The following is a 43,885-nucleotide window of genomic DNA, read 5'->3' as shown; positions in this document are numbered from 1 at the left end:
GTGATGGCAGCGTGGACCTGATTCCGGTGACTGCAGGTGCGGCCTCAAATAAAGTTGTGTTAGGACGTTTGCCAAATGGTCCGCTTAAGCTAAATCCTGAGGATTACATCAACACCACCTATATCGTGGTGAGCGATGATACCAAAGGCTCTTTACCTTATCTGGTGGCCAAGAAGGAACCTGTAGGCAAGACGAGCAATAAAATCACCGCCATCAATTACGATGATCGCTATTACCTGAACGATAAGGACTATACCGACACCCCGATTGACGATAGCCCGATCTATATCCGTTATGACCAGCTTGATATCAATCTGGCTCGGTTGTACCAGATGCAGAGAGGCGAGTTGCCAGTCTCTGGAGTCATTAACTTTGTAGTAGAGCCTGGTGTACTGGTGTGCAGTTCAAGTGCTTTTCGTCCGTACACAGAGCTTATTTATAAACATAGTCGGGATTTTGCTTCAGTTAAATATGTAGTGCCTGAACTACCAGAAATTTCAGCCATTGATACTGGAGAGTTTCCACCAGATCTGGTGGTGAACCTCACTATTAAAGGAGCAATTGTGGGGCGTGGTGGTGATGGTGGTATTGCTCATGCAGCTTTCTATGATGGGAATGACTATGAGAATGCATTCACCAAAACTCGACGTGACGGCAGTATCGGAGCACCAGGCTTATTGGTGCGTCATTCTAAAGTGAATCTGATCATCGATGGCGGTATTGTTGCGCGTGGTGGATCCGGTGGTGGTGCCACTCCAAGTGGACGTAGTACACGATATAGCTATGCAATGCAGGGTACATGTGGTGGCGGCGGTGCACCGTTTGGCATGGCGCTGAGTTTTGTTCCAACGTCTAGCGAAGTACCGCAATTCAGGGGCTATTTTAATAACAATTACCAGACCGATAAGATTACTGATGCCCAGAGAGATATTCCAGGCAGAGGTTATCAAAGAGTGACTGGCGATTATGGATCACCGTTTTCTGGTAATGGTGGTGGCTGGGGCCAACGCGGTACCAAGTCAGTTAATACCGGGACTTGGAACTGGAACTATCACGGAACACTTGAGGGTGAGCCAGGACCAGGTGGACCGGCCATTATTGGTGCACCGTTACTGACCTTACAGATAATCAATGGAGGTCAAATTTTACAAACACTTTAACAGTCTTAAATCTTTTTATAAGCACCCCAACGGGTGCTTTTTTATTGTCTATTGGAGACAGGAAATGCAAGAACAGGCAGCAAGCGCGGTTGAAGCTGCTACAAACACAATCGCAGCAACAGCATCCAAGGTTTCATATACATCAGCGGGGTTATCAGTGGCAGCGTATGCAGCAAGCATTGATTGGGCAGTATGGGCCTCAGTCTTTATCGGTGTAATTACCTTTTTTACGACACTGTATTTTAAACGGCGTGATGATAAGCGAGCCCAGGAGATCCATGAATTGCGTAAGAAGCAATATGAGCAGAATAAAGAACGTTTAAAAGGGGATTGTGATGACAAGTGAACAGACTCGGGCTTATCTGGCCTTTGCATTGGTTGGGCTGATGTTTGTCCTGGTGATTGCTTTATTTTTTGTGGATATGCCACGGGAAAACAGCAACCTGATCAATACTGCCTTAGGTTTCATTGCTGGAGCAATGACAACAGCCTGTGGTTTTTATTTCGGCAGCTCTGAGCAGGAGAAGAAAAAAGATAGTCCTGTTTAATCATATTTTTACATAAGGTTTTGAAAATTAATGAACTTTAAATTAGCAGTTGTTGGGTTTTATGGTATAAAAAGGTTCCTCATATAGGAGCTATTCATGCCCATCATCACCCTGCAAGACCTTGATTCAGGAGAGATGATCAAAATTAGACAAGTTGTCGATCCTAAAGTTGGATTGGACATAAACTGTCAAGTTAGAATTATCCCAGTCTATAAATGGTTATATCTGGAAAATGGGGACCTACTACCAGATAAGCTGCAAGACAAGTTAAGAAAACCTATAGTTAATCAAGTTATAGATAAGCGCTATCTCATCTATAAGATAGAAAACCAACCCTAAACCGCCGCAAGGCGGTTTTTTATTGCCTAAGGAAAAGTGAAATGAATAGAAAACCATTCTTTGATGAAGCGCGTGTATTAGCAGGCGGTAAACTTACACAGGCGCAAGTTGATGAATTGAATAAGGTGGTAGATGGTCTTATGGCTGGTTCGGGTATGACAACAAGTCAGACAGGGATCAACCTAATTACCAGCTTTGAAGACTTAAAATTATCAGCGTACCTTTGTCCGGCTGGAGTGTGGACTATCGGTTTTGGTACCACCGTTTACCCAAATGGTAATCGAGTTAAACAAGTGGATAAATGTACCGAAGCTCAGGCCAAAGCTTACTTTGCGCATGATTTAAACCGATTCGAGCGTACAGTTAATGGATCTGTAGCTGTGCCGCTTTCACAAAATCAATTCGATGCGCTGGTGAGTCTGACTTACAACATCGGCGAAACAGCATTTAAAAATTCAACACTATTAGAAATGCTTAATGCCGGGAATTACCGGGGGGCTGCGGATCAGTTTCTTGTGTGGAATAAGTCAAAGGGACAAGTTCTCAACGGTCTTGTTCGGAGACGTAAAACGGAGCGTGAACTATTTTTAAAATAATCATTTTATTAATATTTAGCTTTGTCGTTTTATCCGGGTGCACTGCGCATACGATCAATAACAACGTACACGTTGGTATCTGTGTGAAAGCACTTTGATTGGCATTATGTGCCAATAAAATTTTGTGGCCAACTTGTCTGCAGATGAGATCCTGGTTAATGGTCGACAACTTAAGTTATTGAAAATTATATAAACCAAATAAAATGCCAATTTTCAACAATTGGCATTTTATTACACAAATTTAATAAGCTTAAATATTATGGATTTAGATCTTCAAGCCAATTTCTATAGTCTTTAATATCTTTTCTAATCTCATTTATATTTTGATTCATTTCAAATAACTCGCTACGTTCTAAATGACTATACTGATTGCCATATTTCCTCATTATTTTTGAGCTACAGTTAAAAGCTATACGTATATTTTTATCACTCTTTTTTCTGTTATAAGCACCATCTGGAAAAGTGGTTCCCAAGGCTGCCATGTCTGTCTGTAGTAGCTTGATTTTAACGTCTAAATCTAAAAATGTATTAAAACCCTCTGTTTCACTAAAGATTACTTTTTGATAATTACTTAGTACCTCGATTTGGAAGGCTATTTTACGTATTTCATCCATTTTTGAGTCAACGATACTGAAATCTGGTTTTTTGAAGTGAATGCCTTTTTCCGCTTCATCGTCAAAGTATTGATTAAGGTAATTGAAAATACTTTCATCTTCTCTTAACGCTTGAATTGAATCAATCAACTGCTTCGTTAATTGAGGGAATAGGCATAAATTTTTAATAATTTCATTATATTGACTTTGCTGTTTCCAATTTGAAATCAGCTTTGCCGCTATGATTGCTGCGCCAATGGTAGCCGCTGCTGATAAAAAACCGACTGTTACAGACCAAGATTCTTTTAAAGGCTCATCAATTTGATTATATGAAAATAACCATAAAGAGAAAAAGAAATAGATTATTGTGAGCGAAGTAACGAATCCACATACGTCGATAATGAACTTTCGGGCTTGAGGGTGCATGAACTTATTTTTTTTGAAAAAACTTATTTATTCTAGTCCTTTATAATTAATAATTCATCCCATCGGAATGGGTTTTTACTTAACTTGTCGCGGCTCATGCACCAGTTACGTTCAGGAAGAAAGCAAGGGCCAATAGCAATTTTTTTCTTTCCGAATTTTTTGTGTACACCCTCTAATGTGGTCATCAAGCGTTCTTTTCTTTCAACCTCGTTTAAGTCTGTCAGTAGGTCGTAAGTATGACCGGTCTTTGGCTCTAAGCACGTCAACAAGACGCCGCACTTCTTATATTTAATACCTTTCTTATAAATATGATTCAGCATTAATGTGGCAGCTTTCGCTAGATCGGGGGCGTAATCTGTAGGCTCTGGGAAAGTGTAGCTAAGAGACTTATTGTAAAAGGGCTCTTCCGGGTCGAACGGACTTGATTGAACAAAAGCGATAATGGTACCGCAGAGTTGTTCTTGCTCGCGCATTCTTATACATGCTTCTTGTGCATGCATTCCAATAGCTTCTTTAAGATCATTTAGTTCAGTAACACGTGCCCCAAATGAACAAGATTTTATGATCTGCTTTTTACTTGGTGGTGTATGTTCTACCTCAATGCATGAGATTCCCTGTAGTTCAGCTACTGTGCGGGCCATGACAATAGAGAAGCGCTTTTGCATCTCTCGCGGATTTGAGCTTGCTAAATCAAGTACAGTATTAACGCCCATTGCCTGAAGCTTCTTTGATATTTTTCGTCCAACTCCCCAGACTTCAGAAACATCAATCTGCGCAAGGTAATCCTCTTTATTGCACAGATCCATATTCACTAAATCACAAACGCCATCAAAAGCTGGATTTTTCTTAGCTATGTGATTTGAAATTTTTGCTTCAGTCTTTGATCGACCTATACCAACACAGACAGGTAGTCCGATCCATTTTAATATCTTCTGCCGCATGTCTTGGCCATACTCGGTTAAATCATAATTCTGGTAATAAGCGGTCAGGTCTAAAAAGCACTCATCTATTGAATAAATCTCTTGCTCGGCTTCTGTAACATATTGGGCAAGGATCTTGTGAAAACGGCGAGACATTTCAGCATAGAGAGCATAGTTACTGGAAAGCACTTGGACATTGTGCTTTTGAACAATATCTTTGATCTGAAATAGGGGAACACCCATCTTAATACCTAAAGCCTTGGCCTCATTGGATCTAGCCACGGCGCAACCATCGTTGTTGCTCAAGACAATGACCGGCTTATCACGTAAGTTTGGATTAAACATACGTTCGCAGCTGACGTAGCAATTGTTCACATCTACGAGTGCAAATACTTTATTTTCGGACTTCATGACTTTCTTGTATTCTTCAATACAAAAGTAACGACACCCCAGATTTCTAATTGTTGGCCATCGTTTAAATATATATTGCTGTATTCTGGATTTTCAGCTTTTAACCAGATACCTGTTTCATCCATCATCAATCGTTTGACTGTGAAATCGTTATCAACCAAAGCGACAATGATATCTCTATGCTTGGCTTCAAGGCTACGATCAACTATGAGCTCATCATCGATATCAATACCGGCGTTTATCATTGACAGTGATGCTACTTTGACAATGAAAGTGGCGCACTCATTCTGGATCAAGTGCTCGTTCATATCTATTTTTTTGTCGATGTAGTCTTGTGCCGGCGATGGAAAACCCGCTGATACCTTCTCGATCGCAACTGAAATCTGCATTCTAATAGAGGGCTCAATAAGTGAAATAGACCCTATATCAGAGAAGTACTCACGCCTAAAATGATTCTTGATTTCGATGATTTGGGATGAAGAGCTCATAGATACCTCTTGAATTTGTTACATAATCAAGATGATAGACTATGGCCCACAAAGTTAACAAATTTTAAATTTTCTGCTTAAACAAAGGGAAGTCATAACTTGTCGCTTAAAAATGTGCATTTGGTCGGAATTTATGCATTTCATTTTTCGGCGCTGCAGTGTATTCATCGGGTGGCATATCAACCAAAAAATCCCGAGCTTCTCTATTGCTGCAGGTAAGCCAATCCTTTCGGCGACCCTTTGGAATTACCACGATCGATCTCTTTTCATCGCTAGGAGCGTGGAACTGTTTCATAAATGGGTGCATGTCAGCGTTGATTGTTAGCATGCTCATTGATACTACAGGTTCGCCGTTGATAGTCGCATATTCATAAATACCGGCAACAGTAAACGGCATATCGTCTTGACGGTAGATCCCGTACCAATGAGACTTGCCATCAATATATTTTGGTTCAAAGATGGTCTCGACTGGAATTAAGCAAAATTGATTCTTTGCCCAGGCGTGGCGAAAGCTAGGCTTTGTGGCCACCGTCTCAGAACGGGCGTTATATGTATTTTTAACTTTTTTAATATCGTCCACCCAGTTTGGTACCAGACCGAAACGGGCAGATCTCCATTCGATCCCGTGCTCGGTCAAAATAAGAATAGGCCCGCCGTAGCCAGGATAAAGATCTGCTTTGTACTCGAATGTGGGTTCAAGCAGATTGAGGAGTAGTGCTCGGTTTCGAGCGATGGGTTCGAAGTTAGCGCACATATTTATCAAAATCTTGATCTAGGCTACATCAGATAGCATATACTTGCTTTAAGCATTTAATAAGCTTTCTTGTATTTTTCTCGAATATTCTTTAAAAATGTAAGTGACTATTTCAGTTATTCAATTCCTTGTAACTAAAATAATAACTAGATGATTTAATAAATTTGATGTGTCTCTTTTCAAAAAACATAATTAACTATCAAAAACTTAAATAAATTTTAGTTTAGTAAGTTATTGTATTTAGTAATAGCCCTATGATCTAAAAATTTAAAATTAATTAATTGAAAATTAAAGAAAAAATATAAAATAAATTTCTTTTAAAAAATAATTAAAAAATTATCCTTAAAATTGCATAAAAATCAATAACTTGATTTTATTGTATTTTTGTTGTTATTAATCGGTTAACTTATGTAAATTTAGTATTTCTATAGAAAATTCAAATAAAAAAAGGTGATTCGATGCAGATAATTTCTGTATTATGCGCACCATAGTGTAAAAAAATAACGCTTTAATAAAAGCAGTCAATAAAGCTAATGATTGTGATGAGGAAGGCTAGTTTTTACATCTATTCTAATTCTCAAAATGTAAAAAGGTTTCAATCCATGAAAAAGTCTCTCATTTGTTTATCTGCTATTTCTCTAGGCTTAATGTCTATCAATGCCGCAAATGCAGCATCAGCTACTGGTACATTAACTGTTAAAGCTACTATTACAAATAGTTGTGTTTTAAACACTTCTGCAACAGGTACCACTGCTAATGCCGTTTTAGATTTCGGTACATTAAGTTCACTTGCTAGCAATGTAGATGCAGATACTACAACAACAGGTGGTACAGCTATTAAAGTGTTATGTAATAACACTGTGCCATGGACTCTAGCTTTTGATGGTGGTAAAAACGCTCAAACGACTCAACGTCGTATGATTGGCGGTGCAACAAGCAACGAATATATTCCTTATAACCTTTTCTCAGATACTAACCGCACAACAGCAATTGGTATTGCTACATCAGCATATAGCGGTACTGGTACAGGTCTAGTTCAAACGGTTAACGTCTATGGTCGTATCCCTGCTGGTTCAGCTTTGCCAAGCGCAGGTAGCTATCTTGATACTGTAACTGTTACGGTAACATATTAATTTTTAATTGTTTTGTGTTTCATTACTAGCTCTTATTTAAAAGGGCTAGCTCAATTAAAAAAACAGATCTGGGCATATTATGAGAAAAAATATTTTTATTCTTACAAGTTTATTCTTATCTCTGTCTGGTACCGTTAATGCGGCTACAATTCGAATTTCACCTGTGAATGTGGAAATGTTGAGTGATCAATCAGCATCTTCAATTAGTATAAATAACCAGTCAAATGAAGCTACTGATGTACAGGTGCGTGTATTTGAATGGATACAAGAAAGTGGGCAAGATCAACTAATTCCTACCGAAGAGATTGCAGTTAGTCCACCATTTTTAAAATTAAAGCCCAATGATTCTTATAATTTAAGGGTAGTCAGAATTAATCCAGTAGCTATTTCTGGAGAAAAAACCTATCGTATTATTATTGACGAGTTACCAAAGCCGGTTGATAGCCGTAAAGCAGCCCAAGGGGTTAATGTACTACTCCGTTCGTCATTGCCTGTGTTTGTGGTAAATAAGGATGCAATTACTAAGCTGAATTGGTCAATAAAACAGGAAAAAGATAATACATATCTCTCGATAAGCAATGTTGGTAATCGACATGCGCTTTTAAATAATTTAACGCTTGTTGATACCACAGCCAATAAAAGCTATCCAATAAAAGTAAATACTGTGAATGGTTATGTTCTTGCTGGTAAAATAAAAAATTATAATATTGGTTCTGATTTCAAATTTGAAGCAAATCATAAATACAATATTTCATTAAATATTAACGGTAAGCAAGCTACTCTTTAAAGAGGCATGAATGAAATATATTATAAGTGCCTTATGTGTAGCTTACCTCCCAATTTATGCTTTAGCTGAGCCATTGCAGGATAGTACCAACTCTTTAATCCCTTCTATTCCAAACTTGGTAGATAGTAATGCTACTAATACAAATAAGAATAGCGATGAGTTATCGGAAAACGATATAAAATTATTTTTAAACGTTTTTATTAATTCAAATACTTCTTATGATTTGATTTCTGTTAGAAAACAAGAGGGCGATAAGTTCTATATTCGTGCCCGTGACTTAAAGGCTCTAAGACTAAAACTGGATGAGCAAATCCCAGAGAGCAAGTGGGTATGTATTAACGATCTAAAAGGTATCCAATTTAAATATCTTGAGAATGAACAATCTTTAAATTTAAATATTCCACCAAGCATGTTAACAGGCTATGCAGTGGATCTAAATGGTCAACAGATCACCAGTCCGGATTTGCTCAAGATGAAACCCTTAAACGCGGCTATTCTCAACTATAGCTTGTATAACACCATTACAAATGACGAAAATAGTTTTGCAGGATCCATTGAGGGAATCTTTAACAGTGCGATTGGTAATTTTTCTTCAGGGTTGTTATATAACGGAAATGATGAAAATAGTCTTAGCAATGAAAAATGGGTACGTCTAGAGAGTAAGTGGCAATATGTCGATCCTGAAAAAGTCAGGATATATACTTTAGGTGACTTTATTTCAAATAGTCCTGACTGGGGCAGTAGTGTACGTCTTGCCGGTTTCCAATGGTCCAGCGCCTATACCCAGCGAGGTGATATTGTGACGTCGGCATTGCCGCAATTCTCCGGCTCGGCTGCACTGCCTTCGACGCTTGATTTATACGTCAACCAGCAAAAGATTTATTCAGGACTAATACCTTCAGGCCCATTTGACATTAAACAGCTTCCATTTATTTCCGGAAATGAAGTCACGCTGGTAACTACCGATGCGACTGGAAAGCAGAGTATTACCAAAAAGCCTTATTATTTTTCATCTAAGATTTTAGCTAAAGGCATTAACGAGTTTTCAGTAGATGTCGGCGTTCCACGTTATAACTATGGTTTAAAATCAAATGATTATGACGATGCCACCTTTGCATCAGGTGCGATTCGATACGGTTACAGCAATTCATTATCTTTAAGCGGTGGTGTGGAAGCTTCGACAGATGGTCTTTCGAATCTCGGCACAGGATTTGCCAAAAATGTTTTCGGTGTTGGAGTAATTAATGCGGATATCGCAGCAAGCCAGTATAAAGATGAAAACGGCTATTCGGCCTTGCTTGGCCTGGAAGGGCGCCTTAGCAAGAATGTTTCATTTAATACCAGTTACCGAAAAATATTTGATAACTATTTTGACCTTGCCCGTGTATCTCAAGTCAGATATTTAAAAGATAACTCGATCAATGCCGAATCACAAAACTATCTAAGCTATAGCGCACTGGCAGATGAAATTTTCAGGGCAGGGATTAGTTATAATTTTTATACAGGCTATGGCGCTTATCTGGGATATAACCAGATTAAATATAGCGACAACTCTTATAAATTACTGTCTGCCAATTTAAATGGAAGTATAAACAAGAACTGGGGCTTTTATGCCTCTGCATATAAAGATTATGAAAATAACAAAGACTATGGTATTTATTTTGCGCTGCGTTATACGCCGTCTAGCAGACTCAATGCGATCACAAGTATTTCTAGTGACAGTGGTAGAGTAAATTACCGCCAAGAAATATTTGGTTTGTCAGATCCACAAATCGGTTCATTTGGATGGGGCGGCTATGTGGAGCGAGATCAGGATGCGAATGAAAATAATGCATCAATATATGGTTCTTACAGAGCTCGCGCAGCCTCCCTGACCGGACGTTATAATCGATTTGGAGATAACGACCAGGTGGCACTTTCAGCGACGGGTTCACTGGTAGCTGCTGCAGGACGGATTTTTGCAGCCAATGAAATTGGAGATGGTTATGCTGTCGTGACTAATGCAGGGCCACGCAGCCAAATCTTAAATGGTGGGGTTAATCTAGGTTATACAGATAAGGCCGGCCGGTTTCTGATTCCTAGCCTTATGCCATATCAAGAGAATCACATTTATTTAGATCCCTCTTATTTACCTCTTAACTGGAATGTCAATTCTACAGACCAAAAAACTGTGGTCGGCTATCGCCAAGGAGCCTTGATTGACTTTGGTGCGCATCAGGTTCTTTCAGGATTAGTCAAACTTGTTGATCGAAATAACTCACCTTTATCGCCAGGCTATTCAGTTCAAATTAATGGACAACAACAGGGTGTAGTGGGCTATGACGGTGAAGTGTATATTCAAAACCTATTAAAGCAAAATAAACTTGAAGTTGATCTTCTAGACGATGGTTCGTGCCAAGTTGATTTCAGCTATAACAGCAACCAGTACTCAACTCAAAAATTGGGGCCTTACGTATGTCGTTAGTATTTGATATTGTAAATAAATTAGAAACTCCCAAAAGACTTTTAGCAACAATAAAGGCTTTCTTAGGAATTACATTATTATATCTAATTTATGCATTTTTTAGCCCGGCACATGCAGCATGTTCAATTGTTACTGGAAGTACTTCAAATACTTATACCTATACAGCTGCTAATATTAATAATGATGCCATTATTAATTATAGTGGGACAATTCGTTGCACTAATGGCGGTACGACCGCACAGATATCTCCTTATATGTGCATGAAAAGTGTATTTACAGGCTCAACCACAACAAATAGTAATGTATTTTTACCTTATACGGTAACTGCTACTGTTGGGGGAGCTGGTTCTTCCACAGTTAACCATGTATCCAATGTGTGGTATGGCCCAGTATCAACTGTTGCAAACAACGGTATATTTAATTTTTCTTTAAATGTAAGAGTACCTGCACGTACGGGGCTTATTAATGCATTTCCTACTGGCACATATACGGGAACTATCCAATTATTTTGGGATATGCAAGCGAATTCCAGCACACTTTGTGAAGGTAATAGTGGCGGTGGTTGGGATTCTGGAAACGCAACTTTCACAGCCAATTTTGTGATACCTACTTTATGCCAATTAAACTCAACTTCTAATGTTGATTTTGGCAATATTAATGATATTGGTACGACAACTCGTGACTATACCGCTTTGGGTGCCATTAATACTACTTGTAATCCAGGCTTGCCTTACACCATATACTTAGGTGATGGTAGTAATCGCATTGCTGGTGGTTTTAGACGTATGGCCAATAGCAGTAGTCAGTATATTCCGTATCAGTTATACAAGGACTCTAACTATAGTACTGTATGGGATGCAACTGGAGGAACAACCAATGTTGGCGGATCTGGAGGTGTCTCCAATACCGGTACAGGTAATGCTCAAAGTACAAATGTATATGGAAGAATTCCGCAAGGAACAACTATTTCAAGTACTCCGGGTAATTATTCAGATAACGTAGTTGTTACTGTTACGTATTAAATCATTTAAAAGGTAACGCTTTCACAGTTCATAATGATGCGCTCAAAATGTAAACGGTTAACGTAACAAAAATAAAGGGCAAATTTTGGGCGCCTATTAGATTTAAGTTATTGAATTCATTGAATGAGTACTACGTTGACATCGTAGAGGTCTCCAGTTCGAGTCTGGATATACCTACCAAAATTCTCGCTTTATCAGCGATTTACAAACCGCCTCTCAAGGCGGTTTTTTCTTTTAGATTTTTTTTCGCGAAACTAATTTACGCTCTAATGTGGATAAGAAAGCCGCTTAGTGCGGCTACTTTAAATGATTTGATTAGAGTGCTATGTACATACTTCAACAAAATTTTTAGCGGTTTGCTCTTTACTATCTCTTAATTTGATGACCTTTTCCCTTTCTTTATAGAGTCGATGTACATCACTTAGAGTTTCAACTTTAAGATCTTTTTTATACTTCTCACCAATTTTGCCTACATAGTTTTCCATATAGACAGTCATCCAACATATCGTATTGAGATCTGCATAATCGAAACCATTGCGGTCTAAACCTTCCACCCAATCAGGATACTCTTCACTTAAAAGACTACGAGCAGTTTCCAGCTTTACGTATGTATTATTAAAAAGCGTTTCTTTTAATGCAGGATCATTAGAGAAGTTCTTATTAGCTTCGATAAAAACTCTGTAGTTATCAGTTGCATAGTTTTTCAGATCTACTTTTACAAATTGATCAATATCATCTTTATCAGATGAGGCTTTACAAGATGTTAAGAATAAACATGAAATAGCTAGTACGGGGATTAATGTCATTTTCATAGTGAAAAACGGTTTTTAGGTGGAGTGTAGTTGTAGTTTTGAATATATTGAGAAACAGTTGCTCTATCATATGAACGTCCAAAGACATTTTGATACATATATTCATTAATTCCAAAAGGGCCATTGTTGGTAAATACTGCCAGAGCATTTGCTGCAAGAACAGGCTTGCTTGCATTATATAATGCTAAATCAATGATTTAACTAAAATTTTTCTTAGAAATTGCCATTCGAGCAGAAAAAGAATCTTTTGCTAATTCTAAGATCATTTCTGCCCCTTTATTTCTTGAATGCTTTTGTGCATATAAGGTGAACTTTGAATACATCATGGTATGAAAAGAATAGCGTTCTAATACCGTATCGCTAAACTATGGATGGAAATTGGAAAAGCCCACTGAAGATGAGTGCATTTCGATTCTATTTTAATTCTGAATTTATTTTAGCTTCATCAACTAGATTCTTGAGGTAAAACGATGATCTTTATTTGCTGTTAGGTCGGTTACTAATAGCTCGGCATTAATATTTCCATTCATCTGTTTTTTCTAAATTTTAATTCACTATCGCTATAATTTAAACTAAGTAAATCAGAGAACTGATTTGATTTTACAAAGATTTGTTTTTGTTATCTGGGGAATGACATTAGCTAATGAATAAAACATACATTATTCTGGGTATAAGTTTTATATTCATGTTTGGGGTTATATGGAAATCTAATCAGGATAGGTTGAAGAGGGAGTTAGAGAAGCAACAGCAATTCCAACAACACACGCAAAGAATGGCAGAGATGGAAGTAGAGCGACAAGTAAAATTACAACAAGAAGCAGCTGAGAAAGCCAGAAAAGATCAGCAACGTGCAATTGACAACGAGAATGCTAGACAGGAAACAGAGAGATTCGAACGTGAAATGAAAAAACAAGAACTGGCCCAAACCAGAGAGTATTCTAGTTCAGATCAAGAAGAGGACCCATTCAGACATATTTTTGATTAGAGCTATTCATTTTGGATGGTTTGGAAATGTGGTCTTTATCTTGTTAAACAAGATTTACTAGTTTTCTGTGTGAAACCGACTTTAACAAAGTTGGCTTTTTAGCGCTGAAATAATCGTAATTTGTTACGTACCGCCTTCAAGCGGTTTTTTTATTGCCTTGAGAAAAGGCTCAACTTAATCAAATGAGAGGTCTGAACATGTCATTGTCATTTATGCTGGATTCACGGGATCAGATTAAAGAAGAACATCGTACTTTTTGAGGGTAAAGTAGGCGAAATTATCCAGAAGCGTATCGAGAAAATGCGTGAACGACATGACAAGTTATTGACCGCTGAAAAACAGCGTGCGGATAAGTCCAAAGTCTATGTAATAAATTTGAGCAGTCCGTGATCCAAAGCCAGATTGTATAAGTTACTCTTGAAATTGAAGAGCTTAAAACAACCGACTAGGTTTGAACAGATGAGGTTTATGCCGAGCATAATCATCTGCCTGTTGGTCCAATATCTTAACGATTGCATCTTTGCTTTGGATGATCTGTTGCTGGAAGAAGCCAATAAAAAGGGGAAGGCGAAAAATGACACTGGTCGGGTGAAATGATGCTTTTATCGTGAATTGAATCACTATTTTCTTTAAAATATATGATAATTCACGTAAGTTTTCAAGGGGTTGAAAAATATGGAAATAGTTAAATTCTTAAAAAGCTTTAATACGGTTGGGTTCTATCTAACGCTCGCCTGTATTTTGTTAGCGGCTCTTATTTTGTATTTCTACTTTATCAATCCTCTTTAGATGGCGCGTCATCTTCAGGTGATTTTTTATTACTTTTATTTCAATATCAGAAAATTCTAGCAACACACCTAACACCATTGAAACAATTGAATTAAAAAGAGTTACAGTTGATTTGATATAAAAATTAGAAATAAAAAGGATTGATAATCATGCTAATCAAAATAGATTCCGAAAATTATATTAACCCGGCACATATCGTTGCTGTGTCTACGTTTACCTCACCTGATGGAATGGTAAGAATTACGATTGATACGGTTCCTTCAGCAAGTGGTCATGGTTCTTACCAAGTCATCACAATTAATGAAGAAGAGGCTACCCGTTTTATAAAACAGTTATCCGAGAACTGAAGTATTCCGTTCAATATCATTCGAGATAAATAAATCTGCCTTTAACAGTAAGAATTAATGCCACTTTGTGTCTGTTAATAAGCTGCATAGCTCCTCATATGATCAACAACAATATTCAAGTTGGAATATGTGTAAAAGCCCTATGAGGAGAGCTTTTAGGGGCTATATGTGGCAGGTGATGAGCTTAGCTTTAATAAGAGTACTCATCAAAAGCCAAAAGGAATTATTAAACTGAAGAAATCATCATTATTACTCCATGAGATTTAGGTACGAATTTCTATAAAGAATCATTGATGATTTTATCTAGAAAATGATCTATAGCATCGTTAACTGGTTTTGCATGAGTTAAATTAGCTGCATGCCCAGCTTCTGGAATAACTACTAGCTGAGAGTTTAAGCGCATAGCCATATCTTTAGCACGATCTAAGGTAATTGCTATATCCTTTTCTCCATGAATGACTATAGCGGGCAGATGAAGCTTCTTTATATCTTCAGATATATCTTCTCGATCGATAAGCGCATTAAACGAAGCGCTTAGGTTATGTGCTTTCCAGCTTTTCCATTTTTTTTGCCATAACAATTTTTCGGGAGAGTCTTCACCAAGAATTATACTGGCGATGAAATCTGAAGTTTCCTGAGATAAACCTTTATCAGCCCAGTCATCGAATAAAACTTTATAACCAACTAACTTTTCTTGATCTTCTAATTGGGCTTGCGTGTCTATCAATACCAATCCGCTTACCCGATTAGGGTGTTTTAAAGCACAACGCAAAGACAGATATCCACCTTGACTCATCCCAACAAGTATAGCTTTCTCTATATGTAATGCGTCTAAAATAGCAATTAAATCATCTGCAGAATCATAGTAGTTGAATAGTTCAATCGAGTCGCTTGCAGTTTGACCATGACCTCTTTCGTCCCAGGCAATACAGCGATATTTATCTTTGAAGAACTCAATTTGTTGATTGAACATTTCGTTATCCATTAGTAATCCATGGGAAAATACCAAGGCTGTAGAACCACGACCAGAATCAGTAAAGTATAAAGATTGTCCATTATGTGTAAGAAAAGGCATTTTAAAACTCCTGATGATACTTGCTGTTATTTACCAATAAAGTAGATTTGGATGAGTTGTGTTTTTTATATAAGCATATGATTTTTTTAATAGGGGGCATCACAAAAAGTAAAAGCCCTCTATGAGGGCCTTTACTGGCTATGCTGAGGTTGTATATTTTTTAAGAAAAATTAATGGCCACCACCTGTACAACTAAAGCTACAGCCACCAAAAGTAGATGTACCATTTTTAGAGGAATGATCTGCTGCCATAGCGCCAGAAGAAACCGTAATCAACATTGCTAAAGATAGTAATACTTTTTTCATAAAGTGATCTCATTTAAAATTAATTTGTTTTTATGATTTATAACGTTATAAATCATGTAACTTAAATTATATATAATATATTAATTACAATATTGTTGAAGTTTAGCTCCTTTGTTTGTATTTGTATACATACAGGTCTGTATATATAAATTTAATTGACTTGTAATATTTTTATGAGTACCTGTTTTAGTCTTTATAAAACTCAATCAAGTAGCTTTTTTAAGATTGAATCTGATAATTGTTAAACATAATTAAGTTGCTTTGTTAAGTATTAGGCATAATTAATCTATTTTGTTAAATATTTGAACGGTGATTTTTGTTTAGAAAAAGTAATGGTTCTTTTTTAGAACTTCTGTTAATGATATCTTTCTGCCGGTTCCTTTCTAAATATAAATTGGAAAAAAGATGTCTGATAAAATTCAAGGCTTACTAACAATTACTGTAATTGCATTTCTTCTATTGCTTGGTGTCTTATTATCTGCAATAGGAATTATTAATGCTGATAAGTTACTTATTTTAATAGGGATTTTGTTGATTGTAGCAGCTCTGTTTTTTAAATCTATCTCGAAGTTTAGTTTTAGTGATTGGAGAAGTTACTTTTAGATTGAAGGTGTGTTTGAGTAATTAAAAATTATAAATGCCAACTTTTAAAGGTTGGCATTTATTAATAAGTGTTTATTTGTGCTTGGTTAAAGCGGTTAGAATATTATCGACCTGAGCTCGTGAGAGGTTCTCTGTCGATAAAGAGTAGTACCTATCTTTATAATTAAAATGAACATTATAGATATCATTGCCATTATCTGTTTTTAAGGTTTCCAGAGTCATCGGAATATTGTTGATATTGTAGTTTAGACTCTCTTTGTAAACCTCAACAATTGAACTGTTATTCGGGTTTAGATACATTTCAGTAATTTCAAATTTCTTATCATCCCGACTTTCATATAGACGATATAAAGAGTTGTATTTCCCTTCATTAATCGCTCCAGAATACCATTTACCCGTTAGATCCATATCAGGTAATAAATTATCAGTATTTGTTGGCTCAAAATCTAAAGGTTTTTCCTCTTTTAAAGCTGCTCTTTTTTTATCGAGATGGGCAAACTCATGTGTAACTTTACCCCCACTAAAACTGCCGTAACGGTTCAAATTATCAAATTCTTTGGCAAGTATTTCTTTTTGATTCTTAGGCAAATTTGATTCAGCCAGTGTGATATACAATACACCATCTGGGTATCTCTCACGTAACGATTTCAAATCTGCATCAAAAGCTAAAATAGAAGATCGGCTAGGAGGAAGAGTTTGGATGTTATCAATAGCTTCGTTCTCATTATTGAGCTTCTTAAAGTTGGATGGAGTAGAGGCTTCAGAAAGTGGGGGATCTTCTTTATCATTACCTAATCTTTTAGTTTCCTCAACGCCTTGAGATTTTATAAAAAGGGTAATACATACGATTGCTACAATGAGAAATGCGATGATCAGAAAAGTTTTTTGTTTATTCATAATGCCTTATAGAATTTGACCAATTTTACCGTTGCAGTCTTTTGCTGAAGTATATTGTGAAACAGCGCGCCCACTATCTAAAGTTTCATAATGAGTGCCTGAAACCTGCCAAAATCTTGCGTCTGTTGTGGGATCTACAAAACCGGCTCTTACACGATAGCCTTCAGGAATACTCGAATTATCAGTACGGGTATTCCCGTTAGTCGCTTTCTGGACCGTTTTTGCATACATATTTTTATGTTGACCTGTTAAGGCATCATAAGAAATGGATTCGTTATACCAACCATATCCGATTTTGGGAACATAAAATTTACAGTTGCTTCTACTAAATGCTTCGGCTGGAACAGTAGCGGAAAATACAGATGGGGCGCTTAAAATTAAAGAGGTTAAAAGAAGAAGTTTTTTTAAAGCCATTTATTTCCCCCGAAATTTATCAATTGATATCAGGCTTATACTTAATATTGTTACATAATTCATCTAATATCTTTTATTAAATGTAAACTTATATAATTAAAATATTTTATTCTAGTAGGTTTTTTAATTTAAGTTTTTGATAAATAAATAGAATAAATTTTATTTTTTGCTTTATTTGTCACCTGGTTTTGCAATGTTTTTATGTGAATAGTATGGTAATTTTTTAATAATCTATTGAGTAATGATGGGACGGAGGGCTGGGCGTGATAGCTCAATAGTAATAGACGAAGTACATCACTTAACCATTATTGGTATGATATGGGTCAATGAGCCAGAATGCTTAAATGTAATTAATATGAATTGATGCAAATAGCAGGTATATTGTTAGATGATTGAATAGGGTTCACAACCAATCAATCAACAAAAAGTCCGTCGAAAGATGTGCTTTTTTTGTAGAGGAAATTTATCGGTTTTTATACGTGGAAGCCCTCATGAGAAGGCTTGTTTCACAACTTAATTTGTTCAAAAGGAGCCTGAGCTAGTTTTTCATTAAGTGATTGAACACGATATTTTTTTAGGCTAGCACTGTATCTTGTTCAATTTTTTCTGCTGCTTTCCAGCTAGGTAGTGAGCTCAAATGTTCTACATAGCTTTTGATATGTGGATAATTTTCACCTTGCCCCATATGATAAATTAAGCCGTGAAGCCCAAATCCCATCATAAAGTCTGCTCCAGTTAAACGATTGTCCACCAAGAATGTTTTATCCTTCAGATAATCATTTAAAAAACCGAAGACCTTATCAAATTCAACTTGAGTATAGTCTTCTAGAAATGCCAATTGGGTTCCATGTTTCACTTCAATCGCATTAAAAGTTTTCATTAGAAATGGGACCATGGCAGAGCTTTCTGCGAAATGAATCCATTGTAGGTAATCTGCGTAAGCAGCGTCGTTGCTATCAGGTGCTAGATGGGGTGCAAGACTCTGAATTAATAATTCTACTATAGCTCCGGATTCCGCAATGACTTTACCTTGCCATTCGATCACGGGAGATTTTCCTAAAGGATGAATATTTTTTAGTGACTCAGGCGCTAAATGAGTTTTTAAATCACGGTAATAGCATTGCAATTGATAGGGTTGTTTAATTTCTTCAAGTAGCCACAAAATCCGAAAAGAACGTGATTGGTTTAAGTGATGTAAGGTAATCATGATAATTCCAGTTTTAAATAATTTATGGGCAATTTCCCCATATTCTACGACTTCCAATATACACTTAAGTTCTGGCTGCTACTGATCAATTTACTGTATAGACCAAGGCAAGGTGAGAAAAGTAATGAAAAATTTAGTTGAGCGTCATGGGGCTTGTACGACAACTCCGCGTACATTACATAAATAAATATTGGACACCTGGTTAAGGTTAGCCAGGACGATGAAAAATTTGACATTTGAGGTTGATCACAATATGTACCTGATCTTGTGGTACCTTTCGATGCTTATCTAAACAGGTATCTTCCTCAAACTATTTATTCAACAAGATACGTTGAGCGATTAAGAAACATACATAATATAACGAAATAAATATTAAAAATGGATCTATTAAGCTGTTGCAATTTTGTTTTTTAATTGTTGATTTTAATCGATAATTCACAAGACCTAATTTTTGTAGGGCATTTCTCGAGTAAACTATGGATATCGTAGTCTAATATCAACTGTTGAAGGAAATAAACAGTGTTTTACGATGACGTTTTGGAAGAGTGTTACTTATAAATTCTCAGGCGCGATAAAAGGCGTTATGAGCTTAGTGAAGTTAATGAAAAAATTTATTTTAACGGGCCTTACTGCAATTGTTGCAGTACTTTCTACCCAGACAATGGCTGCAGATTTTGTTGCAGGTAAAGATTATACGGTTGTACAAAATCCAGAAAAAACGTCTGTTCCAGATAAAATCGAGGTCCGGGAATTTTTTTGGTATGGCTGTACCTATTGCTTTAAATTAGAACCGCATATGCAAAGCTGGTTAAAGAAGATTCCAAAAGATGTGTATTTTCTTCGTACGCCTGCAGCAATGACACCTATATGGGAGCAGGGGGCACGTGCCTATTATGTCAGTGAAGCATTAGGCGTTCGTAAGCGTACACATTTACCATTATTCCATGCTAATTTTTCTGGCAATCAAAGAGTTTTGCAAAAGGAAGCTTTTGCTAAATTTTTTACCCAATACGGCGTACCTGAGCAAAAATTTAATAGCATGTTTGATTCTTTTGCAATCACAGCAAAAATTGCCGAATCCAATCAATTGGCGCTTAAATACCAACTCACTGGCGTTCCTGCGGTCGTGGTAAATGGTAAATATATTGTTCAGGGCGGTGATGAAAAGGTTGTGCAAGTGGTGGATTATCTGGTGAATAAAGAACGTAAAAACAAATAATGTTTAGTCTTTTTATGATGACATTCTTTTGAATTCAACACATTCTTTAAACAGTTTGCTTCGTCACGGCCATGCTGTATTGGGTTTAGCTTTTTAGCATTAAAAGGGTGCTTGACCCCATTCATAATTGGTGCTAATTTAAACAATAAGGAAGTCATATACTATTTGGGATTTAAGAGAAATCTTGCCTAAATGCAAAAAGATATGATGACCTGAATACACAGCTAACAACGAACGAAACAATCTAGATTGTTTTTAAAAATGTTCAAGGTTGTAGAAAAGCCCGTTAATCGGGCTTTTTTAATGTCTATCTTTTTAAAAGTCTAGACTCAGGATATAGTCGTTTCTAAAGATTGGCAGGGCACTCAAGATTTCTAATGCTGTTATTTATTGTTCTGGTTGTTGTGATGGGCTTGGTTTTATCCATTCTCTGGGTAAAGAAAACCAGCGCTAGACAAGTTTCATCTGACTCTAGTGATTCGCATTCGCCAACATCTTATATCAATGAATCATCTCAACATCATGATTCAAGACATACCGATCACTGTAGCATAAGCGACAGTACTAACTCGGATTCTGGGAGTTGTGATGGTGGGGGAAGTAGCGATTAAAAAGCTCGTACCCCCGAGGGAGGAGTACGAGTTAAACCGGGACTTAAGGTAGGTCAAACCAGATCATCTGACTGTCTTGTAGTGCAGTAATGGTTGCTGTTTCATCAAATAGCAAGGCATCACCTGCTTTCACTAAATGATCTGCAATCATCACTTCACCTGAAATTACGTGCACGTAGTTCACTTTTTTCCGTGCTGTAATGTCTAGATGTTGATCCTTTTCAATGACCGCAGTTTTCACTTCAGCATTTTGACGGATCAGCATCGGTGCAGATTTATCACCTGCGATCAAGTGCCATTGGTTTGGATGATCTTTCGGATTGAGCTGAATTTGCTGATAGGTGGGTTCCGCATCTTGTACATTTGGTTGAATCCAGATCTGTAACAGATGCACCGCTTTATCATGCTTGTTCATTTCACTGTGAGTGACGCCTGTACCCGCACTCATCAATTGCCATTCACCAGCATTGATCTGGCCTTCATTACCCATGCTGTCTTTATGGGAAATGGTGCCGTCCAGTACACAAGTCAGGATTTCCATATTGTCATGCGGGTGAGTACCAAAACCATTGTGTGCAGCCACGGTATCGTCATTAATGACGCGCAGGGCACTGACACCCATGTATTTCGGGTTGTACCAGCTACCAAATGAAAAACTATGATAGGTGTCTAACCAGCCTGCTTTAACATGACCACGATTTTCACTGCGATGTAGATAAGCATTCATCTTTCATCTCCCAAATTATTATGTTCTGCTTGATGCTTATATTATCGATTCATAATAGGTATAAATAGTCTTTTATTGCGACGTGTTGTTCTATAATTGAGATGATGGGGTTGCTTATTGTAAGGGCATAAAAAAGGCCGAATACAAGATTCAGCCTTTTAAGGTTTGATACCAATGTATCAAATGCTTATTTTGATTTGTTTTCCAATTGTGGAATTGCAGAGCCTTGACCTACAGAAAGCAGACCAGTTTCTGTGTAGATACCCAGTTTTGCACGTGTATCTGTGATATCAAGGTTACGCATGGTTAACTGACCGATACGATCCATCGGTGTAAACATCGAATCACCTTTCTCCATGGTTAAACGCTCAGCTTCATAAGTAAGGTTCGGAGATTCAGTGTTCATGATGGTGTAATCATTACCACGACGTAATTCAAGTGTTACAGTACCGGTAATCGCTTTCGCAACCCAACGTTGCGCAGTTTCACGGAGCATCAATGCTTGTGAATCAAACCAGCGACCTTGGTAAAGTAAACGACCTAAACGTAAACCGTTGATACGGTATTGTTCAATCGTATCTTCGTTATGAATACCAGTGACTAGACGCTCATAAGCAATGTGTAACAATGCCATACCCGGTGCTTCATAAATACCGCGAGATTTTGCTTCGATAATACGGTTTTCGATCTGGTCAGACATACCTAGACCATGACGGCCACCGATACGGTTTGCTTCTAAAATAAATTCAACCGGATCTTCGATGCGTTGGCCATTCAGTGCAACCGGCATACCTTCTTCAAAAGTAATGCTCACTTGTTCTGGCTGGATTTCAACGTCGTCTTTCCAGAATGCAACACCCATAATCGGGTCGACGATTTTAATACCGGCATTCAGGTATTCTAAATCTTTGGCTTCATGTGTTGCGCCCAACATATTCGAGTCAGTTGAATAGGCTTTTTCTTTTGACATTTTATAGTCAAAGCCGTTGTCGATTAAGAATTGCGACATTTCGGCACGGCCACCTAACTCGTCAATAAACTGTTGGTCTAACCACGGTTTATAGATTTTAAGGGCAGGGTTGGTCAATAAACCGTAACGATAGAAACGTTCAATATCGTTACCTTTATAAGTCGAGCCATCACCCCAGATATTAACGTCATCTTCTTTCATTGCGGTGACCAGCATGGTACCTGTCACTGCACGACCTAAAGGTGTGGTATTGAAATAAGGAACACCGCCCGTGCTGATATGGAATGCGCCACATTGAATCGCGGCAATACCTTCAAGCGCAAGTTGTAAACGACAATCGATTAATCGAGCTTTGACTGCGCCGTACTGTTCAGCTTTCTTTGGAATAGCATCATAGTCATCTTCATCAGGTTGACCCAGATTTGCAGTATATGCATAAGGCTCTGCGCCTTTCTGTTTCATCCATAATAAAGCTGCTGAAGTGTCTAAACCACCAGAGAAGGCAATCCCTACTTTTTTACCTACTGGTACATGCTGCAAGATCGTTGCATTATCAGTCATTGCTAGTCCTAACTATTTCGAAATAGGCACCCTAATACTTCGGTGACCAAAGAGAATTTATACGTTCCGTACTATATCACTTTTCAAATCGATTTTTTTTCTGTTAGGAAAGGAATTCTTTTTTTTTCATTTGAAAAATAGATTAACATCGGAAAAATATAAAGTTTTACGATAAGCATGAACAATAAGGCATGAACAGGCTGTGGGCTTTAAAAGTCTCAAGTGAAGAGAAGGTAAAGAGGTTGCAAACACGTTTTATAAAAAGTGTTTTAGTTAAAGCGCATCATTTAAGCCAATAAATTGCTTCTCGATCGGTGTAAAGACATGGTCATTGCGTGCAATCAAATATAGACCAATGTCCCGATATTGTTCAGGCGTTTCCCGATAATATTGAATCTTGTATTTCTCAATCAATGACTTGGCAATCATGGAAATGCCCATACCCAGCTGGGTAAAGTGAATTAAAGCTTCATGATCATAAATATGGGTGAGTTCACCCTTTTTGAGATTATAGTCGCTATAGATGCTATCCAGAGTTGTGGCATAGCAGCATTGTTCAGAGGCCAGCAAGATATTTTGATGATTCAGACACTCTTCAAGACTGTCGTGGTTAATCATATTTTTGCCAATAATCACCAGTTGATCATCCGCCTTTTGAATATATTGCAGGTTCTTCTGTTTTGGATGACCTAGTGCATAGGCCATATCCAGATTGCCGGCGAGAATTTCATCTTCAATATAGCCCGTAGAACCCGTTTTCATGGTAATCGAGAGGTCAGGATAAGCCTCATATAATTTGCTAAAAGACGGGTAAAAACGCATGCCACCGAGACTGGTATTGGTTCCGAAACGCAGTACGCTTTCTTGTTGATAGATTTTATTTTCGGTTTCCTCCCAGGTGAACATCATCTTTTTATATTGGGTATACAAATTCATACCTGATTCAGTCAGTTCAACGCCTTTGGGTCTACGGATAAATAACTGGCGTTTGTAATGATTTTCAATTTTCTTGATTTTTGCAGTCATATTGGATTGTAAATAATTGAGCTTATGTGCCGCCGCCGTAATACTTTTTAGCTCGGCTACAGTGACAAAAGAACGGATATCATTAATATCAATATTCACGGCAATTCCTCAATCGTGCCAGCTCATCCATTCCGAAAGATAAAAATCAAAAAGGAGAGTCTGCTAAATCGACATCAAAAAAAATGATGGATCTATTAAAACATAGCATTATTCATGATGTCATTTATTTTATACACTAACATGACTTTCCAAGGGTTGAGTACAACACGTGAATATTCGAGTCGTAAGCGCAATCGCGTTGTTATGTCTGGTCTGGGGTTCTTTATGGGGCTTGGTTAAACACAGTTTGCAAGTCTTTCCACCATTCCTGTTTATTTCTACACGTTTGATTCTGGCAGCACTGACTTTAATGATCATACAGCGAATGTTGAAGAAACCGATTTTGCCAAAAGCGTCAGAGTGGAAGCCCTTAATGATTTTAAGCTTGCTGATTTGTCTTGGTTTCTATGCAACGCAAACCTTTGCGATGCAATTTGTGGATTCGGGTTTATCGGCAGTGCTGGTCTTTACCATGCCAATTTTTATTGGTGTGCTGGCACACTATTTCTTAAATGAACGTTTGAATAGCCAAAAGGGTTTAGGGCTGGTTTTAGGAACATTGGGGCTGATCGCCATTCTTTGGCCACAACTGCAACATATCCATATGAATACCTCATTGCTCGGGCAAATCTTGTTAATTGGTTCTGGCTTCTTTTGGGCCTTATCAACGGTGTTTATTAAAAAGAATTTTGCGACGTATGACAAAATCAAGCTGACTATTTGGCAGCTGTTATTAGGTGGCGCTGTTATTTTTGTTGGTGCTTTAGTTTTTGAACCTGTAAATGTTCAGGTTTGGCTCAACCCTCTAAATGAATCTGCGTTATTTTATATTGCAGTGGTTGGAACCGGATTTGCGTTTGTACTGTGGAACTGGATCGTGAGTCAGGTGGATACTTTTGTTGCTTCGATCTCAATCATGTGTATTCCAATTCTGAGTCTATTTTTTGGTTCTTTAATTTGGCATGAACCTTTAACCCTGAATATCTTAATCGGTGCGGTCTTCATTTGTCTGGGGATTGTGATGAGTTCGCTCAAAGTGAAAAAAACAAAAAGTCGATTGGCTTATTCATGCAATCAACAGCCTTAAGCGATGTGCCATTTTTAAATGTTGGTATAAAAAAGCAGTCAGTGAAATGGCTGCTTTTTTATCGGTCGATAATGAACAATAGCTTCCAGTCATCACATTAAATTGACACTTTCAACCATTAAAATTCGCGCTATAGTCATCCCAAATCAATAAAAAAGTATTAAAGTACTATGCAACAAGTTGCAAAGCCAAAATTAAAGAAGGAATACCATGACTAGCTATGCAAATATCTTAAAACCATTACATTTGGGTTTTACTACCATTAAAAACCGTGTCGTAATGGGCTCAATGCATTCAGGTTTAGAAGATCGTTTTTTTAATTATCCTAAACTTGCAGCTTATTTCGGTGAGCGTGCAAAGGGTGGTGTTGGCTTAATTATCACGGGGGGGATTTCTCCAAACCGTCAAGGCTGGTTATTACCAGCGGGCGGAACCATGAATAGTCTGGCAGATATTCCGCATCATCGTCTGGTCACGCATGCGGTACATAAACATGGTGCAAAGATTCTGATGCAGATTTTGCATTCCGGGCGTTATGGTTATCATCCTTTTTCAGTTTCTTCTTCTCCCATCCAAGCGCCCATTAATCCGTTTAAGCCACGTCAGATGTCTGATTCACAGATTTTGGCAACCATTGATGATTATGCCCGTTGTGCCAGTCTGGCCAAAAAAGCCGGCTATGATGGCGTAGAAATCATGGGTTCAGAAGGTTATTTAATTAACCAGTTCCTGAGCAGCCATGTCAATAAACGTACTGATCGCTGGGGCGGCGATATTGAAAACCGTATGCGTTTTCCAGTCGAAATCGTCAAGGCCATTCGTGCCAAAGTCGGTGAAAAATTTATTATTGCTTTCCGTCTGTCTTTGCTGGATCTGGTACATGATGGCAATACCATGCAAGAAGTGATTGTGGTCGCCAAAGCATTGGAAAAAGCAGGTATTACTTTGCTCAATACCGGGATTGGCTGGCATGAAGCTCGTGTGCCGACTATTGTAACTTCTGTACCGCGTGCAGCATTTGTCGACTATACCGCAGCCGTGAAGCAGCATGTTTCTGTTCCGGTGATTGCATCGAATCGTATCAATATGCCGGATGTTGCTGAAGAAATCATTGCTTCAGGTAAGGCGGATATGGTGCAGATGGCACGTCCATTTTTGGCAGATCCGTATTGGGTCAATAAAACAGCCACCAATCGTGTTGATGAAATTAACACCTGTATTGCCTGTAACCAAGCCTGTTTAGACCATGCTTTTAAAAATCAAAGGGTCACTTGTCTGGTCAATCCGCAAGCCTGTTTTGAAACTGAACTGGTCTATATCAAAACCAAAAAACCAAAACGTATCGCCGTTGTCGGTGGTGGTGTAGCTGGAATGTCTGCCGCAACAGTAGCTGCAAGTCGTGGTCATGCCGTGACGTTATTTGAAGCCAATGACGATGTTGGTGGGCAGTTTAATCTGGCCAAAGTAGTGCCTGGTAAAGAAGAGTTCCATGAAACCATTCGTTATTTTAAAGTGCAATTGAAGCAAACCGGTGTCGATGTGCGTTTAAATACGCGGATCAGTCGCGAACAATTAGAGCGAGAAGGCTTTGATGAGGTGGTGGTAGCAACAGGCGTGGTGCCACGTGCGTTAAAAATACAAGGCAGCACCGCACCTCAGGTCTTGTCTTATGCCGAGGTTTTGCGTGGTGCTGAGGTCGGACATAAAGTTGCGGTGATTGGTGCAGGCGGGATTGGCTTTGATGTATCAGAGTTTCTATTAAAGCCACCTCATCAGCCTCAGCCGCAACCTTTGGCAGAGTGGCAACGTGAATGGGGGGTTGACCCAAACCCGGATTATATTTCTGAAGGGGGCATGCAGCGTCCAGAAGTGGACGTTCCTGTGCGTCAGATTTATTTATTGCAACGTAAAACGACACCACTCGGAATCGGTCTGGGTAAAACTTCGGGATGGGTGCACCGTGCGCAACTGAAAAAACATGCTGTGCGTATGTTACGTGGTGTGCAGTATAAGGCAGTGACTGATGAAGGCTTATGGGTTGAACATAATGGACACGATCAATTGTTGCGCGTAGATACCATTGTGGTCTGTGCCGGACAAGAATCGGTTAAGGATTTAATGCCAAAAGAAGGTGAAAGTACTTTGGCAAACTATCATATTATTGGCGGAGCCAAGCTTGCTGCGGAGCTCGATGCAAAGCGAGCGATCCGAGATGGTGCTGAATTAGCCGCTAAACTGTAAAATTGATGAAACAATATGCATTTGAATACATTGCAGTTAAATTTCTCTTGTATAAACAGGGCAAGCTTTGTATTCTTACGCACATGGAAGCGTGGCAGAGCGGTTTAATGCACCGGTCTTGAAAACCGACGAGGGTGTGAGTCCTCCGTGAGTTCGAATCTCACCGCTTCCGCCAAATATCAAAAAAGGGAATCAAACATATAGTTTGATTCCCTTTTTCTTTGTCATAACTTTGGCACGCTTTGAAATTTTAGTAATTTCTTCTTTATTCTTATTCAAGTTAATCTATTTTTACATCATCGTGTGCCAACTAAAGGAATAGCCCTGTTATCAAGGTTAATCGAACTTCACCGTAGATTTGGGCAAACTGGATGCTAATTCGACATATCCAGATCATCATATTCGTTCAAGGTCTTACCTTGTTGAATATGCTCCTGATAATGTTTAGCACGTAACAGATCGAGTTCTGAACCGGACATGCCATCTTTCCAGTAGCCTGCAATACGTACGTCGTTTTTATTCAAGTGTTTGTCTTCTAGAAAAAATTGACGTAAGGCCCTTGCCTCATTGCGTTCGCAAGCCGCCCAAATCGTCATATTTTCATAATTTTCTAGCGCAAATGCTGCTTTTAAAAGAACACCTTTTTGTGGCGTGTGATGTTCTTTATGGAACGAATGGATTTTTACATGGTCATGATGGGGTAATTGGTGAGCAATATCTTTTTCAAAACTTTCAATGAAAATATCAGCACTTACGCCATTTTCCCATTCGTTCAGTATCGAATGTAACGCGGGTACAGCCGTATCATCGGCAAACATGACCACATGTTTTTGATGGATAAAATTGGGTATAAAATGAGGGCGGGGACCAATAAGCCCGATTTTTGTACCCACTTGAGCCGAATTAAGCCATTGCATTGCTGGGCTTAAATCTTCATGTTTAACAAAATCAATTTCGATTTGCGCATTTACAGGATCGAATGAACGTACCGTATAGACGCGTGAGATGGGATGTCCCTCTGGTGAATGGCTCACAATTAAGCGAATGGCCAAATTGGGAGCTTGCCAAAGCTCTGGTTGTAAGGTGTTGATTTTTCCTTGAATTCTTACAATAGATGGAAAAGGGGAATGGATTGAGATAATGGTCATCTCAAGCTGTTCCAGATCTTGTAAATGGTCTTTCTGTTTGAGTATATCGCTATATTCTGGTTTTGTTTGTTCTGCAATTTTTGTCATATATATCACCTAAGCTTAATGACGACTATAGAGCGAGATAATGGTTATAAATGTAATCTCTTTATCGGTTACGATAACCAACTCTTGTCTAAATGTAAATAATAATTATTATCAATTGTGAGCTAAAGTCAATGAAGCTACCCTCTAAGTCATTAAATATAAAAGTAAACAATTAATTTATAGTTTTGATATCAAGAATTTTAAACCAATTAATGGGACGTTCTTATGGCATTAATTGAAAATGATTATCATTTGTATTATTGTAAGGGCATAACTATGATTCGAATCAAGAGCGACTAAGATAATATTTTTATAGCATGGTTTTGAAGATTAGATGGGGCAGTACTGAATAAATAATCGGGTGAGGAAATAGATAAATGCTAAACGATTTTAATCAAAATTTAGAGCAAATGAATCATAAAAATAACGACATAGAAAATTTCTTAAAGCGAATTTATGAAAATATTTTTGATCGGACGTCCAATCGAACAGCAATCATTTTTGAAGACCGTAGCGTGAGTTATGCCGAGGTCGGGACCCAAGTCGCCAAAGTCATGTCTGCGCTAAAAAAGCAAGACTTGGTGACAGGATCAGTGGTTGCAATTTGCCTGAGAAAAAGTCCTGAGCATATTTATACTGCTTTGGCATGTGCGTTAACAGGCATTATCTGGCTACCTGTAGATATGGATTCACCGCCGTCGAGACTAAACTATTTATTGACGAATAGTCGGGCAGATGTGGTGGTGAGCGATGCCCCCATTGCTGGTGTCCAAAACCTAAATATTAATGAAATTTTATCGGCTACCACTGAGGATGAACCTAGCTTTAATGCCGAAATTAACCGGCTTCCGGCATATTATTTATATACGTCGGGAAGTACAGGCACTCCGAAATGTGTGGTCTTAAATAATCAGGCCACTGCAAACACGCTACAGCAGACGATTTCGAAATGGGAAATGACTACTGATGACGTCATTATGGCAGTAACACCGTTTCATCATGATATGTCGGTATTTGATGTATTCGCCTCAATGGCTGTGGGTGCAACATTGGTGGTGCCATCTTTTGAACAGAGTAAAAATGCTGTTGTCTGGGCCGATCTGGTAGATCGCTACAAGGTTACGCTTTGGAGCAGTGTGCCTGCCATTGTCGATATGCTCTTCAGTGTAGCTCGTAAAGAACAGTTACGGTCTTTGCGTTTAATTGCCCAAGGCGGCGACTATATCAAACCTGCACTCATCTCGAAGTTAAGACAACAATTATCTCACGCGCGTTTATTTTCATTAGGTGGCCCTACAGAGACCACGATTTGGAGTATATGGCATGAAATTGATGAGCAAGATCAGGACATTATTCCGTATGGAAAAGCTTTAGAAAATAACCGATATTTTATTTTAGATAAAAATCTGAAGCCTTGCTCAATGGGTGAGGTCGGTACGATGTATATGACTGGGCTTAACTTATCAAATGGCTATTTACTGAATGGAGAAATTTATTATAAGGATTTCGTTGATCTTCCGGTAAGCGACAGCGAAACTCAAACAGCTTTCCGCATGAGTGATCAAGGCTATGTCCGGGAAGATGGAAATATTATTTTTGCGGGGCGTGAGGAAGGTTATTTAAAGATAAAAGGCGTGAGAATCGCTGCGGCCGAAGTTGAAAATGCTTTGACAAAGAACCCGTATATTCATAATTGTGTGGTAATCAGTTGTGTACATCCAACCACTGAAACTCAAGAGTTAGTCGCTGTTTATACCCTGGATAATCAATCTGAAACTACGGGCTTAAGTCATCACGAATTAAAGAACTTTTTAAAAGTACATTTACCGAGTTCACATATTCCTTCGAAATATTTGGCCATCGACACCATACCTTTGACCCGAAATGGCAAAATTGATCGTAAAGCTGTGCAAGAAGTCGCTCAGGGGAAACTTTACCTATCTGCTACGTGGTCTGTAAATTCCACTACAACACAGTCATCAACCGCGGAAGTGGGAGATTCGGTCTTATCAGTTTTCCGTGACTGCATCGCGGATAGCCAAGCTGAAAAAATGGATATTTTTTATAGAACTGAAATATTGGATATAGGCATTCGTCCGAAACAGCTCATGAGTATTGCCCAGAAACTTTCTCAGAAGCTCAGTACCGAAATTGATTTTTATACACTGATGAGCTGCAAAACAATTCAGGATGTGGTGAATAAAGTAGAGCAGCAAATCAGATAGGGACATTGAAATGTGCTTAAAAGGAAGTTGAGTTGTTCGCTTTTAAGCACATGGTTGCGTCTAGGGCGACTAGATTTGAGCTAAGGTCGCCTGAATTTTTTCACAGATACTTTTCACTGTTGCAGTCGGGAAGCGATGGGCCTGATACGTAATGATCATGCTTAACTGATGTTGTCCATCAATCACATTTTCCATTATTTCAAAATGTAATCCGAACATCGATTCATCACGTTCCGGCAAGATCTGGCGATAAGGAAGATCTTGTCCCTGAGGTGTTTTGAGCGCGCCGTTTAAAGCATTATTTGAATGAATATGAATAAACACATCAAATAATAGTCCTTCATCGGTGCTCATCCCTAACGCATTTTGTATATGGTTGATTGGAATATCTGCATAGGCCATCGAGGTATTGATCATTGTACTGATATTGTGGAGCAATGATTGGAATGAATCTGAAGGGCTAAACTGTGTGCGATGCGCCACCATGGTCGTAAAGTAACCCACTGTATCAAAAAACTCGGGATCAGTTCGCCCAGATGCAGAAGTACCGATCACAATATCTTTTAAATCACCTTGTTGCTGTAAGGCATTGGCGATTGCCGTGTAGAGAACCGCGAAAATGGAAGAGCTGTGTTGTCTCGAAAATGCGAGCAGCTTTTCATACATTTCCGGTGCAAATTCAAGTTCGAGCCATTGGACTGGCGGTTTTTCTTGTTCAGCATTTAGTTCATGTTCCGAAACAGGGAGGCTTAGACCTTTAGTTGCCCCTGTTAGCAGGTTAGTCCAATAATTTAGATGGTCTTGATTGATCCCTTGTTTTTGCTGCAGTAAAGAAAAATCGAGAATGGATTGAGCAGGTACCGTCCAGCGAGGCGCTGCAGCATTTGAGCGAGCAAGATAAGCATGCGCGAGGTCAGCCATAATCGTATTTAAAGACCATTCATCAATCACCATGTGATGAACTAAAAACGATAGAGTTTGTCTGCCTTGAGCATTTCGAATTAAACGAATCCTGAGTGGAAGTTCACGAGTTAAATCAAATTGATATGCAGCTTCACTGGCAAGCGTTGCATTTTTACTTTCGGCACTGTTCCAAAACCATTTGAATTGTTGAAGTTCAGACGTAGGCACAACCTGTTGATCGGTTTGACCATTGGCGCTATTAAACATTGTGCGTAAACCGGCATGGCGCTCAATAATATCTGTAAACGCTTGCAAGAAAATATCTTCATCAATTTCTTCAAGGAATTCTACGGCAAATGGCAAGTTATAAATTGGGCTAAAATCGAACGCAGAATAAGCTTGCCACAGGAAATCTTGAGCTAAAGTCAGCGGGGCTTTATCGACACTTTGTAAGGAGGTTTTTGCAGTTTTTGCAGATTTAACCAAAGCATATTGGGCTAAATCAGCGGCAGAGGGCGATTTAAAGAAATCATTAAATTGAATCTCAATGCCATGCTTATTGAGTAAGTTTCCAATAATTCGGGTTGCTAATAGTGAATGACCGCCAAAATCAAAAAAGTCATCATGGTGGTTCATTTCAGGTTCAGCGAGCGTATTTCGGAACTCTTCTAAAATAATTTCTGAAATATCGATTTGCTTAGATTGTTCCGATGCTTTGATAGGACTTACATCTAGATGATTCGGGATATCAATTTCCCTTAGCAGCAATGGCATATGATTTGCTGAATATTGCTGATAACGATCTTGTATAGCCTGAATGAAATCTGTGGTTTGATAGCTTTGGTCAAGAATAGGGTGGAGCACTAAAATAAGAAAATAGTCTTGGTCTGTTTCGATCAAACGTGTAAAAAAAGGTGAATGAGTTTCTGCATTCCATGATTGTGCTTTTAATGTCGCCACTTGCTCAAATACGTGTTCTGTATTGTCCTTTCTTACTTCTACACAAGATGAAGGGTCATCATATGGAATTTTGTATAAATCACCTTCCTCACTCAATATATAGCGGACATTTAAGTCAGGCGTGGTGTTAATCGTGTCTTGAAGTGCGTTGATCAGCCCTTGCATATCCAGACCTTGATCCAGCTTCCATAGGTTAAAACGTCGATTAACTTGTTCAGGCTGCTGGAATTGCAACATCCAGATATGCGCTTCGTGATCAGTCACTGGAATAAGAGAGGGGGCTTTGGAAAATTGTTCCAACATAAATGAATCCTGGTTTATCAAATGGCTATTTTCATCAATTTTCATTTCGCAAATTTTTTACATCAGATTAAATTTCATATAATTCATAATGTTATAAATCTACTTTTTTGCAAAAAATTGATCTGTTTCTAATGCGTTGATGTCCACATGAACTGTACTGATGTAACAGTAGGGTTACATTTTACCTTTAAATATACTATAATTGATTCTCATTTACATCAAGATTATTGTTTGCATTGAGTTTAGGCGATTGGCAATGACGAATTTTTAAAATACAAGATAAATAATAAGTTGTTGATTAATATTTATTTTATTCGGAATTGGCTGGGCAGAAATAATTTAAAGATGAAAAAAACGATCCTGAGGATATGACCGTGATTGTGCATATTCAAAAGGAACCTATTTGGTTGTCTCGATAAAATTGAGGTGTTTTCATGAGTATATTCAATCATGAAAGGACAATAAGCCCATCGAATGTTGAACAAATTTTGCCTGCCTTGTGCTGGAACGGGCCAAATTTGCAAATTGCATCGTTTGTTTTCGGTTTGAGTGGGGCATACCACTGATGCAATGGGGCTTATTCTGTATTTTTATCATTTTATGCATTTGTTCATTGTTGCTCGGAGCTGAGCAAATACAATGGTCTGCTTTGCTTGCTTTTTCTCATGAGAGTTGGCTTACACTCACGGCCAGCCGCATCCCTCGTTTAATGACCATTGTGCTGACTGGAATCGGACTGGCGGTGTGTGGCGTCATCCTACAGCATATTGTGCGTAACAAGTTTGTTGAACCGGAAACTTCGGGTGGTCTGGATGCTGCCAAACTGGGAATTTTAGTGTCATTAACATTAGTCCCGGTAACCAGCACGCTGAGTAAAATGATATTTGCGATCTTTTTTTGTTTTATTGCCAGCTTGATTTATATCGCCATTATTCGCCGTATCCATTTTAGAAATACCGTTTTAGTCCCCGTCATTGGCTTGATGTATGGCAGTGTACTCACTGCCTTAGCCGAGTTTTATGCCTATCGCTTTAATATTTTACAAAGTATGCAAGGGTGGCTTTTAGGTGATTTTTCGAAAATTATCCAAGGTCACTATGAAGTCATTTACCTTATTTTTCCGATTGTTGTCCTGACTTATCTTTTTGCCCATCGCTTTACCGTGATTGGTATGGGCGAGGAGATGGCTGCGAGCTTGGGGGTTCGTTATGCAGCGATAGCAGCCAGCGGTTTAATACTGGTTGCGGTTACCGTTTCAACCACTGTCATTACCGTAGGTGCAATTCCTTTTGTCGGGCTCGTGGTTCCCAATCTAGTCGCACTGAAATACGGAGAAAACTTAGCTAAAACCTTGCCGATTGTGGCTTTAGGCGGAGCATCGCTCTTACTTTTTTGCGATATTTTCGGTCGCTTAATCATTTATCCATTTGAAGTACCGATTGGACTGACCGCAGGTGGTATAGGGGGCGTTATTTTCCTCATCCTCATTTTGAGGGAGTTCAGATAATGCGTATCACAAAGTTATGGCTGATTTATCTGATTGTTGCCTGTCTGGCGGTATGTTTTCTATTTTTAAACTCAGGACTCGATGTTGAATACGTCATTCCTCACCGACTACTGCGTCTTGCCACCATTGTTGTAGCGGGGATATGTATTGCGGTGTCCTCGATTGTTTTTCAGACCTTGGTCGGTAATCGTATTTTAACCCCTTCAATTATGGGCTATGAAGCGGTTTATTTGTTATGGCAAGTGTTATTGCTGTTTGTTTGGGGGACATATGGATTAAGCCAGTTAGGGGTAAATGGTAATTTCTTTATTTCTATTGTTTTAATGCTGCTGTATTCCTGGTTCATCCATACCTGGTTATTGCCCTATGGCAAAAAAGATGTGTTTTTGCTGCTACTTTTGGGGTTAGTCCTGGCCATGGTCATCGGGACGGTTACCCAATTTATTCAACTCAAAATCAGTCCCGGCGAATTCTCTGTGTTTCAGGGCCTGAGTTATGCTTCATTTAATCGTGCTCAAACAGAAACTTTATTGTATGCCAGCTTAGCTGTAGTCATCACTTTATTCCTCGGTAGAAAAGCACTTCCTGTTCTGGATGTTCTGGTTTTAGGGCGTGAGCAAGCCATTTCACTCGGCATTCATCATCACCGTTATGTCAGTTTTTATTTAGCCCTGATCGCTGTGCTTGTTGCGGTATCGACCAGTCTCATTGGCCCGACTGTATTCATGGGCGTCTTCATTGCCAATATGACCTATGCATTAGCCAAAAGTTATCAGCATAAATTAACGCTACCCATGGGGTGTGCGCTCACCATTGCCATATTTATTGCAGCTCAAATTCTCGTTGAGCATGTTTTTAATTACAAAACCACGGTCAGCATTCTGGTCAATCTGGTATGCGGCATTTATTTCCTTGCGTTGGCGGTTCGTACCCGAGGTGTTACATGATTCAGGTCAGAAATATCCATAAGTCATATGGGAATAAGCCCGTACTTAGGGACATCAATATTGAATTTCCTACAGGTCAGGTGACGTCACTGATTGGTCCAAATGGCGCTGGAAAATCAACTTTGCTCATGATGATGGCCCGTTTAATTGAGCCAGATCAGGGCGAGATTTTTCTGAATCATCAAAATATTGCCGATATTAAAACAGCTGCTTATGCCAAGCATGTCGCGACTTTGCGTCAGGCGCCTGGCTTTAATTTGCGTTTAACCGTAGAAGAACTGGTTTCATTTGGACGCTTTCCCTATAGCCGTGGCGTTTTAAGTGAACAGGACCATCAGTTAATTGATGAAGCAATTGAGTTTCTTTCTTTAGAGCCACTGCGCAAAGCTTATATCGATGAAATGAGTGGTGGGCAAAGGCAAATGGCTTTATTGGCAATGACCATCGCGCAGCAGACAAACCTACTTTTATTAGATGAACCTTTAAATAACCTTGATATGAAACATGCCGTTCAGATTATGCGTGCACTCAGACGCTTATGTGATGAACAAGGGCGCACTGTGATTTTAGTCATTCATGATATCAATTTTGCCACGAATTATTCAGATCATATTGTCGCGCTGAAGAACGGCAAGCTTCATTTCAGTGGGTTAACGGAACAAGTGATTACAGAGACGCAATTAAATGATCTGTACGAGCTTGATTTTGAAATTACATACAGTGAGCGTGGCTGTATGTGTAATTACTTCAACTCATCCGGAGCTTGAATCGATATGAACTGGAAGAAAAGATATGGGGGAATCGCCCTCATGATAGTGGCAGCCGTCACTCTCCAAGCATGTGATCAAAAAGTTGCAGAGCGCACTCCAGCCTCTCAAAAGCTGGCCCAGCCGATTACGGTAAAACATGCGCTTGGCAGCACGGTGATTGATCATCTACCGCAACGGGTTGCCGTACTTGATATGAATGAGGCTGATTTTCTGGATCGGCTCAATGTCCCGATTAGGGGAATGCCCAAAGATTATATTCCACACTTTCTGGAAAAATATAAAACAGATCCACAAATTCAGGATCTGGGCGCAATTGTACAGCCCAATATGGAACGGATATATGCATTAAAGCCGGACTTGATTTTGATGACGCCCTTACACGTTAATCAGTATCAGGAACTGTCAAAAATTGCCCCGACCATTCATTACGATATTAACTTCAACAATAGTGGGAGTCATCATATTGATCTGGTGAAAGACCATATGATGACCTTAGGGAAAATATTTAATAAAGAAGATTTAGCCCATCAGAAAGTTTCTGAACTTGATCAACAGGTGAAGCAGGTACAAGCGGTGACAGCCAATCGCCCGGAAACAGCGCTGGTCGTTCTTCATAACAATGGGGCATTTAGTAATTTTGGTGTTCAGTCCCGCTATGGCTTTATCTTTAATGCTTTTGGGGTAAAGCCGGCCAGTAGTGCCATGGATACAAGTCTACATGGGCAACCGATTTCGAGTGAATTCATCAAAAAAGCAGACCCGGATATTCTCTATATCGTGGACCGGACTGCCGTGATGGAGCATCGCACAAAAATTAATGCTGCCAGTGTTGAAAATCCATTATTACGTCAAACCAAAGCATGGAAAAACGGTCGTGTCATTTTTGTTGATGCAGATGCGTGGTACACCACGGCTGCAAGCCCAACCTCTCTCAAAATTGTGATGGAAGATGTGAAAAAAGGCTATCAATAAATTCTGGGGCGTATAACCGAGTCAAATCTTACAGCATAAATTTTCACTATTTTGCTATGTTTTTTAAGCAGATAGTTAATAAAAACTGAATTACAATATTGCAGGTCTTCCAATGAACAACATGAGTTATAACCTTAATTTAAAAACCGGGAATGATAAAATAATCAATCGCCGTTCTTTCATATTAAATGGAATTGCTTCGGCACAAATGGCACTTCGACTAGGCTATGCATTAGGTACTGTATTTGTACTATGTGCATCAAATAGCCATGCTGCCGTGATTGATCATTCAATAGAAGCCCTTGATCAGCAACCAACTGCGCAAGCCAATGCAACTGCTTTGCCGCTCATTACCGTAAAAGCTGAACAAGACGATTATTATGCAGGGGGACAAGTGTCCACGAAAAGCTCAGTTGGCTTTTTAGGCAATAAAACCGCGATGGAAACCCCGTTTAATACCATTGCTTATACAGAAAAATATATTGCAGATCAGCAAGCGAAAGATATCACCGATGTGATTGCAAAAACGGACCCATCTATTTTTTCAACGGGCGCTTATGGTGTCATTGCAGAAAGTTATGCGATTCGTGGGTTTAGATCGAGTTCTGTAGCGGCGGGTCGCGATACGTCTATGGGTGGATTATATGGTATTGCACCGTTATATCGCGCCTCACCGGAAATGTTTGAACACATTGATGTATTGAAAGGTCCTTCAGCAATGCTCAATGGCATGCCGCCAGGGGCAACTTTAGGGGGTACCGTTAACTTGGTACCGAAACGTGCGGGCGATGATCCTTTAACACGTTTTACCACCACGTATATGTCGGATTCGCAATTCGGCGGGCATCTGGATATTGGACGCCGTTTCGGTGAAAACAAAGAATTTGGTGTGCGGTTCAATAGTGTCTATCGAGATGGCGAAGGACCAATTCAATCGCAGGAAAAAACCACGCATCTCTTTTCACTGGGTTTGGACTGGAAAGGCGACAATGCACGACTTTCAGCCGATTTATATACCAGCCGTGACCATGCTGACGGTATTAATCGTGGTTTAACCATTTTATCCGGCGTTAAATTACCTAAAGCGCCAAACCCAGATACTTTGCTGAACCCGACCTGGACAGTCTATAACACCCGTGATAAAGGCGGGATGATTCGCGGTGAGTATGACTTAAACGATCACTGGATGGCCTATGCCACGGCGGGTATGAGTAAAACAGAATATGATACGTTGGGAGCTGCTAAAACTGAAATTCAAAATCAGGCAGGAGATATCAAGTTCAATATTGCTCATTTAGGTTTTGAGTATGAACGTAAATCTGCTGAAGTCGGTTTACGGGGTAAATTTGATACAGGCGCGGTAAAACATGCGCTGGCATTAAATGCAACACATTACCGCGAAACGGATGACGAATCGGGGATCAGACAAGGATTTCCTGGAGGAGACCGTATAACCAATATCTATAACCCAAACTGGGGCAGTAAGCCGGATCGTGTTGCGGTCGCACCTATTTTTAGCAATAAAGAAAATTTAACAAGTGTTGGCCTGGCCGATACCCTGTCGATGCTTCAAGAGCAGTTGCAATTGACCTTAGGGCTGCGCTACCAGAATATTGTTACTGAAAGTCTGAATGGGCAGGGCGTTCGAAATGTTAACGGCCGTTATGATAAAAATGCGATTACACCTGCAGCTGCAATTTTGTTCAAAGCCAATGATCATGTTTCATTGTATACCAACTATATTGAAGGATTAAGTTCAGGGGGAACGGTACCAACAGGACAGAACTACGAAAATGAAGGACAAATATTTTCTCCTTTCAAAACCAAACAAATGGAAGCCGGAATTAAAATTGACAGCGGTAAATTCACCAATAGCCTAAGTGTATTTCAGATCAAGTCTCGAAATTCGTATGTGATTAGAAGTACGGATGGCAAGAGCAAATCGATTTATGGCGCTGATGGCGAACAACGTAATCGCGGAGTTGAATGGGGCTTTTACGGTTCACCTATGGATAGTCTGCGTGTAATGGGTGGATTTACGTATATTGATCCTAAAATCACAAAAACCGGAATTAAAAACGAGTTAGGCAATGTTGTTGCCGGTGTTCCAAAAATGCAAGCGAAACTTGGTGTTGAAGGGGATGTGCCGTATATCCCGGGCTTAACTTTGACTGCCAATGCAACAGCTGCGTCCAAACAATATATTTATACGGATAACTCAACTTCAGTACCCGGACGCGAAGTGTACGGAATTGGCGCACGTTACCAAACCAAAATAGCGCAATTCCCTGTCACGATTCGTGGGAATATCGATAACCTCACCAACAAGTCATATTGGGCAATGCCTCAATTTACAAGTTTAATGCTGGGTGCGCCGCGTACTTATTTATTATCGGCCTCGATTGATTTTTAATTTAATCAGAAGACATAAAAAAACTGCCAAATCAGATTTGGCAGTTTTTTTATGAATCGTTGTTATTTATTTGGGTAAACCATAGTGCTGGAAAGAAGACTGTTTAGGAATTCGATAAGCATCACGCCCCAGCAATTGATTAATAATCACCGAGTTTCGAGTGGCACCGATTCCCAGGTCAGGAGAACCGACCCCTTGCTGAAAAATCTCGGCATTTTGAATGAAAATACGGCCTTGCCCCTGATCACAACGTAAAACGGTAAAGTCTTCCTGAACAATACAGTCATTTTTATCATCAACCGCTAAAACCGAACCTTTCATATGCTGGAACCACTCCGGCCAATCATGCACATAGCCTGTAGCTGCGACAAGAGCATCGGTTTCTAATTCACAACGTTGATCAAGTTGGGTATGTAAACAGGTTAAACGAAGAGAACCCGATTCAAGTTGTTCAACCGATTCAACTTCACAGCTGGTGTATAGGCTTAAACCGCACGGCTCACCACCCACGGAACGTTCATAAAGTACGTCATAGATATCACCAATGGTTGAGAAGCTAATGCCTTTATAGATCAGGCCCTGACTAGCCGCAATATCGCGACGTTTATCTCTGGGCAGGCTTTGGAAATATTGCATATAAGCTGGCGTAAAGCACTCTTGGCCAAGTTTAGAATATTCCATCGGGTGAAAGCCGGCTGAACGCGTGATCCAGCGAATAGATGCACCTGCTTTTACTTGTTCTGGTGTCAGGGAGTTAAATAAAGCAAGCACGCATTCTGCTGCGCTTTGTCCTGAACCAATCACCGTGACTTGTTTACATTGTTGGAGTTGTGCCTGAATTTTTGCAAACTCTGCAGAATGCTTGACCAAAGGGTGCTTGCATGTTGCCAGCCATTGGGGAATTCGCGGTTTGGTGCCGATACCAATTGCCAGATTTTGGCTGATGTATTTTTGTTTTTCGCCCGAGGCTGATTCACTTTCTATCATAAATTTATCCAGCTTGGCGTCATATTCCACATGATTGACGTTTTCTCCAAATCGACAATCCGGTAGTTGTTTTGAAGCCCAACGGCAATAATGGTCATATTCACGGCGTGGGATTAAAAAACTGTCGTAATAATAAAACTGATGTAAGCGATCATGTTGATGTAAATAATTAATATAGCCTAAGGGGTGGCAGGGATTGGCCATGGTAACCAAGTCGGCAAAGAAAGGGACTTGTAATGTCGTGCCTTGCAGTAGCAGTCCCTCATGCCATCGAAATTCTGGTTTGCGTTCTAAAAATACGCTTTTGATTTCGGGATGATGAGACAAAAGCGCAGCTAAACCTAAGTTGAATGGCCCAATACCAATTCCGGTAATATCTATTTTTTTCATGTTTATACTTTATCTGATTCCAAAATGATGAATGTTTTTAAATACGAATTAATGGGGTGTAAGGAGTTTCTCTACATCCGCAATATTGCGACATTGGATAAGTTGAACAGGTGAGAGCTGAATCGCGTATGTTTCATGAATACGTTTTGAAACGACCTTTAAATGATGGGGGCGTAGCCCGAGATACGTAAAATGCGTTGATTTGTCCACTTGCTGATTGGGTGCCTGGCCGATCACGTCTAAATAAATGTCGAGTAGTTGATTACGCGGTTTCGCATTATTTTCATGTGGTATAGATCTATCAACGGACTCATTATGGTTGAAATAGGGTCTGTTATTTTGAAGCTCACTGAAGAAATTGCTGAGATCAAAACCGAAGATTTCTGAACCAATAATTTGCTTGATTGCCAATTGTAGTGCCTCAAGGAAATCGTCAATCATGTGGGGAGGAAATGCTTCTTGGGCATAATCAATATCGAAAATCAAAGCGCCGTCATTTCTGGTGCTAAAGCGAATATCAATGGCAACTTGAGGGGTTTGGGTTAGTCCATCGTATTGTTGAATAGGATGAGATTCAGGTAATACAGGCCAGGACAAGCTATTTGTAATGACAATAGGCAATACTGGAGCAGTGCCCACTTTTTCAAATAATAGCCGGGCCAGATCAACGCCTGAAAATGAAAGATGCTGTAAACCCTCTAAAACGTCTGTTTGCAAACGGTTGGCTTGTTCAGTAAATTGATCTGCAGTTTGCCACTCAACCGCAATAAACGTAGAGCTATTGGAAAATGGTCCGGCATAGAGGGGCAATGTAGGAACGGCCACACATAAAGATTTTTCAGTGCTCCAGTGAGACAGCACCTCCAGAATAATCGCCATGAGGATTGAGTTTTTAAACAGTGAATGTTTTGCGCCAATTTTAGACAACTGTTTAAATTGATCTTTTTCTATAATTAGAGTATTACGTTGATAGCGTGAAGTCGCTAAATGCTGTAAAGGCATTTTCCACGGAAGTGCTGGAATAGCGGATAGTGTAGAAAATTTTCTTTCCCAGTAAGCCCGATCTGACTGATGAAAAGACAAGCTATTTTCAGCTTCATTGTCTTCTATTTGTGTCTGGATATCATGTTGTTGTCCATCAAATAGCTCTAACATCAGTGAAGCGATAGATCGGCCATCTAAAATTAATGCATCAAAGCGCACAAAAATCGTTAATAGATTATTTTTTAATAAAAATACGGTGATATTCCAAGGCGACTGATTTAAATCAAATAGTTCATGGGTATAACTATTTTTATAGGACTGGATGTGGTGAGAGGCATGTTCAGCTTCCCAGGTGCTTAGGTCTATTTCTTTTAAATTGACACGTACTTGATCGCTTACATATTGTATTAAGCTATTTTTATCAATATAGCTTCGTAAGCTGTCATGCCGCCGTACCATTTCTGTCAATCGTTGTCTTAATAAACCCATATCCATTTGACCGTGATACTGCCTAAACTCCTGCATGGCAACACCACCTAAGGGAAGGGCTTGAGTTCGGCCTAATAGGTAGGCTTGCTGTAATGCATTTAATGATTTTTGCGACGTAACATCTGATGGAGTATTTTGTGCCGGGCTTATGATTTGTGCATTCAGTTGCTCAGGATGTGCGGCAAGGTTTTTAAGTAATTCAATGAAAGAATCAAATAAATTCGTGATCCATTCTTTGGGAAGCGCGTCTAAACGGATGTCCCAATTCACTAAAATACCGTCATCTACATGAGCAACTTGCGCATCAAGTGCAACTTGTGGCCCTTGTGAAATCACCCAATTCATGGCACCAAAAACGCGACGGACACGATCAGAGAGCAAATTATCATTTTCTAAATCGAGTGCTGCGGTAAATACCACGGGAGCAATCTGGGCACTACCCTGATAACGCGACAGGTCACGTAGAACATTCACACCCGGATAATGTGAATGCTCTAACAACTCCAGCATTTGATTTGCTATTTGTTTGCAGAATGCAGCTAAGGTCGTTGTTTCTTTTAGATCGACATTGAGGATGACTAAATTAGCAAAATCACCAATAGTGCCTTCGACATTTTTTAAAGCCGGTTCACGCCAAAAAGTAGGAATATTTAAGCGGAAGCTGTGATCTTGGGTTGCATGACTAAGCGTATAGGCAAATAAACCTAATATCAGGTTAGTCATAGTCAGATGTTGTTTTCTGGCAAGTTGCTGTAATGCTGTTCGTTGTTGTGGTGATAACCACGTACTTAAACGAACACTTTTTGCTGTTTTAAATTCTTGATCAATGAAAGGGAGTGACGGTGCAGGGGGAATATGAGGCAGCCGTTGTTTCCACCATAAGCGGTCTCGTTGCTTTAATTTTTTGAGTTCAGGGTCGGTCCGTATTTTTTGATACCAGTCAAAAAAGTGAGGCGGACGGAAAAATGATATTTCCGCGTCTTCATAAAACAAAGACAGATCTTCCATTAAATTCAGGAAGCTGGACGGATCAATTGCAATCATGTCCGTATCGACATGAAAACGGAAAGTATTTTGTTTAAGAATACTGACAGAAAATCTTGCAGTTTGACCCTGACTTAAATCAAGTTTTTGATGGGTCCATTGCTCACGTTTTTGCACAAGCATGTGTTCAGTTTGATGAT

37 protein-coding genes, 1 tRNA gene and 2 pseudogenes (1 of these 40 only partly in view) are annotated in these 43,885 nt (G+C 39.2%); 22 read left to right on the top strand and 18 right to left on the bottom strand.

Annotation, left to right across the window (positions count from 1 at the left end):
- From ACNQO6_RS15235 to ACNQO6_RS15215, 5 genes and pseudogenes are all read left to right on the top strand, one after another.
- Positions 1-1,160, top strand: a pseudogene (locus ACNQO6_RS15235) (host specificity factor TipJ family phage tail protein); the annotation flags it as partial.
- Positions 1,161-1,224: 64 nt separating this feature from the next.
- A complete protein-coding gene (locus ACNQO6_RS15230; RefSeq protein ID WP_009511727.1) occupies positions 1,225-1,506 on the top strand; it encodes a phage holin in 282 nt (93 codons plus the stop codon).
- A complete protein-coding gene (locus ACNQO6_RS15225) occupies positions 1,496-1,708 on the top strand; it encodes a hypothetical protein (RefSeq protein WP_200045674.1) in 213 nt (70 codons plus the stop codon). The genes ACNQO6_RS15230 and ACNQO6_RS15225 overlap by 11 nt, the downstream gene beginning before the upstream one ends.
- A gap of 96 nt (positions 1,709-1,804) precedes the next feature.
- Positions 1,805-2,047: a hypothetical protein gene (locus ACNQO6_RS15220; protein ID WP_440209511.1), complete on the top strand. Its 243-nt coding sequence runs from the start codon at positions 1,805-1,807 to the stop codon at positions 2,045-2,047.
- Between the two features lie 41 nt (positions 2,048-2,088).
- Positions 2,089-2,643 carry a lysozyme gene (locus tag ACNQO6_RS15215; RefSeq protein ID WP_440209510.1) on the top strand — a complete coding sequence of 185 codons (555 nt, stop codon included), beginning with the start codon at positions 2,089-2,091 and terminating at the stop codon, positions 2,641-2,643.
- 257 nt (positions 2,644-2,900) lie between these two features.
- On the opposite strand, the gene ACNQO6_RS15210 is transcribed toward ACNQO6_RS15215, so the two are convergent.
- From ACNQO6_RS15210 to ACNQO6_RS15195, 4 genes are all read right to left on the bottom strand, one after another.
- Positions 2,901-3,662, bottom strand: coding sequence for a hypothetical protein (locus tag ACNQO6_RS15210; RefSeq protein ID WP_440209509.1), 762 nt, complete (start codon positions 3,660-3,662; stop codon positions 2,901-2,903).
- A gap of 32 nt (positions 3,663-3,694) precedes the next feature.
- On the bottom strand, positions 3,695-4,993 hold the full coding sequence (locus tag ACNQO6_RS15205) for a Y-family DNA polymerase (protein WP_440209508.1): 1,299 nt from the start codon (positions 4,991-4,993) through the stop codon (positions 3,695-3,697).
- Positions 4,990-5,481 (bottom strand): LexA family protein, encoded by a 492-nt coding sequence (locus ACNQO6_RS15200; RefSeq protein ID WP_032881403.1) that lies wholly within the window; start codon positions 5,479-5,481, stop codon positions 4,990-4,992. The genes ACNQO6_RS15205 and ACNQO6_RS15200 overlap by 4 nt, the downstream gene beginning before the upstream one ends.
- Before the next feature lie 106 nt (positions 5,482-5,587).
- Positions 5,588-6,235: an SOS response-associated peptidase gene (locus tag ACNQO6_RS15195; RefSeq protein WP_440209507.1), complete on the bottom strand. Its 648-nt coding sequence runs from the start codon at positions 6,233-6,235 to the stop codon at positions 5,588-5,590.
- Positions 6,236-6,837: 602 nt separating this feature from the next.
- On the opposite strand from ACNQO6_RS15195, the gene ACNQO6_RS15190 reads away from it, so the two are divergent.
- The 4 genes from ACNQO6_RS15190 (at position 6,838) to ACNQO6_RS15175 (ending at position 11,641) form a co-directional block, all read left to right on the top strand.
- Entirely contained in the window at positions 6,838-7,368 is a 531-nt protein-coding gene (locus ACNQO6_RS15190) for a Csu type fimbrial protein (RefSeq protein WP_440209506.1), read from the top strand.
- 79 nt (positions 7,369-7,447) lie between these two features.
- Positions 7,448-8,155 (top strand): fimbrial biogenesis chaperone, encoded by a 708-nt coding sequence (locus ACNQO6_RS15185; RefSeq protein ID WP_440209505.1) that lies wholly within the window; start codon positions 7,448-7,450, stop codon positions 8,153-8,155.
- A gap of 10 nt (positions 8,156-8,165) precedes the next feature.
- Positions 8,166-10,619 carry a fimbria/pilus outer membrane usher protein gene (locus ACNQO6_RS15180; protein WP_440209504.1) on the top strand — a complete coding sequence of 818 codons (2,454 nt, stop codon included), beginning with the start codon at positions 8,166-8,168 and terminating at the stop codon, positions 10,617-10,619.
- A complete protein-coding gene (locus ACNQO6_RS15175; RefSeq protein ID WP_440209503.1) occupies positions 10,610-11,641 on the top strand; it encodes a Csu type fimbrial protein in 1,032 nt (343 codons plus the stop codon). Before ACNQO6_RS15180 ends, ACNQO6_RS15175 begins: the two co-directional genes overlap by 10 nt.
- Before the next feature lie 323 nt (positions 11,642-11,964).
- Here the strand turns inward: ACNQO6_RS15175 and ACNQO6_RS15170 are convergent, their stop codons facing one another.
- Both ACNQO6_RS15170 and ACNQO6_RS15165 read right to left on the bottom strand, forming a co-directional pair.
- Positions 11,965-12,453: a hypothetical protein gene (locus ACNQO6_RS15170; protein WP_440209502.1), complete on the bottom strand. Its 489-nt coding sequence runs from the start codon at positions 12,451-12,453 to the stop codon at positions 11,965-11,967.
- Positions 12,450-12,818: pseudogene (locus tag ACNQO6_RS15165) on the bottom strand (hypothetical protein); the annotation flags it as partial. The pseudogene ACNQO6_RS15165 and the gene ACNQO6_RS15170, both read right to left, overlap by 4 nt.
- 278 nt (positions 12,819-13,096) lie before the next feature.
- On the opposite strand from ACNQO6_RS15165, the gene ACNQO6_RS15160 reads away from it, so the two are divergent.
- Together ACNQO6_RS15160 and ACNQO6_RS15155 are read left to right on the top strand one after the other, a co-directional pair.
- Positions 13,097-13,438: a hypothetical protein gene (locus ACNQO6_RS15160; RefSeq protein WP_440209501.1), complete on the top strand. Its 342-nt coding sequence runs from the start codon at positions 13,097-13,099 to the stop codon at positions 13,436-13,438.
- Positions 13,439-14,376: 938 nt separating this feature from the next.
- Entirely contained in the window at positions 14,377-14,574 is a 198-nt protein-coding gene (locus ACNQO6_RS15155; RefSeq protein WP_343581119.1) for a hypothetical protein, read from the top strand.
- Between the two features lie 277 nt (positions 14,575-14,851).
- On the opposite strand, the gene ACNQO6_RS15150 is transcribed toward ACNQO6_RS15155, so the two are convergent.
- Together ACNQO6_RS15150 and ACNQO6_RS15145 are read right to left on the bottom strand one after the other, a co-directional pair.
- A complete protein-coding gene (locus tag ACNQO6_RS15150) occupies positions 14,852-15,649 on the bottom strand; it encodes an alpha/beta fold hydrolase (RefSeq protein ID WP_343581120.1) in 798 nt (265 codons plus the stop codon).
- A 170-nt stretch (positions 15,650-15,819) separates the two neighbouring features.
- The gene (locus ACNQO6_RS15145) at positions 15,820-15,954 is read right to left on the bottom strand and encodes a hypothetical protein (protein WP_343581121.1); all 135 of its coding nucleotides are present in this window, start codon (positions 15,952-15,954) and stop codon (positions 15,820-15,822) included.
- Between the two features lie 405 nt (positions 15,955-16,359).
- Here ACNQO6_RS15145 and ACNQO6_RS15140 point away from each other — a divergent pair, with 405 nt between their 5' ends.
- Complete coding sequence (locus tag ACNQO6_RS15140; RefSeq protein WP_440209500.1) at positions 16,360-16,557, top strand: hypothetical protein; 198 nt, start codon at positions 16,360-16,362, stop codon at positions 16,555-16,557.
- 72 nt (positions 16,558-16,629) lie between these two features.
- Here the strand turns inward: ACNQO6_RS15140 and ACNQO6_RS15135 are convergent, their stop codons facing one another.
- The 3 genes from ACNQO6_RS15135 to ACNQO6_RS15125 form a co-directional block, all read right to left on the bottom strand.
- Positions 16,630-17,454: a hypothetical protein gene (locus ACNQO6_RS15135; protein ID WP_440209499.1), complete on the bottom strand. Its 825-nt coding sequence runs from the start codon at positions 17,452-17,454 to the stop codon at positions 16,630-16,632.
- Positions 17,455-17,460: 6 nt separating this feature from the next.
- Complete coding sequence (locus ACNQO6_RS15130; protein WP_343581126.1) at positions 17,461-17,868, bottom strand: hypothetical protein; 408 nt, start codon at positions 17,866-17,868, stop codon at positions 17,461-17,463.
- Between the two features lie 574 nt (positions 17,869-18,442).
- A complete protein-coding gene (locus ACNQO6_RS15125) occupies positions 18,443-19,075 on the bottom strand; it encodes a glutathione S-transferase family protein (protein ID WP_440209515.1) in 633 nt (210 codons plus the stop codon).
- A 601-nt stretch (positions 19,076-19,676) separates the two neighbouring features.
- On the opposite strand from ACNQO6_RS15125, the gene ACNQO6_RS15120 reads away from it, so the two are divergent.
- On the top strand, positions 19,677-20,294 hold the full coding sequence (locus ACNQO6_RS15120) for a thiol:disulfide interchange protein DsbA/DsbL (protein WP_440209498.1): 618 nt from the start codon (positions 19,677-19,679) through the stop codon (positions 20,292-20,294).
- Between the two features lie 654 nt (positions 20,295-20,948).
- On the opposite strand, the gene ACNQO6_RS15115 is transcribed toward ACNQO6_RS15120, so the two are convergent.
- From ACNQO6_RS15115 to ACNQO6_RS15105, 3 genes are all read right to left on the bottom strand, one after another.
- Complete coding sequence (locus ACNQO6_RS15115) at positions 20,949-21,632, bottom strand: pirin family protein (RefSeq protein ID WP_440209497.1); 684 nt, start codon at positions 21,630-21,632, stop codon at positions 20,949-20,951.
- Between the two features lie 187 nt (positions 21,633-21,819).
- Positions 21,820-23,163 carry an argininosuccinate synthase gene (argG, locus tag ACNQO6_RS15110; protein ID WP_009513367.1) on the bottom strand — a complete coding sequence of 448 codons (1,344 nt, stop codon included), beginning with the start codon at positions 23,161-23,163 and terminating at the stop codon, positions 21,820-21,822.
- A gap of 273 nt (positions 23,164-23,436) precedes the next feature.
- Positions 23,437-24,288, bottom strand: coding sequence for a LysR family transcriptional regulator (locus ACNQO6_RS15105; RefSeq protein ID WP_005231275.1), 852 nt, complete (start codon positions 24,286-24,288; stop codon positions 23,437-23,439).
- A 169-nt stretch (positions 24,289-24,457) separates the two neighbouring features.
- Here ACNQO6_RS15105 and ACNQO6_RS15100 point away from each other — a divergent pair, with 169 nt between their 5' ends.
- The 3 genes from ACNQO6_RS15100 to ACNQO6_RS15090 all read left to right on the top strand — a co-directional run bounded on the left by ACNQO6_RS15100 (position 24,458) and on the right by ACNQO6_RS15090 (position 27,791).
- Positions 24,458-25,375 carry a DMT family transporter gene (locus ACNQO6_RS15100; protein WP_440209496.1) on the top strand — a complete coding sequence of 306 codons (918 nt, stop codon included), beginning with the start codon at positions 24,458-24,460 and terminating at the stop codon, positions 25,373-25,375.
- Positions 25,376-25,585: 210 nt separating this feature from the next.
- Complete coding sequence (locus ACNQO6_RS15095) at positions 25,586-27,616, top strand: NADPH-dependent 2,4-dienoyl-CoA reductase (RefSeq protein WP_032866733.1); 2,031 nt, start codon at positions 25,586-25,588, stop codon at positions 27,614-27,616.
- An 85-nt stretch (positions 27,617-27,701) separates the two neighbouring features.
- A tRNA-Ser gene (locus ACNQO6_RS15090) sits at positions 27,702-27,791 on the top strand.
- Positions 27,792-27,990: 199 nt separating this feature from the next.
- Here ACNQO6_RS15090 and ACNQO6_RS15085 read toward each other — a convergent pair.
- Entirely contained in the window at positions 27,991-28,851 is an 861-nt protein-coding gene (locus tag ACNQO6_RS15085) for a siderophore-interacting protein (RefSeq protein ID WP_440209495.1), read from the bottom strand.
- A gap of 377 nt (positions 28,852-29,228) precedes the next feature.
- Here ACNQO6_RS15085 and ACNQO6_RS15080 point away from each other — a divergent pair, with 377 nt between their 5' ends.
- On the top strand, positions 29,229-31,076 hold the full coding sequence (locus ACNQO6_RS15080) for an AMP-binding protein (protein WP_440209494.1): 1,848 nt from the start codon (positions 29,229-29,231) through the stop codon (positions 31,074-31,076).
- A gap of 69 nt (positions 31,077-31,145) precedes the next feature.
- On the opposite strand, the gene ACNQO6_RS15075 is transcribed toward ACNQO6_RS15080, so the two are convergent.
- Positions 31,146-33,176 (bottom strand): condensation domain-containing protein, encoded by a 2,031-nt coding sequence (locus ACNQO6_RS15075; RefSeq protein ID WP_440209514.1) that lies wholly within the window; start codon positions 33,174-33,176, stop codon positions 31,146-31,148.
- Positions 33,177-33,807: 631 nt separating this feature from the next.
- Here ACNQO6_RS15075 and ACNQO6_RS15070 point away from each other — a divergent pair.
- The 5 genes from ACNQO6_RS15070 (at position 33,808) to ACNQO6_RS15050 (ending at position 39,851) form a co-directional block, all read left to right on the top strand.
- Positions 33,808-34,749, top strand: a complete 942-nt coding sequence (locus tag ACNQO6_RS15070; RefSeq protein ID WP_440209493.1) for an ABC transporter permease — start codon at positions 33,808-33,810, stop codon at positions 34,747-34,749.
- Complete coding sequence (locus tag ACNQO6_RS15065; protein ID WP_440209492.1) at positions 34,749-35,696, top strand: iron chelate uptake ABC transporter family permease subunit; 948 nt, start codon at positions 34,749-34,751, stop codon at positions 35,694-35,696. The genes ACNQO6_RS15070 and ACNQO6_RS15065 overlap by 1 nt, the downstream gene beginning before the upstream one ends.
- Positions 35,693-36,463 (top strand): iron ABC transporter ATP-binding protein, encoded by a 771-nt coding sequence (locus ACNQO6_RS15060; RefSeq protein WP_440209491.1) that lies wholly within the window; start codon positions 35,693-35,695, stop codon positions 36,461-36,463. Before ACNQO6_RS15065 ends, ACNQO6_RS15060 begins: the two co-directional genes overlap by 4 nt.
- Before the next feature lie 6 nt (positions 36,464-36,469).
- Entirely contained in the window at positions 36,470-37,438 is a 969-nt protein-coding gene (locus ACNQO6_RS15055; RefSeq protein WP_440209490.1) for a siderophore ABC transporter substrate-binding protein, read from the top strand.
- A gap of 85 nt (positions 37,439-37,523) precedes the next feature.
- Positions 37,524-39,851 (top strand): TonB-dependent receptor, encoded by a 2,328-nt coding sequence (locus tag ACNQO6_RS15050; RefSeq protein ID WP_440209513.1) that lies wholly within the window; start codon positions 37,524-37,526, stop codon positions 39,849-39,851.
- Between the two features lie 66 nt (positions 39,852-39,917).
- Here ACNQO6_RS15050 and basC read toward each other — a convergent pair whose 3' ends face one another.
- Together basC and ACNQO6_RS15040 are read right to left on the bottom strand one after the other, a co-directional pair.
- On the bottom strand, positions 39,918-41,228 hold the full coding sequence (basC, locus tag ACNQO6_RS15045; RefSeq protein WP_440209489.1) for a putative histamine N-monooxygenase: 1,311 nt from the start codon (positions 41,226-41,228) through the stop codon (positions 39,918-39,920).
- 48 nt (positions 41,229-41,276) lie between these two features.
- Positions 41,277-43,885: the 3' portion of a condensation domain-containing protein gene (locus tag ACNQO6_RS15040; RefSeq protein ID WP_440209488.1), read on the bottom strand. It continues 334 nt past the right edge of the window; the window shows 2,609 of its 2,943 coding nt (coding positions 335-2,943); the start codon falls outside the window, past its right edge — the gene reads right to left on this strand; it ends in the stop codon at positions 41,277-41,279.

The sequence above is a fragment of the Acinetobacter calcoaceticus genome (assembly GCF_051947995.1).
Classification (GTDB): Bacteria; Pseudomonadota; Gammaproteobacteria; order Pseudomonadales; family Moraxellaceae; genus Acinetobacter.
This window is presented reverse-complemented; position numbering and strand designations above follow the sequence as displayed.

Excerpts from the sequence above, each read along its gene's own strand:
- ACNQO6_RS15210 (WP_440209509.1), bottom strand. The coding sequence starts at position 3,662 with ATGCACCCTCAAGCCCGAAAGTTCATTATCGACGTATGTGGATTCGTT.
- ACNQO6_RS15115 (WP_440209497.1), bottom strand. The coding sequence starts at position 21,632 with ATGAATGCTTATCTACATCGCAGTGAAAATCGTGGTCATGTTAAAGCA.
- ACNQO6_RS15185 (WP_440209505.1), top strand. The coding sequence starts at position 7,448 with ATGAGAAAAAATATTTTTATTCTTACAAGTTTATTCTTATCTCTGTCT.
- ACNQO6_RS15060 (WP_440209491.1), top strand. The coding sequence starts at position 35,693 with ATGATTCAGGTCAGAAATATCCATAAGTCATATGGGAATAAGCCCGTA.
- ACNQO6_RS15230 (WP_009511727.1), top strand. The coding sequence starts at position 1,225 with ATGCAAGAACAGGCAGCAAGCGCGGTTGAAGCTGCTACAAACACAATC.
- ACNQO6_RS15200 (WP_032881403.1), bottom strand. The coding sequence starts at position 5,481 with ATGAGCTCTTCATCCCAAATCATCGAAATCAAGAATCATTTTAGGCGT.
- ACNQO6_RS15175 (WP_440209503.1), top strand. The coding sequence starts at position 10,610 with ATGTCGTTAGTATTTGATATTGTAAATAAATTAGAAACTCCCAAAAGA.
- ACNQO6_RS15095 (WP_032866733.1), top strand. The coding sequence starts at position 25,586 with ATGACTAGCTATGCAAATATCTTAAAACCATTACATTTGGGTTTTACT.
- ACNQO6_RS15065 (WP_440209492.1), top strand. The coding sequence starts at position 34,749 with ATGCGTATCACAAAGTTATGGCTGATTTATCTGATTGTTGCCTGTCTG.
- ACNQO6_RS15120 (WP_440209498.1), top strand. The coding sequence starts at position 19,677 with ATGAAAAAATTTATTTTAACGGGCCTTACTGCAATTGTTGCAGTACTT.
- ACNQO6_RS15205 (WP_440209508.1), bottom strand. The coding sequence starts at position 4,993 with ATGAAGTCCGAAAATAAAGTATTTGCACTCGTAGATGTGAACAATTGC.
- ACNQO6_RS15125 (WP_440209515.1), bottom strand. The coding sequence starts at position 19,075 with ATGATTACCTTACATCACTTAAACCAATCACGTTCTTTTCGGATTTTG.
- ACNQO6_RS15170 (WP_440209502.1), bottom strand. The coding sequence starts at position 12,453 with ATGAAAATGACATTAATCCCCGTACTAGCTATTTCATGTTTATTCTTA.
- ACNQO6_RS15085 (WP_440209495.1), bottom strand. The coding sequence starts at position 28,851 with ATGACAAAAATTGCAGAACAAACAAAACCAGAATATAGCGATATACTC.
- ACNQO6_RS15055 (WP_440209490.1), top strand. The coding sequence starts at position 36,470 with ATGAACTGGAAGAAAAGATATGGGGGAATCGCCCTCATGATAGTGGCA.
- ACNQO6_RS15180 (WP_440209504.1), top strand. The coding sequence starts at position 8,166 with ATGAAATATATTATAAGTGCCTTATGTGTAGCTTACCTCCCAATTTAT.
- ACNQO6_RS15140 (WP_440209500.1), top strand. The coding sequence starts at position 16,360 with ATGTCTGATAAAATTCAAGGCTTACTAACAATTACTGTAATTGCATTT.
- ACNQO6_RS15160 (WP_440209501.1), top strand. The coding sequence starts at position 13,097 with ATGAATAAAACATACATTATTCTGGGTATAAGTTTTATATTCATGTTT.
- ACNQO6_RS15150 (WP_343581120.1), bottom strand. The coding sequence starts at position 15,649 with ATGCCTTTTCTTACACATAATGGACAATCTTTATACTTTACTGATTCT.
- ACNQO6_RS15155 (WP_343581119.1), top strand. The coding sequence starts at position 14,377 with ATGCTAATCAAAATAGATTCCGAAAATTATATTAACCCGGCACATATC.
- ACNQO6_RS15225 (WP_200045674.1), top strand. The coding sequence starts at position 1,496 with ATGACAAGTGAACAGACTCGGGCTTATCTGGCCTTTGCATTGGTTGGG.
- ACNQO6_RS15190 (WP_440209506.1), top strand. The coding sequence starts at position 6,838 with ATGAAAAAGTCTCTCATTTGTTTATCTGCTATTTCTCTAGGCTTAATG.
- ACNQO6_RS15080 (WP_440209494.1), top strand. The coding sequence starts at position 29,229 with ATGCTAAACGATTTTAATCAAAATTTAGAGCAAATGAATCATAAAAAT.
- ACNQO6_RS15130 (WP_343581126.1), bottom strand. The coding sequence starts at position 17,868 with ATGGCTTTAAAAAAACTTCTTCTTTTAACCTCTTTAATTTTAAGCGCC.
- ACNQO6_RS15215 (WP_440209510.1), top strand. The coding sequence starts at position 2,089 with ATGAATAGAAAACCATTCTTTGATGAAGCGCGTGTATTAGCAGGCGGT.
- ACNQO6_RS15145 (WP_343581121.1), bottom strand. The coding sequence starts at position 15,954 with ATGAAAAAAGTATTACTATCTTTAGCAATGTTGATTACGGTTTCTTCT.
- ACNQO6_RS15135 (WP_440209499.1), bottom strand. The coding sequence starts at position 17,454 with ATGAATAAACAAAAAACTTTTCTGATCATCGCATTTCTCATTGTAGCA.
- ACNQO6_RS15070 (WP_440209493.1), top strand. The coding sequence starts at position 33,808 with ATGCAATGGGGCTTATTCTGTATTTTTATCATTTTATGCATTTGTTCA.
- ACNQO6_RS15220 (WP_440209511.1), top strand. The coding sequence starts at position 1,805 with ATGCCCATCATCACCCTGCAAGACCTTGATTCAGGAGAGATGATCAAA.
- basC (WP_440209489.1), bottom strand. The coding sequence starts at position 41,228 with ATGAAAAAAATAGATATTACCGGAATTGGTATTGGGCCATTCAACTTA.
- ACNQO6_RS15195 (WP_440209507.1), bottom strand. The coding sequence starts at position 6,235 with ATGTGCGCTAACTTCGAACCCATCGCTCGAAACCGAGCACTACTCCTC.
- ACNQO6_RS15075 (WP_440209514.1), bottom strand. The coding sequence starts at position 33,176 with ATGTTGCAATTCCAGCAGCCTGAACAAGTTAATCGACGTTTTAACCTA.
- argG (WP_009513367.1), bottom strand. The coding sequence starts at position 23,163 with ATGACTGATAATGCAACGATCTTGCAGCATGTACCAGTAGGTAAAAAA.